Source organism: Pontibacter aydingkolensis (assembly GCF_019443125.1).
Taxonomy (GTDB): domain Bacteria; phylum Bacteroidota; class Bacteroidia; order Cytophagales; family Hymenobacteraceae; genus Pontibacter; species Pontibacter aydingkolensis.
The window spans coordinates 1-41,334 of record NZ_JAHYXK010000027.1 but is presented as its reverse complement, the minus strand read 5'-3'; the positions used below and the strand labels follow the sequence as shown (position 1 = coordinate 41,334).

Below are 41,334 nucleotides of genomic sequence, written 5' to 3'. Positions count from 1 at the left end.
AGAACAAGAAACAGGAGAATAGTCAGGAAAACGGCCTGCTTCTCTAAAAAAGAGCAAAACCACTACGATGCTATGAAGCTAATATTCTATTACCGAAATCATCATACATTGTAGACCACAACCCATTTTTGAATCTATAATGATTGAAACTAAAGAATAATTAAAATGAAAAATTTATTAAAATATCATTATAAGATAAGAAAGAATAGAAACGATAAGCACAAGAGCATAACCTTGTATTACAACTACACGATTGATAATACCTGTAACAATGGAATTGGGAGTTATACTAATCATGAACCTATCGCTATCACAGGTGACAGATTAGCACTGGTTGCTTTTGAAGATGAAATGTTTACTTATGATTTGGTGTACACCTACGCTATCTATGATATCAATGAAAATGGAGAGTACATACTTAATGAGAAGGAAGAACTCAGAGTCGAACATGAACTTGCAACTGGTAAGCGAACTGGAATATTGGTTCGACCAAGAACAACTCAAGCTGAGTTGAAAAGGTTAGTTGCAGAGGCGTTGAAGGATACAAAGCGGGGGGTATATCCATGGGATTATTCCTATTCCCATACTTCAAAGTAATAGCAAGTTCAAAAGGGTGTATCAGTACAACAAAAGGCGTATCACATTAGATGCGCCTTTATTATAAGTTAAGGAATCAATCTCCTATCATTTACTGCTCTTTTGAGTTCTTGATAAGTTATATCGTGGAAGTATGGAAATAGGTAAGTATCGCATTCCACTTCCATACTTCCACTTCCATATTAAATTTTAGAAAGAAAAGATTAGCATAAAAAACAAAGGCGCATCGTTAAATGCGCCTTTGTTACTTCTTCCACTATGAAATCCTAAAAGCTGACTTTCACAAAGATTCGCTTTACATATCCGTTTTTCTCGATTGCTTTAATCGTTAGTTCAGGTCTTACACTGCTGTTTTTGTGAAACACATTGCAATGAATCTTCTTGATGTAGCCTAAGAGTAAATCACCCTTAAAAACTTTAACAGCTTTGTTATCAAATTGATTGTCAGATTCTCTTTCAAATCGCAGCTTATCACCTACTTTGATTGCTGTATTTTCAATCTTATTGCTTCCAACATTTGCAAGGTCTGTTACAAAACACAACCCCTCAACAGGGTTGAAAGATGCTAAAAACTCAAAGTTATCGGTAGGTACAAATCCTTGTGTGTAAGCAAGCATGTAGTATTTGTTATTCAAAAACTTCGGGTTAATTTCCCAAAAGTCAAGAAAGGTTTTAATGTCCTGCCTATCCGATTTTATAATGCGTTGACCAAAAACATCGAGTACATTTTCGGTATAAGTCTGATTCAAATTAGGAAACTCAGTATACGGCAAAAAGCCATCGGCTTTTGCTTTCTCTACACCTTCTTGGAGATATTGAAAGCGAACACCTTCTGTTACATTGCTTTTAATCACGCCAACAATATATCTTCGCTGTCCTTGACCTTTTCTCCAACTCAAATAAATATTTCCTATTCCTTTCATGTAATCAAGCCTATAAGCTTTTCGAGGCGCAAAGTTACCAATGTTAGTATTAGTTCCTTTCTGTTTTGCGGAATTTTATATTGATTAAACTCTTCAGGAACTAATATATCAATAGATGCGAGTGTTGCATCTAACGAGTTTCTATTGAAATTAGATTTAAACTGATTGATTTTTGCAATGACAACTTCATTATAGGCACTCTCAAGTAAATGATTCACTAAATCAAAATGCCTTAACTTTGTTTCATAATCTTCCCAATATATCTCGGCTGTACCTCTATTAATATAAGCATCTAACTGCTGTCTATTCTTTAGCATTTCCGAAACCTTATCATCTGTAAGTTCTCTACCTAAACTACTCCCACTATCATAAATAGGGGCGAAATTATACGGTTGGGAGTATATGGCTTTGATTTGGCTTACTTCAGGTTTTAGTTCTTCAACATCTCTGCCTTTATATGCTTTATTTATAATCCACCTTAATGGTTTAGGGTACTTGTAAAGGGTGTTATCTTTAATAGCTTTTTCTATCTCAGTTATTCCTTTGGCAATAATCGAATGTTTGTTGATGACTGCCCAATTTTCCTGGTGTCTATCACTATTTCCTATAATCGCATCAAATAAAATTATTTCAATAATGTTTTCTATGTAATCTAAACCAGCAGCTTCCAGGGCTTCATCAATAAGCTGAAAAGTATATAGAAATCGACTGTCTTTATCTTCTGGTGAAAATTCAGGCTCATAAGCTTGCAAATATTTTCCTCCCTCAACCAATTCTTCTTCATCGGGATTATGCATAGATTTTGAAATGCACCCGATAATATCATTATAGATTGCTATATCATACCGAAGCATGTTAAGGTTGAGTTGCATACCTAATTCATAGGCTATGATTTCTGACCAGAACTCATACTTATAATGCTTAACCTTTCTTTTCTCAGATTCTTTAAAAAAATAAAAGTCACCACCAGGAGATTGTACATACATTTTAGAGCGTGTACCACCAGTACTAACCCAAGTAAGTATATTCCACTCGGAAATGTCATATAGGTCAGGCATTGAGACTTTTGTATAAAAGATGTGGGGTTGTGGATTAAGTCTAAAAGAATTATGCTAAACACAAGGTTAACTCATTCAATTTTGATAACTTAAAATTAGTCTTTCCTTTTTGCTAAACCAACTATGACTATATGAATGCTAAACAGAGAACTGCAATGGAAGTAGAGAAGTAACTCATTACACTTCCATACTTCCACTTCCGTTTTAAAAGTTTTACTACTCCGCACTATTCAAAGACACCAGTTCCACTTCCACTGTGTAGCTGTACAGAAAGTGTATGGATGTATCAAACACTACTGTTGTGTCAAACACATTTACCTTTAAATCCAGGTTGTCTAAATATTGAGGAACTTCGCATCGGTCCAGTGTTGACAGCACCTCTGTTACCAAGTCTTTCTTTGCGCACAATACGCAACATCGTGTGAATATTTTAGGCTCTGTTCTGAATGTTAGCTGATATGTTGCTATGTGATTTTTGTACTCATATACTTCACCTTCTAATAGAATTTCATCCTTAAGCTTTCCATTTATTTCCATCTGTTTACTCCTGATTGTTTAAAGTATATATCAGGCGGATGGATTCTTTGAGAATTTTTAAATGTATGGCGAAAGCTAAGGGCTATGATATATAACTTATAAAAATAGAATAGACGATTATGCCAAAGTTTAGCGAAGAAGAAGTAGAGAAATATGTAGACGAGTTTTTCGAGCAACTGCCAAATACCCATCAATATCAATCAGACAGAGTAAGAGGTGCGGTTTGTTTTGCTCTGCTGGACGACCAGTTTAGGAAAGAAATAGCTGAGCCAATGGAAGATGTTAAGGAGTTGATTGAGCAAGCAGAAGAGTATATAGAACGAAAATTAAGAGGCATTTAAATGTTTGTAGTAAATTCTAAATCAAAAACTTACTCTTGGACAACCATGCTTTCATTTGAGTATAAAAATTTAAAAGGACTTGATGATAATCATCATCAAGTATGGTTCTGTCCTTAACTTTAACCATTTCCCAATGTTTTACAGTAGCCTCTAATGCACCGTAAAGTAATGGGTCGATTTTCTTTAAATCTAAAAGTTGGCTTGTGTAATCAAACGAATCATTGGGGTCAGCTTTAATTGCAAAGTATTTTCCGATGTAAAAATCTGCTGCTTTTGAGTTGATTCTATTACCTTTTTTGTACTCCCTCTTTAATAATTGTATTTCAGAAGTCGTGCATTTATGAGTGTTATAGTCGAGAATAAATTTTTCCCGATTGAAACCCATATCAATATACATTGGAAGCATCTTGATATGGTCAAAGCAGTTACCCAAGTGTTCTATTAAACCACTACTAAATACATTGCTCAGTATTCTGCTTTGTATAATTGTATTTTTTAATCCAGCCCCAATAAATAGTCCGTGAAGTCTAAGGTAAACATGTAGCATCTCATGCGTGAAAGAGTCTTTACAGAAGTTGTTTTCATCTATATAAAATATGATATCTTGTCCTTGTGAGTAACAGCTATACTCATCATTCAACGAAGGCGAAAGTTTTACATTAAGCTTTTGGTCTATTTCATTCCAAAGCTTCTGGTTACGTTCATCTACTAATTCAAGTACAAGTTCTTCTTTTGGCAACATAGGGTTCTATTGAGCTAATTGTTGAGATGCTAAAACTGTCTTGTCACAAATTCCTAAAAAGTTCATCAATAACTTTATTCGGTAGATGTTCTATAAAGTCCTTAGGATTTGAATATTTTTGCTTTAACCTTTCAATCTCTGTCCTGCTTGCTCTAAGGAAATAGCTTCTTGTTTTATTTTCGTTATCTACTTTGACAAAATAAGATAATACATAGTTATTTACATCTACGTGTATGCTTGATAGTTCTACAAAGAAAGCAAAACTGTATTCTTGGATAGAATTTACAATTTCAAAAACAGTTTTATTAGTAATCTCAACATCGATAACAAAAAAAGCTTCTCTTTTATTTTCAGGCATGTAGACCATTAAGCTGTTGAATTTGGGAGTTTTTATAACTTCTTGTAATTCTTTTCTCCCGTTCTTTATCAGTATGTCTTTGAGTATTTTATTTTCTTTAGAAACATCAATATCTAAATCATCTTTCAATTCATTTTTAGCTTTGGATTTATACTCCTGCTCAGAGAATAGAAAGAATTGGGGTATAATTCTTATCAAAACGAGAATACTAAAACCAAAACAACTTACTGTTGTCATAAAAACTTGATGTTCGTTTAACTTGTAAGCACCATTGAAATGTAAAGGGTAAAAGAAAATAAAATATATTGTTCCGTAAATTAATATATTTTGAAGTAGTCCAAGATTGCTAATGTATCTAAAATACTTAGCAAGATGATTTTTATATGGGTTGTACTTAGAAGAGTTTATTGTTACTATATATCCTTTGTGAGAATAAAAATCCAGGAAGTATTTCGTGAACGTTAAAGCAAATAAAAGGTGTATTGAGAATAATACTGTGGCACTTATGTTAAAATACAGCAGAAGTAATGAGAAGATGATGTTGTATGCTAAGCTAAGAAATACAAATTTACTCTGTTGAACATAGTATTTCAGGAACATACTTCTACTAAACTGGAAAGAGGAAAAACCGCTTTGAAGGATGAAAGTACTTGTTGCGACTATCAAACCTAAAATCGTTCCTGAGAGATTAAGTTGATTCTCAAAATACTTACTGTAATCGTTTAAATTTTTGAATATATCAAACATCTGAATTTGGAATAACCAGTACCTGTTCCGTTTTTAATAATTACTTAACTGCAATATATTAATATGACATAGAAGTTCAGTAGTGTTTTAGCTTCATTTGACCTGAATATGAAATTTTATGGTTCATTAGCTTACATTTATAATGTTTTGCATTAAAATGGTAACTAAAGAATCAGATACTTTCATATACTGTAATAGGATATAGGAAATAGTATGATAAAGGATTCGTTAAGCCACACATATTCAAGGGTTATGATGCTATATAGATGGTTTAACGTTTTCTTAAAATGCAACTGAATGGCACATAAAAAAAGAAGAGTCTTCCAACATGTCATGGAGGATGACTCATATGAAATAATTAAGAAATTAACCCCTAAGGAATGGGTTATTCGTGAATTCAACAGACCTGATTATGGTATCGACTTAGTTATTGAACTGTTTGAAAAAGTAGATGAAAGGTTCTCAGAGACTCTTGGAGAATTTATCTACGTTCAAGTTAAGTCTGTACAGAAAGTAGAAGTAACACGAGAAAGAATTTTTAATGTAGGGAATGTTGCCAAAGGTGCTTGGGAGGAAGATAAATCACAGTATGCAGAAATAGAAGTGATAAAGTATGTTTTTGATACTAATTCACTCTTTACAATACAATCTTTAGGTGCGAGTGTTTCTGTTCTACTTTTCATAGTTGATATAAGTACAGAAGACGTTTACTTCATTAGTCTCAATGATTACATAGATAAAATAATTCTGCCCAAAAACCCTAATTATGCAAACCAGAACTCAATTACACTAACTGTACCTGCGTTTAATAATTTGCAAAATAAAGACTTTGCGTTTAGTGCTTTAAAGTTTTACGGTAAAAGAGCAAAACTACTATCAGCCTTCTCAAAGTTTGCCTATCAAAAAAATGAGATATCCTACCTGTTTGGTTATAAGCTTTTCCCTGTCTGGACCTACAGAGACGAATTAGAGAAAGGTAAAGTAAATACTGTTAATGAAGCAAAGTCTATGCTTTTGTACTTTATTAGCCAGTTAGAAAATCTGGATATTTGGTCTCATACAGAATGGCAGGTATTGCCTGAGGCACTAAAAGAGCTGCTAAGCATAAAAGAGTTAGTTGAAGGGGATAATAGTGATTGGAGTGAAATTCAGAATAAAGTAATAGTACTTTGGCATCAATTGACAAATCTTGGAACTATGTATGAAGATATTTGCCGAGAATGGTTTTTACCAAAAATCATAAGCTTGCTGACATCCTATCCAACTGCACCAGAAATCATAAAAGAGAAATAACAGGAGTGAAACCACAAATTAATGCAGTGAAACACGGTCATTAATTTACCTATAAGTTAGCTGCACCGTGCTGTTATAATGAATTTTTATTAATGGAATTATTTAAATATTTAAGTCCAGAGAGAATTGATGTTTTAGAAAATCAGGCGTTAAGGTTCACTCAAGCGAACTATCTGAATGACCCTTTTGAGCATATGCCTTTTGTTTCAAAAATTATTGATGAAGCTTATACAAAGAAGCTATACGATGAGAATTTTAAGCCAATTATACAGCAGATTGCGAACAGGAAGTTGTGTATTGACGATATTCCAGAAGAATTTAGAGAAGCAATTCCCGATGATGTAAAGGAGGAAGTATTCAGCTATTCAATTGGAGAGGCACTAAACTTAATACCTGGGTTTCACCCGAATAATCTGATAAACCTTTTTGCTATGGAAGGTCAAGAATTAGGTTTAGACTATTCTTCTCTACTAAAAGAAAGCTGGAACAAGAAATTTGGTGTTTTAAGCCTTACTAAAAGTTGTGATAACTTAACTATGTGGTCTCACTATTCAAGAAGCCACGAGGGTTTTGTAATAGAGTTTGATTCCTCAAATGAGTACTTCAATAGGGGTAAAAACAAAGGAGGTGCAGTATGGAAGCTTCAAGAAATTAAGTACTCAAAAGTGAGACCTAAATTGACCCTTATTGATTCAAAGTTAGGTGAAAACGAGTTATTAGAATTCTTAATTGAAAACATCTTACTAACCAAAAGCATTCATTGGGAATATGAGGAAGAAGTACGCTTAATTCAAAATTTATCTGACTCAGATAAAACATTAACTTATAATGAACAAGAGATACATCTTTTTGGGTTTGATTCTTCAGCAGTGAAATCTGTTTTCTTAGGTGTCAATATTCACGATAACCTCAAGAACAAAGTACTGCAAACGCTTACTGAACACCGATATAATCATGTTAACATTTACCAGGGAGAGTTAAGTAAATCAGAATATAAAGTAGAGTTTAAAAGTATGACTACCTCATAACATCTGGTGCATGAGCCTTGCTGTCTAACAATCCTCTCATGCACCAGGCGTAATGATATCATCTGCTGTAAGGGAATTCATCATATCCCAAGATTATTTTATTCTTGGTTACATTCATCAGAATGGATGTATCAATGAGGTCAATTGTAACAACGTAAGGAGTAAACTGAACGGCTACGTTCCTCTCCAAATACTGATAAACGCATACATTAAGATTGTATTTGTGTTCACCTTTCAGCAGTTCATAAGAGTCGATTGTCCAACGAATTTGTTGCTGAACTTCTGCTGCTTCCCATTTATAATCGAAAATTAAGTCGCTTATGGTATCACTTTTAGCCATCGTGATTCTATAAGTGTTATCTCTGGTATCATACTCGTATGTAGTAACATCGTGAGTTTGGCTGGTAGTTTTGAAGTTAAGAGTGTTAAAGATGCTGCCAGCCTCGCAGATGGTGCAGTCCAGAATAGTGCCATCATCTAAACAATTGCAGGTTGAGTTAGATGGAACGCAACAAGCCCATATCCAAGAATCTTTGTTCAACATCTGCTCTTCTTCTAATTCCAAGTTTATCCAGACGAATTCATTATCAACTTTTATCGCAGGAGCCAATTTATCTGATGTATAAGGGAAGATGTGAAGGTAATTAGCAGTTGACTGCCTCCCATCCGAACGGTGCAGTCCATATCGGTCAATTTGCTTATTATATGTCTTCTTTATCTCTAAGCTGCTGCTTTTGTATAGCAATTCATTGTTCAATATGTGTTCCATTAGCTTGTTCCTTTTGTTTTAGAGTATATATCAGGAACATGATGTTTGGTAGAAAAGGGGAGAGGTATACTTTTTTTATAAATACTTATAAAGATGAGTATTATGAAAACAGTTACAGTTAAGGTTAGCAGAGCAGTGAGCGAACAACTTGATTTGCTCAAAATAATAGCTTCCCGTAAATACAATGCCCGATTCTCGAAAGGTAAGTTGATTGCTATTTCTCTCAAGACCCTTGAAAAAATCATGGCTGAAAATGGATACTAATTTCATTTATCAAAACCCTATCATCTTTAACTTGGATAAAGATGCTTATGAGTTAGACATACCTGCTCCCCTCAGAATCCAGACTAAGGGTGGGGGCTATGAAGTAGTTCCAAGTGGTATAATTGAAGAGAAGACGAACATTTACCATTGTATAACCAGCGCAGAAGATTACAATTACGTTTTGGAACAGTACGTTAAGAACCAAATGCACATTTTCTCTTCTTCTATCAAAGTACTGGTGTTATTTTACGACCAAGAACTGGCAATGCATGCCACTATGCCACTACAAGTGAGCATCGACAGGCTTGAGGAAGAAGTATCTTGTCATGGCGTATCCTATACTATAAACAGGAGGGTTCAGGCATACCATGAATGGCTGATGGATAAATGAGATGGAAGTGGGAAGTAACAGCATACTTCCCACTTCTGTATCTACTTCTTTAGTCTATGCCTTGCTTCTGAAGTAAGTAAAGATTTGTTCATATGAAGCGTTGACTTTATTTTCTGCATAGACATGTTGATTAGGTCTTTTATGTCAGCATAGGTATACCCTTCGTTATACAAGCCTACCACATCGAGTTCACGTGGAGTTATGACAGTAGCATTGTTATTTGTTCCGATTGCCATATGCTCATGTGCTTTAAGCGCACTCTCCAAGAAGTAACCCGTTAATTCAATTGCTCCCTCAACAGCCCTCTCACCGATTTCGTCTTTACCAGCTTCACCTGCTGCCCAATAGAGTAGTTGTAGGATTAGGCAGAAACGGAGGCTGTAGTTGTGAAGCTTGTTTCGGATACCCCTTTCCACCTCATCCAAATCTTCCTGCTGGACAAAATTCATTCTCCAGGCATCATAAGTTGACTGCGCTGATTTAGTCAGCTTCAAAATCCTTGGCACTGGATTGCCATTCATGTCAATGCTTAGGTATAGCCTGTTTAGCAATTGTGAGAAAAGGGCATCATAGTTGTCAAGAACCTGCTGATTGACCTCCCCTGATACGAACATCGGTGTTGTCTCTTCTGGGTAACTAAAAAGGAATCGGTAGCTGAATCCGCTGCCTATACCTTTGTTTTTAGCAAACACATCAAGTCTGCTTGGTTGCGTAGTACCGATGATATTTACGAATGGTAATTCCACGAATACATCTTCGCCCTTTATATCTCTGGTGTACACCTCACCATCAAAGAACTTAAGGTAATCATCTTTGGTGTTCTTATTTATCCCATCAATGAAGTCTGCTACTTCATCATGAAATAAAGTCATAGACCTTCTGCTGTTAGTGAGTGCCTGGGCGAGTGCAGGAACAGTCATACTTCCTGCGATAAACTTCTTCTCCTGTACAGGGGCTTCTGGCATAGGCTGGCTTTTGTCTTTTTTCCAGTGAGCCAGCCTGAGTTTGTACTCCTTCATGCTCTCTTTGTGCTGACCTATAATGGATATCTGCTGCTCTATAATTTGCTTAAAAGGTCTTTTGGCGGTTGCTGACTTGGCTGTTCCAGACAAGCCAACTGCGACTCCAAACAACACGGGAGATACCACGAAGCCCCTGTTTCCCGCTTGGTGCGTGTTACCGATTGCTGAAGATGCTGTCATGATTGAAGCCAGACCTGAGTGGTCTATTGACCACCCGTTGTATTTCTCATGCTCAACCATATACTCTCTGATAGCCTCAGGCAGTACATGGATTGGGAATGTGCTATTAGATTGCGTGGTGTTGGTCTGGTCAACTGCCGCAGCCTGGGCGGTAGTAGCTGAGTTTTGAATTTGCATCATTTTCTTTTATTAATTTTTATGATGCAAATATGCAGGCTTGGTGCTACCTCAGAAAGAATGTTTTGGAAGTTTCCATTGATTATCAGTGACTTAATTTTCTTTTCTTTTGATATTTGCTGTATTTATTTTTCCTTTCAGTTTAGTTATGATATCATCTGTTTCCACATCGTTGTTTTTTAGTTTCCAGATTGGATTGGAAGCATCCGTAACTCTATTGTAGACTGGTTTATCATTGCCATCAAATTCCCTCCACTTCACATAGGTATTTAAGAACTTGGCTACCGATTTGTTGTTGATGACACCAGCATCCTGAAGCAACAGAAATAGAGCAACAACCTCGTTTCTCCCAAGGTTGAAATCCAGTGTCAAGCCACCATTGTTGATTTCAATACTTTCACTGCTTTCTTTGGGGCTTAGCTGCTGTAGCTTCTGTTCAATGAAGCTACTAACCTTTGAGATGTAGCCTTCTTGAATTGCTGCCATATCATTGAAAAAGTCTTTTGCATCCAGTGAGATTGGGATAGGATAATCATTAATTTTTTCTTCTTCTATCTCAAGCGTTGCACTAAAGGAAACTTCCACTTCCCTAACTTTATCATTTAAGGTTTCCAGGAAAATGACAGGATTGCGAACTTCTGCTAATTCTGCATTTATTTCATTGAAGAAAGCCTTATATAGCTTATTTAGATAACTATCATACTCCTGCTCTTGACCAACAGAGTATTCTTTAAAATAAAGACCAGAAACCTCTCTTTTGAGTACTGAGTTTTTCTGTATGTCTACCACTATTATGTCTACGGCTAATGATGTTAATTCTTTAAATAGAATTTCTTTGGCTGGCTTCTTACTCATGTTATTTTTTTTAAACTTATAATGGAAGTGGGAAGCAAGTTTGTCTCCGCTTCCACTTCCATACTTACACATGCAATTTACTGTATTAGTGCTAATGATTTACTCCTAACTAAACCTTACTCCATTTTCCTGCTTTAATAGCTTTGATGCTATATCTTATACTTATATATTTACTCCTGTTATAGCACTTGCTAAAATGGGAGTGTTTGAAGTCTAAAAGCTAACTATATGAAATCTGTAATTTACACACGTGTAAGCAGTCAAGAGCAGAGTACGTCCAGGCAAATTAATGACTTGAGAAAAGTAGAGGGCTTCGAAGCTGTCAAAGTTTTCTCTGAAAAAGTTAGTGGCTTCTCTAAGAAGATGGAAGAACGGGCGCAACTGCAAGCTATGTTAAAGTATGTAGCTGAGAGCGAAGTCGAAGCTATAATGGTTCACGAAATTAGTCGATTGGGCAGGAACACGCATGAGACCCTGACCTTACTAAAAAAACTGGAAGAGCAACGGGTAAGGCTGTATATCCATAATTTAGGAATTACGCTTAATGCTGGTAATCCAGCGGACGACATTTTTTCAAAGTTAATAGTAACCATAGTTTCCGACCTTGCACGTTTAGAATCGGAACAGCTTTCAACAAGGATAAAGAGTGGTATAGTGGAAAGAAAGAGAAAAGGGCTTCACACGGGTCGACTGGTCGGCACGGTGGAGAGCAGGGAGAAGTTTTTAAGCAAGCACAAAGACATCCAGAAATATCTGGGGCAGGGTATGAGTTACTCTGAAATCAAACGGTTGTGTCGGTGTGGTATGAGTACTATTAGTAAGGTAAAAGAGCAATTAAGCGAATGATTGATATTTTATCTTATTGAATATCGCAATGATTTCGTGAATGGCATTTTGTGATTTTAAATGTGGGAAGTATACTTCCATACTTCCCACATTTAAAAAAATAAAATATTATTTAGAGCATCAAAATACTAACTCATTATTAAAGATTTGCTCTAAAAACTCTAATTACTCTCGTCCAATCATTATACCACTCACATCCCCTCTCACTTATTGATTCAATTAAAGTATAGCCTTCAAAATTTGAAAAGTATCTTACGAAGCTATTAATTCTTTCTGTCTTTAAATCATTTACATAAGGGCTTGCACAAATGAAATAGTTTTCCCCATTGAAACTGTTTTTAACCAGTTCTAACAGGTTCGATAACTGGAAAACTTCCATGTCAAGAACATTTGAGAACAAGTGAAGTTTAACTGATTCTTGGTTTGGTATAAAGTCTGAAGAGGAAAGTGAATCAATGTCTTTATTTACTGTAAGAACATTAAATGATTCATTATACATTTTCACGTGTAGAGATGCACGTTTCAATGCTATTTCTGATGGTTCAATTAATGTTATGTCTCTAATTTCCTGCTTTGTACCTTGGTTATTTAAATAGTCTAAGAAAGAAATTGTAGCCATTCCTTGACCACAAGCCCAATCAATTATGCTTATTTCTTTATCAAAGAATGCTTGAGGTAGAGACTCTAAGGAAGACATCATCTTTTGATAATGCATATTCCCATAGCTATTGAGATATGCATAAAGTTGATTTTCATCTGTTAAGATTTTAACACCTCGTTGTAAAGAATAGAAAACGGAATTGTCATTAATTAATTTGTATTGGTTGACAGATATCTGCCTAATAGCATGAAAATCGGGCTGTATGTATTTCAACAATTCAGCATAATAAGTACCACTCTCAATTAGAAAGTTTTCTTTTAAGAACTCTCTAATTTTATTATGATTTAAAAAATCATAAAGTAACTGCTGAATTTTGTGGTAAGCTGTATTTACTGGAGCCATGTCTGGCTCCAGTTCAATATTTAGAACTTGATGAATCAACGGGTGAGTTAAAAAGCTATTTTCCAGTTGATTCTTAACTTCTATAATTTTTACCTTTAGTGCGGTTACAGCCTGACTATTGAATTGACCAAAGTTATTTACTACCTGAGCGTAGTAATTTATTAGTGTGAATAATATACGGTCTTCGTTGTCTTCTTCTAATTCGTAAGCAAGCTGCAATTTTTCACATATACTCTCGCAGCTACGCAAATAATCATCAGCCGTGTTTATACTGATTAGATATAAAGATGCAGCTTCTAATCTTTTACCAATAGTGTAGTTCTGGTTTTTTAGATGCTCATATAGAATTCTAAACTCCATCAAAAAACCAAGTCTTTCACTTACATCAAGCAGTATCGATATAAACGATAGGTTAGTAGAAGATGAAATATCAAGTTGCTTGAAATAATTAAGATTTAATGCAATGTACCTTTTGATATCAGCCTTATGTTTAATAATCTCACTGTGTTTTTGAGTCACAAAGAAATCATAAACATCTTGAAAGTTACTGTTTAGAAAATTCTCTAAAGTGACAACATCAATAGTAGAATTCTTTAGGTTATTAAATCTTAGCATGAACTACTATTAAAAAAATTGAGGGGGGTATTTCGTATAGCCTTTATTAATACATCCTTATTTTTACTGTTGTATTTAGATAATGACGATATCCCCAATTTCTTTGCGACTTCTTTAAGTTCAGTAAGTGTCATAGAGTCATAATCATCTGATTTTTCGGACGATTTTGCAGCATTAGATTCTATTTTTTCTTCGAGTTCTTCGTCAACAGAATTTGTTCTTAAATTCCATTCTACCACATTTGGAGTAGAAACTTCTTTAGCTACATCATCTGGATTCTGATTTTCTTTTAATCTTTCTTCGGTTGGGGGTAGAGATTCATTTTCCTCAGAAATAGAAGAAGATGGTAACTGTTGACTTTTCAAGGTATTGAGTGCATCTTCTAATTCCTCAATCCGCTTTGTTAATCGATATTTTTCTAATTCAAAAGATTCTATCAAATCAGCTTCAATATTTTGTTTTTCAGCATACAGATTTTCTTTATAATCAGATTCTATCTGCTTAAAGATACTCTTATACCAAAGAGAAATAGGCTTCCTAAGAATTTGCTCAAAATATACAGAACCTTTCTCTTCGTCTAAATGTGCAAAAGGTGGAAGCCATTTGTTGATGGATGCAGTTAATGTTGAGAATACTTCACTTGCCGAATACTTTTGAAATAATTCTTCCAAGTACTCCAAAGAAAGAAACTGGTGTTTTTTTTTTGCTATTACAACTTTATCTAATACTTGATATGTCTCATATCCTTTTACAGATAAATTGGTTTTAGCTGTTGGACACCATGCGTCTAAGTATGGGAAACTATAACTGGCTCTTGACTTATTGAAAACAGATTGATATACACTTTCAATTGTGTAGTAATCTAACTTACTGTCAAGTTTAAATTTTACAAGCTTGTCTTTTTCTCCTACTTTGTACCTATTTCGAAGCTTCGAGTATCCACTATTTAGACCAAAGAGAAGAGATATTTCTTCCCTTTTCGTTTTATCAATATTGCCATTATAAATATCAGATACTAAATCAGCAGCACTTTTGTTTTTTCGCTCTCCATAGGTGGCTAAGACCGCTAAATCATATATGAAAGAATCTTTATCAATTGAATCAATTCTGATGTTATTAAACTTAGATTCTATTCTTATACGTTCTGATGAAGCAGCTTGCTGAACAAAATCCTTATCCACCAAACCAAAAATTGCATTTCTCCATTTAGTCCAAGTGCTTTCTTCCTTGGTAAATAGACCTATAAATTTATTGCTGAATGAAGACTTTCCTTCTGCTTGAACATCTTGGATTTGCTCCTCAATAAGCTTGTTGAAATAGGATAGCGTTGAAAAGTAGTTTTGCGAGTAATTCATGAAAGTTTCACCACCTAACTTCATGAAAGCAAAACCACCTAATATATGGTCATAGTACTTAACGCTTTTTTTTAAAGCTTCAATTGAGTTAGGATTTACGCTTTTATTATCTAATTCAGAGATTGAAGCAGAATTCCTTTCATCAAATTCTTCGACCTTTGCTAATGATTCTGGTATAAAACCCACACCACTATTAATATCCCACAGGATATTTGTTTTTCTGTCGGCATTAAGAAATGTGATAGATTTAATTCTCGATATAGGTATTACTCCATTATAACTGTAAAAATTATTTGTTAAAGGTATAAGCTGATTACTTTCGGAGTCAGTCAAAATAACCTCAAGCGAACAATTACTAACATCTGTCCATTTTTTTTTGGAGATTAATATTGAGTCGCTAAATCTATCTTGCACATCTTCTGCTCGATTGGAGTAAAATACAGTTGGAAGAATAATACCTCTTAGAAAATATTGAGGTAAATTCTCTAAGTTCAAGGGTATATATGTGGGATGGCTGTTCATTAAAGCAATTCTTTTTGGTAAGTGGAAATATTAAGGAAGGCTAAATCTTTGCTGCTAATTAAGAACAAGTTGCGTCTTGCTCTTGTCAAAGCGACATAATAATCCCTTTCTGTTATTTTAGCCAGTGTTAAGTTAACTATATTACTTTGGTAATCCTCAAAATCTGGGATAATAACTGTATCGAATTCAGTGCCTTTAGATGACTTAAAAGTGGTCACATGTACATTTTCAATTGTTGAGAGTTCTTCGTCTTGGTAGACATATTTTGAGCAACGTATTCCTGCTGATTGAATAAGATTATAGAACTGTTCAACGTGTTTAGTAAGAGGAACTAATATTGCAATGTTGTGCGTATCAGAGCGGAATTCATTTATAATATCAATGATAGCTTTGTCTTGTTTTCGTTTATCAAAGTTCGTCACAAGTAAAGTGGGCTTATTGCCTCTTCTACCGTCCTCTAACAAAGTGTCTAATGTTGATTGCGGAATCAAAATATTGGGGAGCATAGCCCTTACAAAGAGCATAATTTCATAGGAGTTCCTGAAGTTTTCATACAAAATAAAGCTTCTATTCCGTGGGAATTTCTCTCTTAAAGCATGTTCTGTAGTAGCTTTGTCAGGAAAAACAATTTGCTTATCATCTGCTCCATAGGAAATAGAAGGAGCATGTCTACTTATAATGTCATACTTTACTGCCTCAACATCCTGTGCTTCATCTATTATAATTTCATCATAATTTAACCTACCCCAGGCACTTACCCATTTATAAGTCCTATTAACATTTTCACCAGCAACTGGATGTTCTGAATGAGCAGATGCTGCTAAATAGGTTCTTAGAGTAACTGTATAAGTTAGAAGTAAACTTCTCTTATTACCTATACCATAATTTCTAATATGTCTCCATAGTGATACAACACTTTTACCTGTTCCTGGACCACCAGACACTGCAATTGCATCAGGTTCATTAAGTACAGCTTGTTGTTCAACAGTCAAATCTGTTATAAGGGGGAGGTTGAAATAGTATGGCATTGTTATTTAATCACTCTAAAGGTTAAGTTTATTCTCGCATTGATATTCCTGCCAGTTTTAGGAACTTGGTGTTGCCAGTAGTGTTGTAGTTCGCCTTGCATAATTAGAAGTGACCCATGATTCAATTCAATCTCTAATTTCTCCTTAGTATGAATGTGGCGCAACTGGAATTTTCTTGTTTCCCCAAAATTGACTGAAGCAATTACTGGATTGCGCCCAAGTTCTGGTTCAGCATCAGTATGCCAAGAAATTGAATCGTTGCCGTTACGATAAAGATTTAGAAGTACACTATTGTAAACCACATTCGACTTAGGCTCAATGTGTTCTTTTATTTTCAACAAGGATTCTGTCCAAGGATTAGGATTAAGAGTAATTCCTGAAAACTTGTATGGTTTGTCGTTATCTCCGTACCATGCGGTCAATCTTGGGAAGTTGACTTGCTTCCCGTACATGTTCATTGATTCTTGCTTCCATAGAATATTGGCTTTTAATTCTTTGAAAAAAGAGTCGCTCTCATGTTTTGGAAAGAAGTTGGGAAAAAAGTAGAACTCACCATTCTTAATAGAATTATAACCTGGTTTCACTATTGGGTTATCAGTTCCACTATTCGTATTCCCAAATATATCTAATTGATTCATATAGTAAATATAATATTTATATTTGATTGCAAACATTCAATGTTAGTCTATTCAAATAGTATGTGAGCAATCTTTTCTTTCCTTCGACCTTTCATCCAAGCTTTGAAGCCACTGAGCGAATTTTCTAAACCCAAACTTATGCTTGTGCCTAATGTAGTGCAAATGCTTTTCTGGCTCTTGATTTCGTTAATTATCCAAGCTTCTGTGATGGTGTTAGTTTTTGTCAGTAAGTGGAATTCTACATAGGATATAATACCAAAGTGCTGGTCTCTACAATCGTTTATGTATTTTCTAAACAACCTATCAAACTCGTGGTTGGTAGCTTCAACGTTTAACTGTTGTAGTTCTTCAAAAATATCTTCGTATTTACTTTTCATGGTTTACAAGTGTTTAAGTTCAAGCTTTATAAACCAGAAATAGAAAATGTTTTAAATCGGCATTACCTTTTTGTTAAAGCTGATATAGTAGAACTGAATGAGTGAAGAAGAAAGTGATGGATATTTATTATCTTTAAACAAGACACTATACCTTCTGAATATAATATTTCTTAGTATAAGGAAGGAAGCACTATACAACAATACACGCTTACTATACAACATTTAGACGATTTGTTGTATAGTAAGCAGATTATTGCAAGATATCTTATTGATTTTAAACTTGTTAGCGAGGAAGTTTCTAACAAAATAGCGCACCCGAGAGGATTCGAACCCCTAACCCTCGGAGCCGAAATCCGATATTCTATCCAGTTGAACTACGGGTGCAGGATGTGTGCAAAAATAGGAACTATGCTGATAAAAGGAAACAATCTCCTCAAAAATGTATAAGATAGTATAATCCTTTTAGCGCTTTGCTCATTTATACAGCTAAGAGGCAAAACATTACATCAGTAAATTCGGTTTATTATACTTTAAACAAAATTATAAACACAACAAAGAATGCTATGGAAAAGGTATATACTGCAGAAGTAACTGCAACAGGAGGCCGCCGTGGCCATGTTACCTCTTCGGATGGGGTGTTAGATATGCCCTTGTCTTTACCGGAAGGCCTTGGGGGTGAGACTGGAAAAACTAATCCGGAACAGTTGTTTGCTGCAGGGTATGCGGCCTGTTTTCAAAGCGCTTTGCTGCTTGTAGCTGGCAAACAACATGAACGCTTAAATCCTGAGTCAACGGTAAAGGCACATGTTGACCTTTTAAAGTCAGATAATGGAAAGTATGGGCTTGGGGTAAAGTTAACTGTGGATCTGAAAGATATGGGTAAAGACAAGGCCCGCCAATTGGTAGATGAAGCCCACCAGGTATGCCCGTATTCTATAGGTGTACAGGGCAACGTGGAGGTACAACTGGAGGTGGTTTGAGTTTGGGAGTTAAAAAGTTAAAGAGGTAAAAGGATTCCAAAATCCTTAACTCTTCCTAAAGTATAAAAAAACAGAAAAGGCTGCCAGTTACGGCAGCCTTTTCTGTTTTTTTATACTTTGTGGATTAAGCTCCAACTTCAGCTAAAACCTGCTCTACTTTTTCAGCGGCTTCTTTAAGCGCAACTGCAGAGTAAACTTTTAGGCCAGACTCGTCGATTATGCGGGCACCTTCTTCAGCATTTGTACCCTGAAGGCGAACGATGATCGGAACACGGATATCACCGATGTTTTTGTAAGCCTCTACCACTCCGTTAGCAACTCTGTCGCAACGAACGATACCACCGAAGATGTTGATCAGGATAGCTTTTACATTCGGGTCTTTCAGGATAATGCGGAAACCAGCCTCAACTGTCTGTGCGTTTGCCCCACCCCCTACATCAAGGAAGTTAGCAGGCTCACCGCCAGAAAGTTTGATGATATCCATGGTCGCCATTGCAAGACCTGCACCATTTACCATACAGCCAACGTTACCGTCAAGCTTTACATAGTTCAGGTTAGAAGCGCTTGCCTCAACTTCCAACGGATCTTCTTCAGATGTATCGCGCAGAGCAGCAAGGTTCTTATGACGGAACAATGCGTTATCGTCTAAGTCTACTTTAGCATCTACGGCCAGTATTTTATTGTCTGATGTTTTAAGAACAGGGTTGATCTCGAACATAGAAGAGTCGGTGTCAACGTAAGCTCTGTACAGGTTGGTTACAAACTTAACCATCTCTTTGAAAGCCTCGCCCTCTAAGCCGAAAGCAAAAGCGATCTTACGCGCCTGGAAGCCCTGTAGGCCAACAGCCGGGTCGATCCACTCTTTAATGATTTTTTCAGGAGAATGCTCAGCAACTTCTTCGATGTCCATACCACCTTCAGTAGATGCCATGATCACGTTTCTGCCTTTAGCGCGGTCAAGCAGGATGCTCAGGTAGAACTCTTTTGGCTGAGACTCACCTGGGTAATATACATCCTGTGCAACCAGAACTTTCTGTACCAGTTTGCCTTCAGGGCCAGTCTGGTGCGTTACCAGTGTCATGCCAAGTATGTCGTTAGCGATCTGCTTAACCTGGTCCAGGTTTTTAGCAAGTTTCACGCCACCGCCTTTACCACGGCCACCTGCATGAATCTGTGCTTTGATCACATGCCAGCTTGTGCCGGTTTCTTCAGTAAGTTTCATGGCAGCCTTTACCGCCTGGTCTGGCGTTTCGGCCACGATGCCCTCTTGTATGCGTACGCCGTAGCTTTTTAAAATGTCTTTAGCCTGATATTCGTGTATGTTCATGCTTTCAGTTTTAATGGACGCACGAAAGTACGCCTTTATCCCCTTAAATTCAAGTAAAGCGTTTTTAAAATATTGCGGGTTAGGGCAGCAACCTATGTTTTATACTTTAGTCTGCAAAGCAGTTTGTAACGAGCCTTTAACAATATAAGTATGAAGGCATATACTTAGACATTTTATCTATGACAGACAGCTATACTTTTGCAAAACGTGTGGCCATTGCGGCACTGATTATACTTTTGATCGGTGCGGTATTTTATATGCTTGGCCGGCATGGCTATTTTTTCCTGCTTGTATTTGCGGGTATTTTACTGGCTGTGCTTTTTAGTGGCATTGCCGAGTGGCTGCAAAATAAACTGCACCTAAAACACAGTCTGGCCCTTTTGCTGTCAGTTTTGATTTTTTTTGGTACGCTGATAGGAGCCTTTATACTTATTGCACCTACCGTTAGCGAACAGGTACAGGAGATGAGGCAGACTATTCCGTCGGCTGTTTCCAAGATACAAGGCTGGCTGGAAAGTTTCGGACTTGGGCAACAGCTAATGAAAAGGGTGCCAGATAATATGAATGAGATGCTGCCAGCGTCTAAGGGGATATTCACGAAGGTGTCATCTGTTTTTTCCGCCACACTAAGTATACTTGCCGACATTTTAATTGTAATAGTAACGGCAATTTTTCTGGCAGCCAACCCAAAACTTTACACGTTAGGTTTCTCAAAACTATTCGCGGTTAGGCATCGCAGAAGGATATTGGAGGTACTGGATAAGTGCTACACTACACTAAAGATGTGGCTGCTGGCTATGTTGCTGGCCATGACAATGATCGGTATAAGCACTGCAGTTGGGTATAGCCTGATAGGCCTTCCGCTCGCTATGGCGTTAGGGCTGATTGCTTTCCTTTTTGCCTTCATTCCTAACATCGGCCCCTGGATTGCTGCTTTACCCGCTTTACTGGTTGGGCTAACCATTAGTCCGCAAATGGCACTGTATGCTATGTTGGTGTATGGGGGTATTCAGATAGTGGAGAGTTATGTGATCACACCAGTTATCTTTCATAAAACGGTAGACCTGCCTCCTGCCTTGTTGCTTTTTTTTCAAGTGCTGCTGGGTATACTTCACGGTGCCATAGGCTTGTTGCTTGCGGCACCTATCCTGGCAGTGCTGGTGGTGGTGGTAAATGAGCTCTACATTAAGGATGTGCTGGAGGAAAAGCACAAGCCAGTTACTGAAGTATAGCATAGTGTCTTATACGAGTACTTAAGCTTATGTGAGGAAGTGTAAAGCTTGCTGCATAGCTAGTTTACATCAGAATAAATGCTGCTAACCTACCTTTACAGATTATTTTGTAGATTTGGCAGAATAAAAGCGGTAACGCAAGCCGGAACAAATTTTAAAAAGTGCTGCAGGTAAAAAACATCCACAAAAAGTATGGTTCGCTTCAGGTACTGAAGGGGATCGATTTAGAAATTGGAGCAGGAGAGGTTGTGTCTATTGTAGGGGCTTCGGGTGCCGGCAAAAGCACACTGCTGCACATTTTAGGTACCCTGGACACAGCTGACTCCGGTGAGGTTGTTTTTGAGGGGAAGAACATTGCCCGCATGGGTGCTACCGAGATGGCGCGTTTTCGTAACAGGCACATCGGTTTCATATTTCAGTTTCATAACCTGCTGCCTGAGTTCACCGCCCTGGAAAATGCCTGCCTGCCGGGTTTCCTCGCGGGCCGCTCCGAGAAGGAAGTGAGCGATAAGGCTGAGCAGCTATTAGGCATGCTGGGCTTGTCTCACCGTTTACATCACAAGCCTTCCGAAATGTCGGGTGGTGAGCAGCAGCGTACAGCCGTTGCCCGCGCTTTGATCAACTCTCCAAAGATTATCTTTGCCGACGAGCCAAGCGGTAACCTTGATTCCAAAAACGCACAGGAACTGCACGATATTTTTTTCAGACTACGCAACGAGTTCAACCAGACCTTCGTGATCGTAACCCACAACGAGCAGTTGGCAGGTATGGCCGACAGAACGCTTGTCATGAAAGACGGCCAGATAGTTTCTGAAGTAGAGATCTAGTAAGCTAGCACCTTTACGTGTGCGGTCCAACTACCCCCGCCCCTCCTTAACCAAGGAGGGGAGTCTTGTACTTAATAGATCAGAAGTTTAAGTTTCATTGTCACAGCTATCTCGCGGACAGGTCGCGACCTGTCCCTACAGAGCAGTAATCATACTATGTAGTTACCTCTTAACCTCCCTTCCTACAAGATCCCTTCAGGATGACAAAGAAGAAGACAGAGCAACTATTGTGAAGAAAGAAGAAGTAGTAGTAGCAGACTCCCCTCCTTGGTTAAGAAGGGGCAGGGGGGGTGGACCACGGTATTAAAGACAATTCTACTCACCACTTGGCTTCTAAAGTTAGATAAAGTATATAACTCCCAATCTCTCTAACTTTCCAACTCTCACCTTCGTACCTAAACTTTACCCTTTACACAACTTTTAGCCAATTTTCAGCTTGGGGAACAGGGTAACTAATTATCTTGAAAGTAATTTGTAACTGGTTGATTATCAGTTATATAAATTCTATATTTTTTGTAATTTTTTGCACTATTTACTGGGCTGTTATGTTTGATATATGTACTAAAACATGAAAGCTAATAAGATATGAATCAACCAGTTAAAGAGACGAAGGTGCAGAAGAAAGCCAAGATTGAGAGCTACGATATTGCCAAGTCTGATGAGACGCTTCACTTGGCTGTTGACTTAGCTAAGTTCATCAAAGAGAATCGCTTATACCAGAATATACAAGGCAAAGAGTATGTAAATGTGGAGGGATGGCAGTATGCCGGATCTCGTTTAGGTATTCTGCCGGTGGTAGAGCATGTAATTAACATCAGCACCGACGATGAGATCAAGTATCAGGCAAAGGTTAATTTGCTGGACCTGCGCAGCCAGCAGGTTGTGGGAGCCGGTTTCGCGATATGTTCTAACAAAGAGCAGGGCAAAAAGTATTACCAGGAGTTTGCAATTGCCTCTATGGCTCAGACCAGGGCAATTGGCAAAGCATACCGTAATATTTTAGCATGGATTATTCGCGCTGCCGGTTATGAGCCAACTCCTGTAGAGGAAATGGACTATGGCGGAAACGAAACAGCTGCTAAGCCAGCTGTTCCGACAGAGAAAAAGCCAACTATGAAATCTGCCTCATCTGCACAAGCTGCTGAAAGCGCAGCAACAGAAGAGCAAAGTGCCAGCGTACGCTATGCCTCTGCCAAGCAGAAAGAAGAGATTATCCGTTTGCTGAACAACCCGACTATTACGCGCCAGGAGAAAACAAAGATGTTGCTTAACATTAACCGTTTTGATGAAGAGCGTGCCGCACAGGCCATCGAGAAGCTGAAAAAAGTGATCGAGGACCGTGAAGACGGACAGTCTGCTGCAGCGTAATTTATAGATACCAGTAGCTAAAGCCCCTGCTTTTTGAAGCAAGGGCTTTTTTACGCTTCCAAGGTTGCCCTGCTAATTTCTGCTAATATAACACAAAGCATTATCTTAGCGGTTGAATTCAGCCAACACCAAGTGCAAGACATCCACCACATCCTTAAAACCTATTGGGGCTATGAGCAGTTCAGGCCTTTGCAGGAGGATATTATCCGTTCGGTGCTGGACGGGCACGATACGCTGGCGCTTTTGCCTACGGGTGGTGGCAAGTCTATTTGCTTTCAGGTGCCGGCCATGGCGCTGGATGGGTTGTGCCTGGTAATTACGCCGCTTATCGCCCTGATGAAGGACCAGGTAGAGCAGCTAAAACACAGGGGTATTTCTGCGGTAGCCATTTACTCTGGCATGAACCGCCGCGAAATTGACATTACTCTGGATAACTGTGTGTACGGTGGTGTTAAGTTTTTATACTTGTCGCCGGAGCGTTTGCTTACAGAGTTGTTTCAGGAGCGCGTAAAGAAGATGAAAGTGGGGTTGCTTGCCGTAGACGAGGCGCATTGTATTTCGCAATGGGGCTACGACTTCAGGCCGCCCTACCTGCAATTGGCTGAACTCCGGAGTATACTTCCGGGAGTAACGGTTATTGCCCTTACAGCAACTGCCACCGAGCCTGTTAAAGCCGACATCCAGGAGAAACTTAAGTTCCCGAAGCCTAACGTTTTCCAAAAAAGCTTTGCCCGGGCCAACCTTTCGTACTCCTGCCTTTACACCGAAGATAAAGTATCACGCCTGCTCGAGATCTTGCAGCGCATGCAGGGCCAAAGTATAATTTATGTGCGTAGCCGCAGGCAAACCGTGGAGCTGGCTAAGTTTCTGAAGAGCCGACGTATTTCAGCTGCTGCCTACCATGCCGGTTTAAAGTTTGAAGAACGCAGCCAGGTGCAGCAACTTTGGATAGAAGATAAAGTACGGGTAATGGTAGCCACTAACGCTTTTGGTATGGGCATCGATAAACCTGATGTGCGGTTAGTTGTGCATATAGATCTGCCTGAAAGTTTAGAAGCCTATTATCAGGAAGCAGGCCGGGCTGGCCGCGACGAAAAGTATGCCTATGCAACCATACTTTACGGACCCAACGACACGAACGAACTGCTGCAGAAAATAGAAGACGCCCACCCGCCTGTGGAGTTTATCCGAAGGGTTTACCAGTGCCTGGCTAATTATTACCAGCTGGCAGTAGGCAGTGGTTTGCTCAGCAGCTTTGACTTTGACCTTGCTGACTTTTCAAAGCAGTATAAATTACAGGCGCTGCAGGTGCACCATGCCATAAAACGCTTGGAAAGCGAAGGCTATATTCAACTGAATGAGGGCTACTATATTCCCTCCAGGTTATACTTCACAGTAGAGAATGTTGCGCTCTACGAATTTCAGCTTGCGAACCCGACATTGGATAAATTGATACAGACTATACTTCGCACCTATGGCGGCGAAGCGTTTGTGAATTTTGTGAAGATTTCGGAGCCAAAGCTGGCAAAACAACTGAACCTAACGGAGCAGGAACTGCGCAAAAAGCTGGAGTACATGCAAAAGCTACAGTTACTGGTGTATGAACCGCAGCACGACTCGCCACAACTGGTGTTCACTAAACCCCGTCAGGATGCCAATACCCTGGTGCTGGACATAGCCAAATTAAGCCAGCTGCGAAAGCGAGCCCAGGCACAGGCAAAGGAGATGGTGCATTATGTAGAAACCACAAACCGCTGCCGCACGCAACTCTTACTCGCATACTTTGGTGAGATAAACGATACCAGTTGCCGCATCTGCGACTACTGCCTTGCCGAACGTAAAAAGCAACGCGAAGGGCAGGATGAGACACAGCTACGCAGCAAAGTTTTAGAGCTACTGCAGGTTAAGCCATACTTGCCAAAAGAGCTGGTGCAGCAGTTTGAGCCGAAGTACCAGGAGCATGTTGTAAGAGTGCTCCGGGAATCTTTGGACCAGGGGGAGCTCAAACAACTGACAGATGGCAAGATCAAAATATCCTAGTAGAAGGGTTGTACTAACACCATAACTATCAAAGTAGCTGGTATATTAAGCTTTTTTGATGATGGGTGTGTAATAAAAAATCCCCTGCTGCTAAAAGCGACAGGGGATTCAGGTTAGTTTAGTTAACTGGTTGTTTAAAGTGTGATAATTATGTTAAGCAGTGGCTGATAAAGTATGCGCTTTGATAACCGAGTCAGAAAAACGCTCCATCTCCTCTAGTTGCGGACTGCACTGCAGTAAGAAGAAATCAACACCTACTGCCTCGAACTCGGCCACTCTGTCCTGTACCTGGGCTGGCGTACCTACTAAGCCAGAACGCAGCCCACGGTTAGACACCGAGTAATCCTGCAGAGACAGTTGCTGCTCCAGTTGCGTACCTGATAGCCATTGCTGGTAGTTCTTAAAACCAGCTGCTGATGCTTGCACATTTGTAATGCGGTTCAGCTCCTTTTTAACTTCAGCATCAGAATCGCGCACAATGCTATAAGCAGCCACACCGAATTTAAGCGGAGGCAGGCCAAGCGCGTCGCGTCGGCGTTTCATGTCGTCGATGCGTTTGCCGATCTGCTCAGGGGAGTCGCCGTGCATTACGTAGCCGTCGCATTGGCTTGAGATCATGTTCTTAGCTGCCTCAGACTCACCGCCAGCATACAGGAATGGCTTTTTGACTGGCTTCGGCTGCAAGATGTTATCCTCCAGGTTATAGTATTTGCCCTGATAACTGAAGTGGTCTTTTTCCCACACGTTGGTAATAATATCCAGCCACTCGCTGGTGCGGGCATAGCGGTCGTCGTGTTGCTCGAACTGTATGCCATATTTTAGAGCCTCATCGCGCCACCACGACGATACCACGTTTAGCGAAAGCCTGTTGTTACTGATGTGCGCAATGTTTGCCGCCTGCTTTGCCAGCAGCGCCGGGTTATGGAAGGTAGGTCGAACTGCCACCATTATTTCCATCTGCTCTGTTACAGCTGCCAGTGCCGCTGCCGTAGACCAGGCATCTAGTGCCGGAGCCTCTTCACCTTTTATATCGTTCAGGTAAAGCTCTGCTATAAGTGACAGGCTGTAGCCCCAGCTCTCGCTGTTTTGGGCTAACTTTTTAATGTAGTCCCAAGAGGTGTCCATGCCTTCGTCAGGCACGTTGCGCAGCCATCCTCCAAAAACGGGTAACCAATATCCGAATTCCATTATTTTACCTCCTCCAGTTTAAGTTCAGCTTTTGTTACCAGGTACTCTGCCAGGCGTGCGTGCGGGTTAAAACCTATCACATTCACAGCATCTGCCACAAAGTTCGACAGCGCATTTACATCGTAATAGTATAGCTGCCCGTCGCGGTCATCCACCATGTACTCGATGCCACCCACGTCAATGCCGGCTTCCTGCACAATCTTCTCAATAGCGTCAATCACATCTTGTGGCGGAGTATAGGCTTCTACACGCATGCCATTTTTGGGGGCATCGATGGCGCAGGCGTTACGCACCAGCTCTTTGCCGCCAGTAGTCTGGCATATGTCGGCAGGGCAGAGGTTAAAGCTTTCACCGTCGGTGTATACTTTAATGGCATACAGGTACTTACCGCCCAAGGTCTCTACTCTGTTGATGTGGCCGTCACGAGCCGTAATATACTCCTGCACCAGCGCCGTGTGGTCTATGCCCAGGCTGATCTGGTTTGTAGATACAGCCAAGGCCAACTCTTCAGGAGAGTCGAAGCGGGTGATGCCAGCGCCGCTACCACCTATGTTTGCTTTTACCACAATCGGGTAACGCAATCCTTCTGCGGCAGCAATGGCCTGTGAGGCATGGTTGATGACTCTTGATTTTGGATAAGGCAGTCCTAGTTTCTCCAGCAAGCTAAGCTGCAGCGCTTTAGAGGTTTCGTGTTGAAAGGCTTTGTAGCCATTTACCACCGGAATACCCTTTGATTCAAGGTGTGCCAGCAGGCTTAACGTGTAGAAAATGCCGTTCTCGTTGTTGCGCAGGTAAGCCGATGGGCTCATGCGGTTAAAGAATAAGCTGTAAGGGATTTCCTGTGCCGTAATGTCATAGGTATGGCGGGCAGCATCCAGACTAACATATGGAATTTCGTTCTGATCGAGCTCGTTGAAAAGCGGCTTAAACCACTCCTGGTGCTCATAGAAAATAGCGATTGGTTTTACTGATGTAGACATAGTTGTTTCTGATTAAAAGTATAAGTATAGCCAGCCAGGTGAGGAAATATCACCTGAATTAGTATTGCTAAAATGACTTGGGAAAAGAGTAGGACAGGAGGTGACGTACCCAAAAATATAGATACAATTACTCCAGTAGCTTTCTGGTAAGGACACAGAAAGCCAGGGCTACTCAGGAGACTGCAGCAAGAGTATTAATTATTATGAGCACCGAAAGTGCTACAACAGGTTTATACTTTGCCCAGTTGTGTTAGCAGCAACAGCAACAACAACAGAAATGCGTAGATTGTAAAGTAGTAGTGCCGACGTTTGATCGGTTGAAAATGTTTGCCTGTGCGGCAGCAAGATGAGATACTGAAATTTTCATTTTTGTGAATTTATATCCCCTAAATTTTTTAGGCAGGAATTAGCACCTTGTTTTTAAACTGGTTGCTAGAAGTTCACAGAGCCTGTTCTCTCCCTTCTTCTTTATAAATCAAATCCTGTGAGGGTAATTGACTTTACAGATGCAAAGTATGCACACGATTTTCAGAAATCCAAATTTTTGTGTAAAAATAATGTAGGTACATGGGTAGGTTGTGGTGAAGCCGGTTCTCAGCACCGTTTCCAACCACCCCTGCCCCTCCTTGTCTAAGGAGGGGAGTTTTACCTACTTAATGTACTTTTTTGCGTTTACTCAACTTTGCTGGTTTACGAAAAAGGGATTGGAATGGCGCTTCATAATAGAAAATATTTGAGGGATAACCGCAGGGAGCTAAGAAGAAATTTAACTCCTGCAGAAGCAGAGCTATGGAAATATCTGAATGATTCTCAGTTGGAAGGTCGCAAGTTTAGACGCCAGCACAGCATAGGTAACTTTATACTTGACTTCTACTGCCCTTCCGAACGTCTGGCAATTGAGTTAGATGGGCAAGTGCACGAGCATTCTGTTGCGGAACAGGCAGATATGGTGCGAGATCAAAAGCTATATAAACTAGGCATCAAAGTTCTGAGATTTGAAAATCAAGATGTTTTCCAACAGTTAGATGCCGTGCTACAAGAAATCAGCGCTTGCTTCAGTAAGTAAAGAACTCCCCTCCTTAGACAAGGAGGGGCAGGGGTGGTTGGAAACGGTAATTAGAAAAACTTGCCCTTACCCTCTCCGCAAAGTATAAAGATACAAGCTCTCCACCTTCTCTCTTGCCCAAGGGGTTTTGCGCAGAAAAGCCAGGCTGGATTTTATACTTGGGTTGTTCTTGAAGCAGTTGATGTTGATCTTGTGGCTGAGTTCATCCCAACCATAGTAGTCCACGAGGTGTTCGAGAATTGCCTGCAGCGTTTTGCCGTGCAGTGGATTGTTCTTTTGTTCTTCTGCCATGGGTACAAAGGTATAAAGTAGAAACTACAATTTATACGTACAGGCTAATTGCTGACAGGAGGTATAAACGTCACTTCAACTATCAAACCATTCTTTACACGGTAAACGGCAATTGCATCGGTTCGGGGCTGACCTTTGGTTCGCTGCACTTTCTCCTGGTCTATTACCACCTCACCGGCAACAATGCGGTTTACTATTTCGCAGTGCAGATCCGGGGTGGCGGCAAACATGGCACCGTAGCGTTTTTTTAACTCATCGCGGCCCTGATAGGTAAGCACACCCGGCTGGCGGTATACTTTCACATCCTCGCTAAAGGCGCTGGCAAATTTCTCTATGTCGCGGTTGTTGTAAGCCTCCAGTTGTTGCTTTACCGGTGCTAAAAGAGCCTCATTATCTAAGTGCTGCTGGCTGTAAGCGGTCATGGTTAGAAGTACAAGTATGGCAGAAAGTACAAATATTCTCATGTTTGTGTTGCTGGGTTAATGTTGCAATTTACCACTTCCGCAGGAAATCATTATATACTTTTAAACAAGTTACCAAAAAGCCATTGCTTCGTATATTGCTCCTATGCTAGAAGAACTCATCATCCGTACCCTCTGCGACACCCTGCCACCGGCACCAGCCGATGCCGTTTTCCTATTCGGGCAGACAGAAGATAATCAGCAGTCGGTATTTGCCTCTGCTGTATACTTACTGAGCAACAAACTGGCAAAAAAAGTCATGTTTCTGGAAACAGAACCTTTGAGTGGTTACCCCGGGTTTGATGCTTGGCTAGAGGAGTTGGAAAAGCTTGGCATAAAAAAGGAGGAGATAGAGCCTGTGCCAGTAACCCCAGGCACAAGCAGCCTGAACACGCGCGTAGAAGCACAGAACGCCATAAAGCATGCCAAAAAGATTGGTTATGAAAGTGTAATTGCAACAGCCTCTCCGTTTCAGCAGCCTCGCGCTTTTATGACGGCTGTAACTGCTGTACAGGAACATTACCCGAAGCTGAAAGTATACAGTTACCCCGGCAGAAACCTGTCGTGGTGCGAAAAGGTGGTGCATTCTCAGGGAAAGGTAACAGGCACGCGCGCCCAATTGATAGCCGGCGAAATGGAACGCATACACAAGTATGGCAACATGGGTGATCTGGCTAAGGTAGAGGAGGTGCTGGATTACCTGAACAGGAGAGACAGCTTTTAGTTATTCGTTATTAGTTGTTCGTTATTCGGAATGTAGAGACGCAATACTTTGCGTCTTGCTTGCTATAGTAAGGCCTGTACCAGAAGTATAAAAGACTAAAGTACAAGTATCGTAAAAATTTCGGGGCCAGCCGTAAAATGCCCTGAATAATGAGCAGGCAATTTACTTTTTCGGCTTTTGATAAGCGTTATTCTGCGTTAATTATTTTCCCATAGTTTTTGTGAGTATAGGTTCTGCTGCCTTTTAATGTGTCATGTTGATTAGATGCAGACGTTATATTTCAGGTTGCTTATGGATAAATAATTTTAACAAAGACTGGAAAATCAGGGTTTTAGTTTGAGCACATCACTTGAATTCCCTTTATAAACCTGAGGTCGTGATATTTTTCGTATGCTTCTTTGCAGCAAAGCGTTTCTGAAGTAAAGGATCCTTTGCGCAGCATTGGCAGGGGCGTTGTGCTGGTGTCTACTATTCGGCCATCTACGTCGTAATACTGGCTTTTTTCCGTTACTGTACCGTATTTGTACTGTTGTTTAGGTGTGTTTTCCGGATCAAGCAGTGTTACTTCCAGGTAGCTGGCTGACTGATCATCTCCCTTATGAAATGCAAGCGAAGCCACCTGTGCTGGGTTGATCTTTGGCAGTGTATTATGCTCAAAGTATTTGTTTCGGATCTTAAGCTTTGCCTGATGCTCAAAATATTTCAGTACAGGGTGGTTGCTGTTTTTTACCTCAATACCGAACACTAAAACGTGCATGCTCACATTTTCTGAATGGACCCGCCTTAAAACGATCTCGTCAGGCTTAAAAAGATACATGACATTGTTGCTGGTTTTTACACCATTAACAATAGCATGGCTTTGGTCTTCGGCGTAATGAACAACGGTTGTTTCTTTTGTTTTGCGTACATATTGGCCGCTCTGTGCCAGCGCAAACTGGCAGGTAAAAACCATTAACAGCAGTAGGTATGTTGTTTTCATGATGGAGTTGGGTGAGTACAAAGTATAATGCTATTAGTCTTCGTAGAACTCAATCAGTGCACCAAAATAGGCTTCGTCCCAACCTTGTGTAATATCATCATAAGCCTCATCGGGGATGTTGCTGTGGCGCAGTTCTGCCGAGGTGCCATACTTATGAGGGTGCAGTTTGATGGTAACAATAGAGGGTTCTTCCTGCTCGCCGAAATACCATTGCTGCACGATTTTTTTGTTTTCTTCAAACTCTAAGTTCTTGCCCACAATGCTGCCCTCAAACAACTCAAACTCAGACCCAGGCTCTGTAGACATTACCGCACTGTCGCCAGACCAAAGCTGTATTGTAATGGGCTTGGTCAGGGCCACGTAAACCTCGTCCGGAGAAGCCGGGATAATGTAGTATTTCTTATAGTCTTTCATGTAAAGGTGTTATGTTGATAGTAAGTTAGGTATTTAGATTCGCAGAAGTATAAAAAGTATAAACTTTCAGACCTTCTGTGATTTGTTTTCGGCTACCAGCGCTACAAATTCTTTTGGCGTTATGTTCTCAGAGGCTTTGAACACCCGCTGGAACGTAGCCATGGAGTTAAACCCCGAATCGAGGGCAATACCGGCAATGGTCAAGGTTTTAGTTTCGTGGCGTGCTAGGCGGCGCTTTACTTCAGCAACTCTGTAATCGTTAACGTACTCGCTAAAGCCTTTTTGCAGGTGCTGGTTAAGTACCGCCGAAATGGTTTTAGAACTGATGTTGATATGATCGGCCAGTTTACCTACCGTAAGCTCCGGATCCAAGTATAACTTATCAGTTTCCATGGCTTTCGAAAGTGCCTTTTCGCACTTCTCAACTACCTCGTTATCTATCCCCTCAAAGTATGCGTTGGTTCTTTTCTGCGACTCTACCTGCACTACTTTAATGCGGTAAAAACCGGTAATGCCCAGCCAGTAAATAAACAATACCTGCAATACCTCGATAGGATAGTAGTAGCTACTTTGGTTTGCTTTAAACACCACAGGGTAAACCATAGTTACGGCCCAGGCAACGCCCCACAGCACGGTGAACAGGTAAAGCGTGCGCAGCCATTTATAGGGTGTTTGTTCTTCTTCAGGGGCTAGTTGGTTACGCTTGTTCTGCAGCCACAACTCCCTACCCGAAAGCACCAGGTAAAACCAGAATGCCACGACCGCCAGGTTATCCGAAGCCACGTTGTGCAATACGTCCAGGTCGGCACTCCAAAGGCCCAGCACAGTGCCGCGCTGGTTAAGGGTGGCGATGAGAAGTATAAAAAGGCGCAGCGCAAGCTGCACTCCCACTATGGCAAAATGCTTGAGTAACGTTTTTGTGGAGAATCCTTCAGGCTGTGTAAAAGACCGGATGTATAAGTATAAACAAGGCCCAAGTCCAAAAATAAGGACGTTCGGGAACAGGCTGAAAAAGTAATTGAATGTGGTAATGTTAGAACTCCAGCTAAAGGTTTCGAGGCCGTTATAAACAAGTATGAGCACCAGCAGCGCCAAAAAGTTTTTGCTGCCTGAAATGCGTTCTTCCGGCCGCGAGAAGAGTAATACCAAACCAAGTATAAGCCCCTGCAGCGCACCAAACAGAATGACGATATCAAAGAGGCTTAAGTACATGTTTGCTTCCGGCTTTGTAATATGGTAGAGGTTACTAATATAGGAAAGATTCTTTTAAATGGCTCAGGCTAATAGTATAGATTTATATGGATGTTGTGCTGTTGCAGAATTTACTTCTTCTGGCAGAGGGCCAGAAAAAGTATAAGCTCATCGAAGCAAAAGCCCCGGCAGAGTATAGAATACCTTGCCGGGGCCTCAAATGTATTAAAGTATAAAATTTATCCGAAGATTTCGTTCAGTAAACCTGCCAGTCTAACGCCACCTTTCAACAGCTGTTCGTTCATAGTGTTTACGTGGTCAAAGTTATACCTGTAGCCAAGTTTTTCTTCCGGTTTTACGCCTGCGTACAGCTTATCAGCTATCTGGTAAGACTCATGTATCCAGGTGCTGATCGGGGCCTGCTGCCAGGTGCTGCGCTGCGTTTTGCTTACATAGTTAAGTACAGTGGCGTATTCGGTATAGCTCAGTTGTTGATACTCGATCAGTTGCTCGTCCCAGAGCCTGTGCAGGTTGGTAGGGGAATTAAACCAGGTCAGTCTTACCCTGTTGCCACCTAAATCTTCTGGTCTGCCAGCGTGCATCGGCTGGTGAATGTCGCCTACCATGTGGATCACCAGGCGCAGGTACATTTCCTTTTTGTCTTGTGGCAGGTCTTTCTTCTTCAGTTCACTTACCATCATGTTCAGTTTAGTATACACGTTGGTAGTGGTATCCTGCATTATACTGGCTGTAAACTGGTCAAGGGTAAGGCCCTGCTTAAAATTGATGTAGTGCCATGGACCCAAGTAGTCATACGACGGGTCGGATTTTATAAAGTCGGCCCAGTTGCTGGCCATGGCAACGGATTCGTTGCCAAGTACTTTCTCAATATTCTTGCGTGCTTTTTTAGTCAGGTGCCTATCGGCTATCTCGCCTACAATGCGGTGCCCCAGCATACCCCATGCCATTGCCTGCGACGGCAAGTATACCATCAGGCCAATCAGTACTAATTTCTTGAAGAATTTAAAATCCATCTGAGTTTTTGTTTATCCTGTGTGATGGTGCAAAGAACGGTAATTTTTAGGCAGATGAAAAGTAAAATGTAATTTCTGGATTGTAAAGCGGCGATTATCAGAAACCTAGCAATTCTTATAGTGTGCTCACTTCTGAAACGATATGCTTGATAAGGTTACAGCATCAGCCTGCCAAGAAACACTTGCCGCACTAAAACCTTTTGTCTAAGTAAAAGTTGAAGATGATTAAATACCAGAATGAAAGGCATGACTATGAAAGCATATGTAGTAAACGAACCCGGAGGCATCGAAAAACTTCAGATACAAGAGATAGATAAGCCCACTCCAAAAGCAGGTGAATTGCTTGTTAAGGTAAAAGCCATCAGTATAAACCCTGTTGATACGAAAACACGTGAAGGAAAAGCCTTTTATAATGCACTGGCAGAAAATCCACCGGTTATTATTGGCTGGGATATTTCGGGTGTGGTAGAGGCAGTGGGAGAGGATGTTAAAGTATTTAAAGAAGGCGACGAGGTGTTTGGGATGGTTAATTTTCCGGGACAGGGCAGAGCCTATGCCGAGTATGTTGCCGCACCAGAGGCACATCTGGCCCACAAGCCAGCCAACATTCCGCACCACGAAGCCGCCGCCGCTACCTTAGCCGCCCTTACGGCATGGCAGGCGCTAGTGCACCAGGCCGGTTTAAAAGCGGGCCAACGAGTATTGATACATGCAGCTGCTGGCGGTGTAGGCCATTTTGCGGTGCAGATTGCCTCATACTTTAAGGCTACAGTTATAGGCACGGCGTCACCAGAGAATCACGACTTTATCAGAAACATGGGAGCTGCCGAGCAGATTGATTACCACCAGTACGACCCTGCCAAAGTAGTGATGGACGCTGACATTGTGCTGGACTCGCTGGGGGAGGAAAATACCCGTAAATCATTGGGAGCCTTAAAAGACGGCGGCACCATTGTATCTATACTTGGCGGAGCAAAAGAGGCGGTGCAGGAAGAGGCGAAGAAGCGCAGCATAGCGGCAAAGAACTACCTGGTGCACTCCAGTGCTGAGGATATGGAAAAGATAGCAGAATTGATGCGTCAGGGACATTTACGACCGCACGTTTCACATGTCTATACTTTCAAGGATTTACCCAAAGCCCACCAGCAGGTAGAAACCCGAAAAACCAGGGGAAAGGTAGTAGTAAGCCTGGATGAATAAAGTAAAGTATAGCCGTGGTTTATACTTTGCGCAGCTCCAATATCGAAGGGTACAGCAGCTTTTGTCATTTCGAATATGCCTGAGACGCGAGTCGAAAGGGGCCAGCGTAGTTGAGAGAAATCTGGAGCATTTCACAGTTCCGCAATAATTCAGATTTCTCCCGAAGGTCGAAATGACAGCTTAATTTTTAAGTCAATGGTATTGGGTAAGCACTAGCAGACTGCCAATAATTATACTTTATACTTTAGCTGCTCCTTTTTTCCGTCGTTACTTTCTTCAGATACCAGCCCTTCTCATCTACTACAGGTGCTTGCTTTGATGTTACCATTACAGGCTTATTCGACAGCTGCAAGCGTTGTGTGCCGGAATCGGTTTTAACATCCATGGGTAAACTGAAGTTGATGTTAGTAATCTGCAAAGTATACGTGTTGTCGCCGGTCTGTTTTACCAGCACTTCCGGTACTTTGGTGGTGCGCAGGTACATATCAAAAAGAGGCGTTATATCATGATTGGTGTTGGTGTTAATGTAGTTCTGCAAATCGAAAGTCTTTACCTGGTTGCCGTGTATATACGCCGAATCAGTTACGAAACCTTTAATGGTTTTAAAGAAAACCTCATCTCCCAGAATATAGCGGACGGTATGCATTACATAAGCGCCTTTGGTGTAGATCTCGCCGTGGTAGGCCTCATCGGAAGTGGCAAACTCTTTTACAATGATTGGCTTTTCATTTCTGATATTACGCCCGATTTGCTTTACGTGGTTCAGGTAAGCTTCGTGGCCGCCATGCTCCTCTATAAACAACCAGTCGCCGTAGGTGCAAAGGCCTTCTTGTATCCAGAAATCAGCCCAATCTTTTACGCTTACTTTGTTGCCCCACCACTCGTGGCCCAACTCGTGGTACAGCAGCCAGTCGTGGGTTACATCGCCTACTTTGGTAAACCTGTAGTTGTTGCCGTAAGCGTTAATGGTCTGGTGCTCCATGCCTAAGTATGGAGTTTCTACGATACCGATCTTTTCTTTCCAGTAAGGATATTCGCCAAAATACTTCTCCTGGGTACGCACACTGTTTTCCAGCACAGCCATCAACTCCGGAAGCCTGGCCTCGTTTTGCTGCAGCAGGTATATAACCATGGGCACGGTGTTGCCATTTACGGTAGTATAATTTTGCTGCGACTTCACAAAATCGCCTACCGTAAAGTTAATGTTGTAGTTGTTAATGCTGTAATTGGTTTTCCAGTGGTAAGTTATCTGGCCTTTGTTCTCCCTCTCTGAAATAAGCAAACCGTTGGCCGCCACTTTATAAGGTGCCGGCACGGTAATATGCTGGTCTACGCCTTCTTCAGGCTCGTCGGAGGGGTGGTCTTTGCTGGGCATAAAAATCTTGGCTCCTTCGTTCTGCGACGACAAGCCAATCCAGTGTTTGCCGTTGGCATCTTTCGCAAATGTAAAGCCTCCCTGCCATGGCGGACGAACGGCCTCTGGTGTAATGCCGGCATAGTTTACTTTAACTTTTACGCGTTGCCCCGGCTTATACTTTTTCTTTAGCTGCACATCCAGTCCGTCTTTGGTTCGGGTGTACTGCGCTTTTTTTCCATCTACATGTACCTCGCTTACTTTGTACCTGTCAATCAGGTCGAGCCTGATAAGCTCTATCGGCGACACGATGGCCACCGTTGCTTCTGCCCAGCCGGCAATTGACTTATCCTCAGGGTTCACAGCCAGGTTTAAGGTGTAATGCTTTACATCATAAGCTGCCTGTGCCAGATCTACAGGTCCGCCCCAGGTCCAGTTATCGTCCTGGGAATTGGCTTTTAAGCAACCAAAAACGAGTAGCGCAATAATAAGGTACTTTTTCATAGGCGTGGAGGCTTAATATCTTTTTAGCTTTTTTGTTATACTTTAAAATCAGGCTTGGGGTACGGGAAGGTTATGGGCTCTCAGGAAAGAAAGTTTATCCCAGTAGCCTCTCTGGAAGATGATCTTGCCATCTACCACATGAAAAAAGCCACAGCCCCTAAGCCCCATCGGGTCTTTCCATTCCAGTATGGCCCATTCGCCGTCTTCAAACATATTCTCGACGAGGCAAACCATTTTAGCGGCAGCAAACTCGTTTTCAAACATCTCCCGTATAGCGTCTTTCCCCTCTACAGGTTTGTTGGCTACCTGGTGGTTTACCGCATCTGGATGATAAAGCGCTGCTAATGCATGGGCATCTGCTTTATTAAAAGCCTCAACCCATTGCCGCAGAATTTCTTTTGGCTTGCCCATACTTTATAAGGCTATACTTTTGAGCTTTAGCACACAAGTTAATAAATATGGGGGAGAAGTATAAGCTTAAAGCAGGTTAATGCAGCTAAGACGGTTGTTCGTTGTTTTAGTCTTCTATTGCCTCAATGCCCTGCCGCTCAAGTTCGGCGAGGTGGTTTTTCATGGCGTTGAGTTGCTCGGGGGCATGCCCTTGCCAATCGGTTACCTCCCCAATAACTTTAAACGGATGCTGAGAACGGTACGATTATGTGGGATTGCCTGGAAATTTCTTGTCAGTGAGATTTGGATCATCTTCAATTGCACCGGTTGGCTCTGCTAGGTAAATTCTTTCACGCCCTTCGCCCAGGGCAAGTTCAGCTCCCCAGATAGCAGCATCCAGGATGGCTGTAAGATAAATGTATTTCCCTTTTTTCTTTTTGCCGTAATTGGAGTTAAAGCCAACTTCGATCAGGTCGCCTGTTTTCAGATCAGCTTTGGTGCCATGGTAAAACGTCTGTGCATAATCTATGTTACTGTTTTTTTCCATAGTGATGTTTATGTTGAATGAGGCTACCTGGCGCTTTGGGGTAGAGCTATTCTGCTGCCTTACAATTTACGAACTGCGCAATATCTTATCCAGTTTCCTGCCCTTGGCCAGTTCATCTACCAACTTATCTAAATACCGAACCTGCTGCGTTAACGGATTCTCGATTTCCTCTACACGATACCCACAGATAACACCAGTAATGAGTTTAGCATTGGGATTTAGGGAAGCGTGCTGGAAGAATGTTTCAAAAGTTACACTATCATTTAGTAGTTCCTGCAGCTTTTTGTTGCTGATGCCTGTTAGCCACTCTATAACCTGGTGCAATTCTTCTTTTGTTCTGCCTTTCTTCTCCACCTTTGCCAGATATAATGGATAGACCGATGCAAAGGTCATTTTTGCAATGCGCTGATCGTGCGTGTCGGATTTACTCATTCGCTTTTGGTGATAGTTTTTCGTGTATGGTTGCTTATGTTAACGTGCCTGCATTTGCGCACTTGCCGCCATTTTACTTAGGACTAATTAAGTTTGATTTACCTGAGTAGTTCCTGAAAAAGCAGGCATGCATAAAAGCAATGTTAGCTATCTGGCTCATATCTGTAATTTATAAAATTATATACAGGAGAAATCCTCCAATCATAACAGCAAAGGGGGAAATTAATGTAAACATTCGAGGAGTTAAAAAGTCAGCAAATCGATTTGAAAGTCTGTGGTGAAATTTCCGTGGGATTATCATTAATACAATTGAAGTGAGTACAATATACCACCCAATAATCTTAAATGATGGCGGATGAATCGAATGTTCAGCGTAAAGGATAAAAGCAATTGCAGGAATCATTCGAAGAGACAATTCTCCATAGTTGATAAGCGCTGTGCTTCCAGCCTTTCTTAAAGTTGACCTTACAAATGCTGGGATTATTAGCATAAGAATTCCTGATCCAATTAAGAAAACACCAAAAATTATTAGAGTAAACTTCGCAATGATTTCCATTGTAAGATGTTCATAATGTCAGGATTTTTTGGGTAGCAGTTAACGGTTGGGCTAAACGGTGGTGGAGGCCGCCGGCCGTAGGCTGACGTTTAGGTGTTGTTGTGCGGATTATTTCTTCCTTTTTGTTAATAATAAGTCCACATTTTAATGTTTAGCTCCACTATTTCACCTGTTTTAAATTCTACAGAGTCAGTTAAACCGGTATATCCAATAAAGGAGACTCTTATTTGATATTTTCCAGAAGGAATATGTGTGAACTTAAATTCTCCATTTTTATCACAGTTTGCAGTATACAAATTTTGATTATTAGATAATCTTACATCTGCATGTGGTAGATCAATTCTTATTTTAGGGTTAAATACTTTACCAAACACGTTCACGGTTAAAGTATCCATTATACCTATTTCTTTTCTTTCTAAAATAGCGTAATCGTGTTTTTGTCTTGTCACATTTTTACTGCAACTATAAAACAGTATCCCAATTACCAAAGGCAGAATTGTCTTCTTCATATTACGCACAACTAGCGGCTATGCGTAAACATACGGTTATTGACACTATGTGCGAAGGTGGTTTGATCTCTTGATTAATGTAAACAATCGATTTTTTGCCGAATAATGTGCTCATCCACGTCTTTAAATAGCTAATACAATATATAAAATGTAAACGAGCTTTTAATCAAAAGGCACCGGAAATACTAAATGGCCGGGATCGAATGTCTAAAAGATACGAGTTTTGTCCGTAACCTATTTTTTAAAGGGCGGCCAATTTGGTTTAAATAGGATTAAGTAAATAATACAGAATAAAGCGAAGCTCTAAAATGTCCCCTGTAGCCGTTAATACCCGCTTATTATCCGGGTATAAACGGATAGTAGTTTGTAATATTTTACTTAATAAGCTGTTTGCTAGTTTTTTGTGTGAGCTGGAAAGAAGTAATTTAAGCTTAAAGCGAACTTATGCCTTGGTTATTGCACTTTAAAAACAAAAAGTCCCCGGCCACATTGCTGCAACCGGGGACTTTGAAGTATAGCTTAAAGTATAAACTTAGTAATCGTTACGCTCGATAGCAGCTACACCTGGCAAGGTGCGTCCTTCCATGTACTCAAGCAACGCGCCTCCACCTGTAGATACATACGAAACACGATCAGAGTAGCCTAACTGGTTAACGGCAGCAGCAGAATCCCCGCCACCAATCAGCGAGTAAGCGCCACGGCGTGTTGCCTCTACTACGGCCTCGGCTACGGCTTCGGTACCAACTGAGAAGTTCGACATTTCAAACACACCCATCGGGCCGTTCCAAAGTATGGTTTTAGAGTTGCGAATTACCTCTGCATACTGATCCCGCGCTTCAGGACCAATATCAAGTCCCATCCACATTGGTTTGATATGATGGCTTGTGCATGTATCTACGTTGGCATCGTTGCTGAACTCGTCGGCTACAACAGAGTCTACTGGTATCATCAGGTTAACGCCTTTTTCGCGGGCCATAGCGATCAGGCGCTTGGCCAGGTCAATTTTATCAGCCTCCACTAAAGAAGAACCAATGTCGCCGCCGTCGGCCTTTACAAAAGTATAAGACATGCCGCCGCCTATCAGCAGGTTGTCTACTTTGTCCATCAGGCGTTCAATAATCTGTATCTTATCCGATATCTTGGCGCCACCCATAATGGCAGTGTAAGGTCGTTCCACTTTGTCCAGCACACGGCGGGCATTGTCCAGCTCAGCCTGCATTACATAACCCATTAATTTATCGTTAGGGAAGTAACGGGCAATTACTGCTGTGGAGGCGTGCTCGCGGTGTGCTGTACCAAAGGCATCGTTTACGTACACATCGCCCAGTTTAGCCAGTTCCTGTGCAAAAGCAGGGTCGCCTTTTTCTTCTTCTTTGTGGAAACGCAGGTTCTCGAGTAGCAGTATCTCACGCGGTCTTAGTTCAGCCGCCATCTGTTGTGCTTCAGGGCCAATGGCATCCGGAGAGAAACGTACCACCGTGTCAAATTCATCGGCCAGCCGGTCTACTAAATGGCGCAGCGAGAATTTTTCCTCAGGTCCGTTTTTAGGGCGTCCCAAATGCGACATCAGGATAACCGCGCCACCGTCGTTCATGATCTTACGAATGGTGGGTACAGCCGCGCGGATGCGGGTATCGTCTGTGATGTTATACTTCTCGTCAAGCGGCACGTTAAAGTCAACACGCACCAATGCCTTTTTGCCGGCAAAGTTATACTGGTCTACGGTTTTCATGGGGTATGTAGGTTTTGTTACTGTTGTTCGTTATCCGCCGGATTTTGTTGCCATAAATCTTCGGCGAAGCAAATATAGTGAAATGCTTATACTTAGAAATTGTTTAATGGTTTGAAGGTTTTTCGTAGTACTGTGTCTAACCACCCCTGCCCCTCTCCCGAAACAAGTCCGGGATCAATGACTTAACCAAGGAGGGGAGTTTTACTTACTTTTTCTTCTGCCTCATTTTGGAGTTGCTACCTTTATCCGGACATTAAGTTAAGCGAAAATTTAATACCTTAACGCTATGTCACAAGAGAGAAGAAGATTTGACAAGGAGTTCAAGCTGATGGCCGTTGAGCT

The 41,334-nt window shown here is 40.8% G+C and carries 43 protein-coding genes, 1 tRNA gene, 2 pseudogenes and 1 riboswitch; of the genes and pseudogenes, 16 read left to right on the top strand and 30 right to left on the bottom strand.

Translation table 11 applies throughout. The annotated features are described in order from the left end of the window. Positions 1-114: pseudogene (locus tag K0O23_RS20635) on the top strand (IS1 family transposase); the annotation flags it as partial. Positions 115-165: 51 nt separating this feature from the next. Beyond that, the gene (locus K0O23_RS18880) at positions 166-597 is read left to right on the top strand and encodes a hypothetical protein (RefSeq protein ID WP_219879016.1); all 432 of its coding nucleotides are present in this window, start codon (positions 166-168) and stop codon (positions 595-597) included. A gap of 266 nt (positions 598-863) precedes the next feature. On the opposite strand, the gene K0O23_RS18875 is transcribed toward K0O23_RS18880, so the two are convergent. The 3 genes from K0O23_RS18875 to K0O23_RS18865 all read right to left on the bottom strand — a co-directional run bounded on the left by K0O23_RS18875 (position 864) and on the right by K0O23_RS18865 (position 3,115). Beyond that, positions 864-1,520: an HIRAN domain-containing protein gene (locus tag K0O23_RS18875; protein WP_219879015.1), complete on the bottom strand. Its 657-nt coding sequence runs from the start codon at positions 1,518-1,520 to the stop codon at positions 864-866. Next, complete coding sequence (locus K0O23_RS18870) at positions 1,517-2,578, bottom strand: HipA domain-containing protein (RefSeq protein WP_219879014.1); 1,062 nt, start codon at positions 2,576-2,578, stop codon at positions 1,517-1,519. Before K0O23_RS18870 ends, K0O23_RS18875 begins: the two co-directional genes overlap by 4 nt. A 216-nt stretch (positions 2,579-2,794) precedes the next feature. Further along, positions 2,795-3,115, bottom strand: a complete 321-nt coding sequence (locus tag K0O23_RS18865) for a hypothetical protein (protein WP_219879013.1) — start codon at positions 3,113-3,115, stop codon at positions 2,795-2,797. A gap of 119 nt (positions 3,116-3,234) precedes the next feature. On the opposite strand from K0O23_RS18865, the gene K0O23_RS18860 reads away from it, so the two are divergent. Then, positions 3,235-3,456: a hypothetical protein gene (locus K0O23_RS18860; RefSeq protein ID WP_219879012.1), complete on the top strand. Its 222-nt coding sequence runs from the start codon at positions 3,235-3,237 to the stop codon at positions 3,454-3,456. Between the two features lie 16 nt (positions 3,457-3,472). Here K0O23_RS18860 and K0O23_RS18855 read toward each other — a convergent pair whose 3' ends face one another. Together K0O23_RS18855 and K0O23_RS18850 are read right to left on the bottom strand one after the other, a co-directional pair. Continuing rightward, positions 3,473-4,198, bottom strand: a complete 726-nt coding sequence (locus K0O23_RS18855) for a hypothetical protein (RefSeq protein ID WP_219879011.1) — start codon at positions 4,196-4,198, stop codon at positions 3,473-3,475. Between the two features lie 43 nt (positions 4,199-4,241). Continuing rightward, positions 4,242-4,793, bottom strand: a complete 552-nt coding sequence (locus tag K0O23_RS18850; protein ID WP_219879010.1) for a hypothetical protein — start codon at positions 4,791-4,793, stop codon at positions 4,242-4,244. An 807-nt stretch (positions 4,794-5,600) separates the two neighbouring features. On the opposite strand from K0O23_RS18850, the gene K0O23_RS18845 reads away from it, so the two are divergent. Both K0O23_RS18845 and K0O23_RS18840 read left to right on the top strand, forming a co-directional pair. Then, positions 5,601-6,596, top strand: a complete 996-nt coding sequence (locus tag K0O23_RS18845; protein WP_219879009.1) for a DUF4365 domain-containing protein — start codon at positions 5,601-5,603, stop codon at positions 6,594-6,596. 92 nt (positions 6,597-6,688) lie between these two features. Then, a complete protein-coding gene (locus tag K0O23_RS18840) occupies positions 6,689-7,624 on the top strand; it encodes a DUF2971 domain-containing protein (protein WP_219879008.1) in 936 nt (311 codons plus the stop codon). Positions 7,625-7,682: 58 nt separating this feature from the next. Here K0O23_RS18840 and K0O23_RS18835 read toward each other — a convergent pair whose 3' ends face one another. Further along, positions 7,683-8,189: a hypothetical protein gene (locus K0O23_RS18835; RefSeq protein ID WP_219879007.1), complete on the bottom strand. Its 507-nt coding sequence runs from the start codon at positions 8,187-8,189 to the stop codon at positions 7,683-7,685. Positions 8,190-8,495: 306 nt separating this feature from the next. Here K0O23_RS18835 and K0O23_RS18830 point away from each other — a divergent pair, with 306 nt between their 5' ends. Together K0O23_RS18830 and K0O23_RS18825 are read left to right on the top strand one after the other, a co-directional pair. Next, positions 8,496-8,657: a hypothetical protein gene (locus K0O23_RS18830; protein WP_219879006.1), complete on the top strand. Its 162-nt coding sequence runs from the start codon at positions 8,496-8,498 to the stop codon at positions 8,655-8,657. Further along, positions 8,647-9,048 (top strand): hypothetical protein, encoded by a 402-nt coding sequence (locus K0O23_RS18825; RefSeq protein WP_219879005.1) that lies wholly within the window; start codon positions 8,647-8,649, stop codon positions 9,046-9,048. The genes K0O23_RS18830 and K0O23_RS18825 overlap by 11 nt, the downstream gene beginning before the upstream one ends. Before the next feature lie 41 nt (positions 9,049-9,089). On the opposite strand, the gene K0O23_RS18820 is transcribed toward K0O23_RS18825, so the two are convergent. Both K0O23_RS18820 and K0O23_RS18815 read right to left on the bottom strand, forming a co-directional pair. Further along, the gene (locus tag K0O23_RS18820; protein WP_219879004.1) at positions 9,090-10,430 is read right to left on the bottom strand and encodes a DUF3987 domain-containing protein; all 1,341 of its coding nucleotides are present in this window, start codon (positions 10,428-10,430) and stop codon (positions 9,090-9,092) included. A gap of 90 nt (positions 10,431-10,520) precedes the next feature. Then, positions 10,521-11,282 (bottom strand): hypothetical protein, encoded by a 762-nt coding sequence (locus tag K0O23_RS18815; protein ID WP_219879003.1) that lies wholly within the window; start codon positions 11,280-11,282, stop codon positions 10,521-10,523. Positions 11,283-11,510: 228 nt separating this feature from the next. On the opposite strand from K0O23_RS18815, the gene K0O23_RS18810 reads away from it, so the two are divergent. Further along, entirely contained in the window at positions 11,511-12,128 is a 618-nt protein-coding gene (locus tag K0O23_RS18810; RefSeq protein ID WP_219879002.1) for a recombinase family protein, read from the top strand. 139 nt (positions 12,129-12,267) lie between these two features. On the opposite strand, the gene K0O23_RS18805 is transcribed toward K0O23_RS18810, so the two are convergent. From K0O23_RS18805 to K0O23_RS18780, 6 genes are all read right to left on the bottom strand, one after another. Next, entirely contained in the window at positions 12,268-13,746 is a 1,479-nt protein-coding gene (locus tag K0O23_RS18805) for a hypothetical protein (RefSeq protein ID WP_219879001.1), read from the bottom strand. Continuing rightward, positions 13,740-15,596 (bottom strand): Rho termination factor N-terminal domain-containing protein, encoded by a 1,857-nt coding sequence (locus tag K0O23_RS18800; RefSeq protein WP_219879000.1) that lies wholly within the window; start codon positions 15,594-15,596, stop codon positions 13,740-13,742. Before K0O23_RS18800 ends, K0O23_RS18805 begins: the two co-directional genes overlap by 7 nt. Positions 15,597-15,622: 26 nt before the next feature. Next, positions 15,623-16,651 (bottom strand): 3'-5' exonuclease, encoded by a 1,029-nt coding sequence (locus K0O23_RS18795; protein WP_219878999.1) that lies wholly within the window; start codon positions 16,649-16,651, stop codon positions 15,623-15,625. Positions 16,652-16,653: 2 nt separating this feature from the next. Continuing rightward, a complete protein-coding gene (locus K0O23_RS18790) occupies positions 16,654-17,289 on the bottom strand; it encodes an alpha-ketoglutarate-dependent dioxygenase AlkB family protein (RefSeq protein WP_219878998.1) in 636 nt (211 codons plus the stop codon). A gap of 47 nt (positions 17,290-17,336) precedes the next feature. Beyond that, complete coding sequence (locus K0O23_RS18785; RefSeq protein WP_219878997.1) at positions 17,337-17,666, bottom strand: hypothetical protein; 330 nt, start codon at positions 17,664-17,666, stop codon at positions 17,337-17,339. 310 nt (positions 17,667-17,976) lie between these two features. Next, positions 17,977-18,050 (bottom strand) — tRNA-Arg (locus K0O23_RS18780). Positions 18,051-18,229: 179 nt separating this feature from the next. On the opposite strand from K0O23_RS18780, the gene K0O23_RS18775 reads away from it, so the two are divergent. Beyond that, positions 18,230-18,646, top strand: a complete 417-nt coding sequence (locus K0O23_RS18775) for an organic hydroperoxide resistance protein (protein ID WP_219878996.1) — start codon at positions 18,230-18,232, stop codon at positions 18,644-18,646. Positions 18,647-18,770: 124 nt separating this feature from the next. Here K0O23_RS18775 and sucC read toward each other — a convergent pair whose 3' ends face one another. Continuing rightward, on the bottom strand, positions 18,771-19,973 hold the full coding sequence (sucC, locus tag K0O23_RS18770) for an ADP-forming succinate--CoA ligase subunit beta (protein ID WP_219878995.1): 1,203 nt from the start codon (positions 19,971-19,973) through the stop codon (positions 18,771-18,773). Positions 19,974-20,152: 179 nt separating this feature from the next. Between sucC and K0O23_RS18765 the strand changes: the two genes are divergently transcribed. From K0O23_RS18765 to K0O23_RS18750, 4 genes are all read left to right on the top strand, one after another. Next, positions 20,153-21,205, top strand: coding sequence for an AI-2E family transporter (locus tag K0O23_RS18765; protein ID WP_219878994.1), 1,053 nt, complete (start codon positions 20,153-20,155; stop codon positions 21,203-21,205). Between the two features lie 161 nt (positions 21,206-21,366). Further along, positions 21,367-22,032, top strand: a complete 666-nt coding sequence (locus K0O23_RS18760) for an ABC transporter ATP-binding protein (protein WP_219878993.1) — start codon at positions 21,367-21,369, stop codon at positions 22,030-22,032. 585 nt (positions 22,033-22,617) lie between these two features. Then, the gene (locus K0O23_RS18755; RefSeq protein WP_219878992.1) at positions 22,618-23,400 is read left to right on the top strand and encodes a hypothetical protein; all 783 of its coding nucleotides are present in this window, start codon (positions 22,618-22,620) and stop codon (positions 23,398-23,400) included. Between the two features lie 132 nt (positions 23,401-23,532). Beyond that, positions 23,533-25,440: a RecQ family ATP-dependent DNA helicase gene (locus K0O23_RS18750; RefSeq protein WP_219878991.1), complete on the top strand. Its 1,908-nt coding sequence runs from the start codon at positions 23,533-23,535 to the stop codon at positions 25,438-25,440. A 153-nt stretch (positions 25,441-25,593) separates the two neighbouring features. Here K0O23_RS18750 and K0O23_RS18745 read toward each other — a convergent pair whose 3' ends face one another. Beyond that, a complete protein-coding gene (locus tag K0O23_RS18745; protein ID WP_219878990.1) occupies positions 25,594-26,628 on the bottom strand; it encodes an LLM class flavin-dependent oxidoreductase in 1,035 nt (344 codons plus the stop codon). Continuing rightward, entirely contained in the window at positions 26,628-27,608 is a 981-nt protein-coding gene (locus K0O23_RS18740; RefSeq protein ID WP_219878989.1) for an ATP-grasp domain-containing protein, read from the bottom strand. Before K0O23_RS18740 ends, K0O23_RS18745 begins: the two co-directional genes overlap by 1 nt. A gap of 374 nt (positions 27,609-27,982) precedes the next feature. Beyond that, a riboswitch (SAM riboswitch) is annotated at positions 27,983-28,085 on the bottom strand. Positions 28,086-28,290: 205 nt separating this feature from the next. Here K0O23_RS18740 and K0O23_RS18735 point away from each other — a divergent pair. Then, positions 28,291-28,674 (top strand): endonuclease domain-containing protein, encoded by a 384-nt coding sequence (locus tag K0O23_RS18735; protein ID WP_317195713.1) that lies wholly within the window; start codon positions 28,291-28,293, stop codon positions 28,672-28,674. 66 nt (positions 28,675-28,740) lie between these two features. Here the strand turns inward: K0O23_RS18735 and K0O23_RS18730 are convergent, their stop codons facing one another. Together K0O23_RS18730 and K0O23_RS18725 are read right to left on the bottom strand one after the other, a co-directional pair. Beyond that, positions 28,741-28,965: a VF530 family protein gene (locus K0O23_RS18730; RefSeq protein WP_219878988.1), complete on the bottom strand. Its 225-nt coding sequence runs from the start codon at positions 28,963-28,965 to the stop codon at positions 28,741-28,743. A gap of 44 nt (positions 28,966-29,009) precedes the next feature. Beyond that, positions 29,010-29,429 carry a nuclear transport factor 2 family protein gene (locus K0O23_RS18725; RefSeq protein WP_219878987.1) on the bottom strand — a complete coding sequence of 140 codons (420 nt, stop codon included), beginning with the start codon at positions 29,427-29,429 and terminating at the stop codon, positions 29,010-29,012. Positions 29,430-29,532: 103 nt separating this feature from the next. Between K0O23_RS18725 and K0O23_RS18720 the strand changes: the two genes are divergently transcribed. Further along, positions 29,533-30,150 (top strand): YdcF family protein, encoded by a 618-nt coding sequence (locus K0O23_RS18720; protein ID WP_219878986.1) that lies wholly within the window; start codon positions 29,533-29,535, stop codon positions 30,148-30,150. A gap of 331 nt (positions 30,151-30,481) precedes the next feature. Here K0O23_RS18720 and K0O23_RS18715 read toward each other — a convergent pair whose 3' ends face one another. The 4 genes from K0O23_RS18715 to K0O23_RS18700 form a co-directional block, all read right to left on the bottom strand. Next, on the bottom strand, positions 30,482-31,129 hold the full coding sequence (locus K0O23_RS18715) for a hypothetical protein (RefSeq protein WP_219878985.1): 648 nt from the start codon (positions 31,127-31,129) through the stop codon (positions 30,482-30,484). Positions 31,130-31,162: 33 nt separating this feature from the next. Then, positions 31,163-31,543: an SRPBCC domain-containing protein gene (locus K0O23_RS18710; protein WP_219878984.1), complete on the bottom strand. Its 381-nt coding sequence runs from the start codon at positions 31,541-31,543 to the stop codon at positions 31,163-31,165. Positions 31,544-31,609: 66 nt separating this feature from the next. After that, entirely contained in the window at positions 31,610-32,755 is a 1,146-nt protein-coding gene (locus K0O23_RS18705; RefSeq protein WP_219878983.1) for a helix-turn-helix domain-containing protein, read from the bottom strand. A gap of 218 nt (positions 32,756-32,973) precedes the next feature. Next, positions 32,974-33,768 (bottom strand): S1/P1 nuclease, encoded by a 795-nt coding sequence (locus K0O23_RS18700; protein ID WP_219878982.1) that lies wholly within the window; start codon positions 33,766-33,768, stop codon positions 32,974-32,976. Between the two features lie 252 nt (positions 33,769-34,020). Here K0O23_RS18700 and K0O23_RS18695 point away from each other — a divergent pair, with 252 nt between their 5' ends. Next, entirely contained in the window at positions 34,021-34,968 is a 948-nt protein-coding gene (locus K0O23_RS18695; RefSeq protein ID WP_219878981.1) for an NADP-dependent oxidoreductase, read from the top strand. Positions 34,969-35,212: 244 nt separating this feature from the next. Here the strand turns inward: K0O23_RS18695 and K0O23_RS18690 are convergent, their stop codons facing one another. The 7 genes and pseudogenes from K0O23_RS18690 to K0O23_RS18660 form a co-directional block, all read right to left on the bottom strand. Then, the gene (locus K0O23_RS18690) at positions 35,213-36,826 is read right to left on the bottom strand and encodes a M1 family metallopeptidase (protein WP_219878980.1); all 1,614 of its coding nucleotides are present in this window, start codon (positions 36,824-36,826) and stop codon (positions 35,213-35,215) included. 48 nt (positions 36,827-36,874) lie between these two features. After that, positions 36,875-37,237: a nuclear transport factor 2 family protein gene (locus K0O23_RS18685; RefSeq protein WP_219878979.1), complete on the bottom strand. Its 363-nt coding sequence runs from the start codon at positions 37,235-37,237 to the stop codon at positions 36,875-36,877. A gap of 106 nt (positions 37,238-37,343) precedes the next feature. Continuing rightward, positions 37,344-37,763 (bottom strand): annotated as a pseudogene (gene arr, locus K0O23_RS18680) (NAD(+)--rifampin ADP-ribosyltransferase). A gap of 66 nt (positions 37,764-37,829) precedes the next feature. After that, on the bottom strand, positions 37,830-38,195 hold the full coding sequence (locus K0O23_RS18675; RefSeq protein ID WP_219878978.1) for a DUF2200 domain-containing protein: 366 nt from the start codon (positions 38,193-38,195) through the stop codon (positions 37,830-37,832). A 169-nt stretch (positions 38,196-38,364) separates the two neighbouring features. After that, positions 38,365-38,751, bottom strand: a complete 387-nt coding sequence (locus tag K0O23_RS18670) for a hypothetical protein (RefSeq protein ID WP_246597216.1) — start codon at positions 38,749-38,751, stop codon at positions 38,365-38,367. Positions 38,752-38,876: 125 nt separating this feature from the next. Further along, a complete protein-coding gene (locus tag K0O23_RS18665; protein ID WP_219878977.1) occupies positions 38,877-39,260 on the bottom strand; it encodes a carboxypeptidase-like regulatory domain-containing protein in 384 nt (127 codons plus the stop codon). Positions 39,261-39,792: 532 nt separating this feature from the next. Then, complete coding sequence (locus K0O23_RS18660) at positions 39,793-40,992, bottom strand: phosphoglycerate kinase (RefSeq protein WP_219878976.1); 1,200 nt, start codon at positions 40,990-40,992, stop codon at positions 39,793-39,795. Positions 40,993-41,334: the final 342 nt, after the last annotated feature.

Bases quoted from the DNA above. Each gene is read 5' to 3' on its own strand.
- K0O23_RS18880 (WP_219879016.1), top strand. From the start codon at position 166: ATGAAAAATTTATTAAAATATCATTATAAGATAAGAAAGAATAGAAAC.
- K0O23_RS18875 (WP_219879015.1), bottom strand. From the start codon at position 1,520: ATGAAAGGAATAGGAAATATTTATTTGAGTTGGAGAAAAGGTCAAGGA.
- K0O23_RS18870 (WP_219879014.1), bottom strand. From the start codon at position 2,578: ATGCCTGACCTATATGACATTTCCGAGTGGAATATACTTACTTGGGTT.
- K0O23_RS18865 (WP_219879013.1), bottom strand. From the start codon at position 3,115: ATGGAAATAAATGGAAAGCTTAAGGATGAAATTCTATTAGAAGGTGAA.
- K0O23_RS18860 (WP_219879012.1), top strand. From the start codon at position 3,235: ATGCCAAAGTTTAGCGAAGAAGAAGTAGAGAAATATGTAGACGAGTTT.
- K0O23_RS18855 (WP_219879011.1), bottom strand. From the start codon at position 4,198: ATGTTGCCAAAAGAAGAACTTGTACTTGAATTAGTAGATGAACGTAAC.
- K0O23_RS18850 (WP_219879010.1), bottom strand. From the start codon at position 4,793: ATGACAACAGTAAGTTGTTTTGGTTTTAGTATTCTCGTTTTGATAAGA.
- K0O23_RS18845 (WP_219879009.1), top strand. From the start codon at position 5,601: ATGGCACATAAAAAAAGAAGAGTCTTCCAACATGTCATGGAGGATGAC.
- K0O23_RS18840 (WP_219879008.1), top strand. From the start codon at position 6,689: ATGGAATTATTTAAATATTTAAGTCCAGAGAGAATTGATGTTTTAGAA.
- K0O23_RS18830 (WP_219879006.1), top strand. From the start codon at position 8,496: ATGAAAACAGTTACAGTTAAGGTTAGCAGAGCAGTGAGCGAACAACTT.
- K0O23_RS18825 (WP_219879005.1), top strand. From the start codon at position 8,647: ATGGATACTAATTTCATTTATCAAAACCCTATCATCTTTAACTTGGAT.
- K0O23_RS18820 (WP_219879004.1), bottom strand. From the start codon at position 10,430: ATGATGCAAATTCAAAACTCAGCTACTACCGCCCAGGCTGCGGCAGTT.
- K0O23_RS18815 (WP_219879003.1), bottom strand. From the start codon at position 11,282: ATGAGTAAGAAGCCAGCCAAAGAAATTCTATTTAAAGAATTAACATCA.
- K0O23_RS18810 (WP_219879002.1), top strand. From the start codon at position 11,511: ATGAAATCTGTAATTTACACACGTGTAAGCAGTCAAGAGCAGAGTACG.
- K0O23_RS18805 (WP_219879001.1), bottom strand. From the start codon at position 13,746: ATGCTAAGATTTAATAACCTAAAGAATTCTACTATTGATGTTGTCACT.
- K0O23_RS18795 (WP_219878999.1), bottom strand. From the start codon at position 16,651: ATGCCATACTATTTCAACCTCCCCCTTATAACAGATTTGACTGTTGAA.
- K0O23_RS18790 (WP_219878998.1), bottom strand. From the start codon at position 17,289: ATGAATCAATTAGATATATTTGGGAATACGAATAGTGGAACTGATAAC.
- K0O23_RS18785 (WP_219878997.1), bottom strand. From the start codon at position 17,666: ATGAAAAGTAAATACGAAGATATTTTTGAAGAACTACAACAGTTAAAC.
- K0O23_RS18775 (WP_219878996.1), top strand. From the start codon at position 18,230: ATGGAAAAGGTATATACTGCAGAAGTAACTGCAACAGGAGGCCGCCGT.
- sucC (WP_219878995.1), bottom strand. From the start codon at position 19,973: ATGAACATACACGAATATCAGGCTAAAGACATTTTAAAAAGCTACGGC.
- K0O23_RS18765 (WP_219878994.1), top strand. From the start codon at position 20,153: ATGACAGACAGCTATACTTTTGCAAAACGTGTGGCCATTGCGGCACTG.
- K0O23_RS18755 (WP_219878992.1), top strand. From the start codon at position 22,618: ATGAATCAACCAGTTAAAGAGACGAAGGTGCAGAAGAAAGCCAAGATT.
- K0O23_RS18745 (WP_219878990.1), bottom strand. From the start codon at position 26,628: ATGGAATTCGGATATTGGTTACCCGTTTTTGGAGGATGGCTGCGCAAC.
- K0O23_RS18740 (WP_219878989.1), bottom strand. From the start codon at position 27,608: ATGTCTACATCAGTAAAACCAATCGCTATTTTCTATGAGCACCAGGAG.
- K0O23_RS18730 (WP_219878988.1), bottom strand. From the start codon at position 28,965: ATGGCAGAAGAACAAAAGAACAATCCACTGCACGGCAAAACGCTGCAG.
- K0O23_RS18725 (WP_219878987.1), bottom strand. From the start codon at position 29,429: ATGAGAATATTTGTACTTTCTGCCATACTTGTACTTCTAACCATGACC.
- K0O23_RS18720 (WP_219878986.1), top strand. From the start codon at position 29,533: ATGCTAGAAGAACTCATCATCCGTACCCTCTGCGACACCCTGCCACCG.
- K0O23_RS18715 (WP_219878985.1), bottom strand. From the start codon at position 31,129: ATGAAAACAACATACCTACTGCTGTTAATGGTTTTTACCTGCCAGTTT.
- K0O23_RS18710 (WP_219878984.1), bottom strand. From the start codon at position 31,543: ATGAAAGACTATAAGAAATACTACATTATCCCGGCTTCTCCGGACGAG.
- K0O23_RS18705 (WP_219878983.1), bottom strand. From the start codon at position 32,755: ATGTACTTAAGCCTCTTTGATATCGTCATTCTGTTTGGTGCGCTGCAG.
- K0O23_RS18700 (WP_219878982.1), bottom strand. From the start codon at position 33,768: ATGGATTTTAAATTCTTCAAGAAATTAGTACTGATTGGCCTGATGGTA.
- K0O23_RS18695 (WP_219878981.1), top strand. From the start codon at position 34,021: ATGAAAGCATATGTAGTAAACGAACCCGGAGGCATCGAAAAACTTCAG.
- K0O23_RS18690 (WP_219878980.1), bottom strand. From the start codon at position 36,826: ATGAAAAAGTACCTTATTATTGCGCTACTCGTTTTTGGTTGCTTAAAA.
- K0O23_RS18685 (WP_219878979.1), bottom strand. From the start codon at position 37,237: ATGGGCAAGCCAAAAGAAATTCTGCGGCAATGGGTTGAGGCTTTTAAT.
- K0O23_RS18675 (WP_219878978.1), bottom strand. From the start codon at position 38,195: ATGAGTAAATCCGACACGCACGATCAGCGCATTGCAAAAATGACCTTT.
- K0O23_RS18670 (WP_246597216.1), bottom strand. From the start codon at position 38,751: ATGGAAATCATTGCGAAGTTTACTCTAATAATTTTTGGTGTTTTCTTA.
- K0O23_RS18665 (WP_219878977.1), bottom strand. From the start codon at position 39,260: ATGAAGAAGACAATTCTGCCTTTGGTAATTGGGATACTGTTTTATAGT.
- K0O23_RS18660 (WP_219878976.1), bottom strand. From the start codon at position 40,992: ATGAAAACCGTAGACCAGTATAACTTTGCCGGCAAAAAGGCATTGGTG.